Source organism: Streptomyces chattanoogensis (assembly GCF_001294335.1).
GTDB classification, from domain to species: domain Bacteria; phylum Actinomycetota; class Actinomycetes; order Streptomycetales; family Streptomycetaceae; genus Streptomyces; species Streptomyces chattanoogensis.
In genome coordinates this window covers 288,049-337,726 of the sequence record NZ_LGKG01000112.1, presented here as the reverse complement: position 1 = coordinate 337,726, position 49,678 = coordinate 288,049, and the positions used below count along the sequence as shown (strand labels likewise).

The window sequence follows — 49,678 nt, the reverse complement described above, 5'->3', positions numbered from 1 at the left end:
TGCGGCGTCATGCCCTTGATACCCAGATCGACCGCGGCGACCGTGAACCTCTTCTCCCCGATCGCCGGGACGACATACGCCTCCTTGGTGGCGACCTCCTCATACAGGCTTGCGCCCTTCATAGGGGGCTGCGCCCGGACGCGGGCGACGAGTTCGGCCTCCCGGGCCAGTGCCTCGCCGGAGAAGATGCCGGACCGCATGGCGCCCTGCTCGCGCAGGTGGCGGGTGAGGGCCCGGGTGTCGATGCCGGAGATGCCGACGATGTTCTGAGCGGCGAGTTCCGCGTCGAGCGAGCGCTTGGCGCGCCAGTTGGGCCGGTGGAGAACACCGCTTCGCCGAAGGTCTCCCCCACGGCCCCGTAGGCACGGCCGCGGAAGGTGCGGCCGTCCTCCAGGACGAGTACGGCGGGGATGCGGGTTCCTGACGCGGCAGGTATCCCGGTTTCCGATTTCCCGGTCTTCATCAGTGCACCTGCTCACTTCTGTCGTGGAGCGGACGAGGGTGGCCCGAACCACCCTCGTCCGCGGCTGGCCGCGCTGCGCGGAGACGCGCTAGCGGGTCCGGGCCGCGCTGGGCGTCCAGTACGTGTGGGCCCGTGGGTCCCAGCGCCGGCTGAGCGGATCGCGGACCAGTCGGCGGAGCAGACCGATGGGCGTGACCACGAAGGCGTAGAGGAAGGCAAGGAGTGCTGTGCGCACGGACTCACTCTCACTTCTCTTGTGGATCTTGTTGTTAAGAGGTGACGGTCAAGACGGTGTTGGGCAAGACGTGCTGGTCAAGACGTGCTGGTCAAGACGTGATCTTTTGCAGGTCGGCGATGATCTCGCCGAGTACGGGGATCAGGGACACGGCCAGCAGCACAGCCATGGCCACGTTGAAGATGCGGAACTGGAGGGGCTTGGACAGCACCCGCTTGAGCGCGACGCCGATCGCGAGCCAGGAGACGGTGCAGGGGGTCCCGAACACCAGGAAGATGACGGAGACGGCGACGATGTTCCATACGGCATCGCCGCCGGCGCCCGTCGCGTAGGTGGTGACCGCGCCGACCGCCATGACCCATGACTTGGGATTGACCCACTGGAACAGGGCGCTCTGCAGGAACGTGAGCGGCTTCGCCTCGGCCTCTTTCTGTTCACCCACCGGGGAGACGGCGATCCGGTAGGCGAGGTAGAGCAGGTAGGCGGCTCCGACGGGACGCAGGACGTCGTAGATGACGGGATAGTCCTTGAGGATGCCGTCGAGGCCGAAGCCGATGGCGATCACCATGACGGGAAAACCGATGTTGATTCCCACCACATGCGGAATGCTGCGCCGGAAGCCGTGGGAGACGCCGGAGGACATGATCATGTTGTTGTTCGGACCCGGTGTGCCGCAGGTCGCGATCACAAACAGGATCAGGGAGAGATACGCCATGTCGGGCCTCGCTCAGCTGTAGTCCTCGAGCCCGCCGCGCCGCCGGACGTCCAGGGAGACGCAGTGGAATCCGCCGCTGAGCGTGCGCGGATGCCGCAGCCGGAGCGGGGCCACGGTGACACCGTGCTTCTCGAGTGCGCGGATGAGCGGCAGCTGGGTTTCGCCGACCACGGCGAGATCCGGATTGACCATGACGAAGTTCATGCCCATCCAGAGGGAACCCCGGGGGAAGGGCCCGGAGTACCCGGTGTCGGCCATCTCCGGGGTCCAGATGATGTCCCAGTTCTTGAAGACGGGCGGGAGCTGGTCCTCGCGGACGCGTTCCGGGTTCAGTACGACCAGGCCGGGCCGTACGGGCGTGATGGTGGTGTCGATATGCGTTCCGTCGTACACGCCGGAGAGGGCATGGACGCGGTACTCGTCCCCCAGGACACGCTGCAGCCAGCGGTATCCGTACTCGTTGCCGCTGCAGGAGACCTGGTAGAGGATGTCCCGGCCGAGCCGCAGGACGTTGGCGGCGTCGAACACCGGCTCGTGGTTGGCGAGCACCGGGCCGGACTCCGGCGCCACGCGGTAGGTGCTGTCGGGCAGCTGTGGCTTCGGGGCGGAGAACCACTTCGCTCCGCTGTCGAAGTAGTCCAGCAGGATCTCCCGGTAGGCGAACGGCTCGAAGTACCGGGTGCGCAGCGTCATGGGGACTTCGATGACGGTCTGTCCGACGGTCAGCAGAACGTCCCGCGGGCAGTAGTTGTACTCGCCGTCCGCGGTCCAGTCGGGGGTGCCGAACGGCTTGGTGTGATCGGTGGCCGAGGGCCGGCGTACCGTCACGCCTTCGCCGCGGAGCAGCGCGACGAATCCCTCGAGGTCCTCGTTGGCCTCCTCGATGACCCGTGGGTGGTACGGGCCGCTGGGGATGTCCGCCAGGTGTTGGACGTCGTCGGCGTAGTCGATCGCGAAGAGCCCGCGGTCGGGGGAGGGGACGCGGGCTCCGTCGGCGATGCCGACGATGGCTTCTTCGAGGGGGTCCCATTCGTTGTGCACGCTGACCAGTGACATGGGCACTCCTTTCTGCTGATGAGGGCCGGTTTCGGGGGTCTGGGGGTCTGGGGGGCGGTGGGGTGCTGGGGGTGGTCGGGGTCTGGGGGCCGGCCGCGGCCGTCCGCGACGGATCGGCGGACGGCCGCGGCGGCTTCGGACGGTCGGGCTTCAGGCGGCTTCGGACGACGGCGGACGGCTCAGCGCAGGGCTACCAGCGCTCCGGCGGCGATGAACATGCATCCCGCGATGCGGTCGATCCAGATCTTGGACCGGGCGCCGGCGAACGCCTTGCGCGCCGCTTCCGCGAGCAGACCGTAGGCCAGCACCACGAGCACGACGACGGTCAGGAGGATGCCGGCCAGCAGGAGGTACTGCTGGACACCCACGTTCGCCATGTCGATGACACCGGGCAGCAGGGCCAGGTAGAAGGCGAGCGCGATGGGGTTGGACAGGGTCATCGCCAGGCCCAGGGACAGATCGGGCAGCAGTCGTGGCTTCTCGTCCGATTCCTCGGCCACCACGGCGTTGCCGGCGCGGCGCCACCGTTTGACGCCGAGCCAGACGAGATACAGGGCGCCGCAGTACTGGAGGACGGAGAACGCCGGGCCCATGCCCGCGGCGAGGGCGGCGAGGCCCCCGATCGCGGCGGTGAGCATGAGCAGCTTGCCGGTGGCGATGCCCAGCGCCAGGGGGACGCTGCGCGGGATGCCACCCGACAGCTGCCGTCCCAGCAGGGCGGCGATCTCCGGTCCCGGAGCCGCCGCCGAGGCCGCGAAGGTGAGGGCGAAGAGCGCGTACTGGCTCTGGAGGATCACCGGAAGCACCGGTGGTCGGGCTCGACCGCCTTCTTCTCCTCTATCCACTTCGCCAGTGCCTTGCTGGTGAAGAGCTTCTCGCCCCAGTTCTCCGTCGAGGTGGGCAGCGGTACGCCCTTGGCGATGTACTGCGAGACCAGCTCGAAGTACTGGGCCAGGGAGACGGCGCCGACGTGGTGGCGCAGGGAGGTGGCGGTCTCGTTGGGGGCGATGGCGAAGCGCTTGACGTCGATGATCTGGCCGGTGTCGACCGACTTGGCCATGTGGTGGAAGGTGGAGCCGAAGGTCTCGTGGTTCTCGTAGATGGCGTAGATGTGGCCGCCCAGCCCGCGGAAGTGCGGCGGGCAGGGGTGGCAGTTGAGGGCGCCCTTCTTGGCCTTGGTGTAGACGCGCTCGGGGACGATCAGATCGCCGCGGAAGGAGATGATCCACTCGCCCTCCCAGGCGTCGAGCTCGGCGGGGTACGGGTCGCCCGGGGCCCAGTAGATGGCCTCGACGTTGGGGAAGATCGAGCGGGTGAACTCCTCGGCGGTCTGGCACCAGGTGACGGTGTCGGCCTCGGGGCAGAGCAGCAGCAGGATCCGGTCCTGGATCGGGGACATGGTGTTCTCCTGGGTCGTCGTGGTGGACATGTCGTTCCTTTCGTGAGGCGTGGCAGGGAGCGGTGCGCAGGGGTGCGCCGGCGGTGAGAGGTCAGTCGAGCGGGATGGCCTCGCGCCAGTCGCCCTCTTCGTGCCATTCCGGCTGGTCCTCCTTGTGCAGAAGGACGTTGCCGAGGGCGAGCAGGTCGATGTTGGTCCGCATGAAGCAGGCGTAGGCCTCGGCGGGCGAGGCCACGATCGGCTCGCCACGGACGTTGAAGGACGTGTTGACCAGGACCGGGCAGCCGGTCCGCTCCTTGAAGGCGGTCAGCAGCCGCTGGAAGGGCGCGTTGCTGGTCTCGGTGACGGTCTGCACGCGGGCCGAATGGTCGACATGGGTGACCGCGGGGATCGTCGACCGGGGGATCTTCAGCAGGTCGAGACCGGCGGCCTCGGCGGTGTCGGCGGCCTCGATGCGCTGGCCGGGCGAGATGTCGGTGACCACGAGCATGTAGGGGCTCGGCTGGTCGATGTTGAAGTATTCCTTGGCGTCCTCGGCGAGCACCGCCGGGGCGAACGGCCGGAAGGACTCCCGGAACTTGATCTTGAGGTTCATCGCGGACTGCATCGCCGGGTCGCGCGGGTCCCCGATGATGGAACGGGCTCCCAGAGCGCGCGGGCCGAACTCCATCCGGCCCTGGAACCATCCCACGATCTTGCCCTCCGCAAGCCCCTCGGCGACCTGCGAGTGGAGGTCCTCGGACGACAGCAGGGTGTACGGAGCGCCCTGGCCGTCCAGGTAGGCGACGATCTCCTCGTCGCTGAACCCGGGCCCGAGCAGCGATCCCGACATACCGTCACCGCCGGTCGCCAGGTGGTCGCGTGGCGCCCCGCGCTCCGCGGCGACGACCAGCGCCGCGCCCAGCGCGCCGCCGGCGTCCCCCGCCGCCGGCTGGATCCACACCTCGTCGAAGATCTTCTCCTTGATGATCTTGCCGTTGGCGACACAGTTCAGCGCCACACCGCCGGCCAGCACCAGGTGCCGTTCACCGGTGACCTCGCGGGCGTGCCGGGCGAGCAGGACGACGACCTCTTCGGTCACCTGCTGCACCGACGCCGCGAGATCGAACTCCCGCTCGGTGAGCGGGCCTTCCGGGGCGCGCCGCGGCCCCCCGAAGAGCTGCTCGAAGCCGCGCCCGGTCATGACCTGGCCGCGCAGATACTCGAAGTAGCGCATGTCCAGGCGGAACGAGCCGTCGGGCTTGATGTCGATCAGCTTGTCCTTGATGAGCTGCGCGTAGCGGGGCTTCCCGTACGGCGCCAGACCCATCAGCTTGTACTCGCCGGAGTCCACCTTGAAGCCGCAGAAGTAGGTGAACGCCGAGTAGAGCAGCCCGAGCGAGTGGGGGAAGCGGATCTCCGAGACCGGGGTGATCCCGGTGTCCTTCCCGTGCCACAGGGTTGTGGTGGCCCATTCGCCGACCCCGTCGATGCACAGCACCGCGGCGGACTCGTAGGGGCTGGGGAGGAACGCGGAGGCGGCGTGCGACTCGTGGTGGCGGCGGATGTCCAGCGGCGGCACCCGTCCCGCCCCGAGCTCGGCCAGCTGCCCGCGCACCACGTCCGCGGTGCGCCGCTTCCAGGACAGCCACGCCGGCAGGGTGTCGCGGAAGGAGGCGAACCCGGTGGGAGCCGCTCCGGCGAAGGTGGTCAGGACGCGACGGAACTTCAGCGCCGGGTCCTCGTAGTAGGCGACGGCCGAGACGTCGTCGAGGGTGACACCGGCCTCGCGCAGGCAGTACTCCACCGCCAGGCGCGGAAAGGCGGAGTCGTGCCGGACGCGGCTGAACCTTTCCTCCTGGGCGGCGGCCACCGGGACGCCGTCGGCGACCAGCGCGGCAGCGCTGTCGTGGTAGTAGGCGGAGATGCCCAGCACCAGATCAGACATGGGGATGCTCCTGAAAGAGAGTCCGAGAGGGAGGAGATACGACGGTGCGGGCGGTCAGCGGCCGGCCTTCGACCGCGACGCGAGGTGAGCCGCGCGGCGGCCCGCCTTCCGCGCGAGAAAACCCGACGGCGGGTTCAGGGAGCGGTAGCCGGTCCGGATGCGCTCCCAGGCCGGTCCCAGCGCGCCCTCGCCCTGGGAGGCGGTGATCGACGACAGATAAGTGTCGATGGCGTCGGCGGCCCATGCGGAGTGTCCGGTTGCCACGTTGTCGACAGTGTTGTGGATGTCGACGAAGCGGGTGCTGAAGCCGTACTGCTTGAGCGCCAGCCGGGCCCGCCGGTAGCTTCCGCCGACCCCGGAGAGCTCCATGGCCAGGTTCAGCCCCAGGACCTCCGGCAGGAAGGTCTGCGGGAACCGCCCGATGCTCAGCCAGTACACGGGGAGTTCGAAGGACGCGTCCCGGAAGCCCTCCCACTGGGCGAAGGCGCGGCTGGCCGTGGGCGGCAGGTCCACGTCCATCTCGCCGAGTACCTCGCGGTAGATCAGCGGGTGGTTGAGATGCGCCTCCCCGTTGCCCAGCTCGTCCCAGTACGTATCGAACAGCGAGTGCCCGATCTGGGAGGAGGCATGGGCGTAGTCGGTGAAGCCCTGGATCCAGGCGCCGTCGATCAGCGTCAGCGGTGCCTGCTGCACCGTCGCGTCGATCAGCGCCTCGCGCTCGGGCAGATCCTGTGCGCCGTCGCGCTCGAACTCCTCGCTGTGCTGGTCGTGCATCTCGGCCAGCCAGCCGCGCAGCCCGCGCGGAGTCCACCGTTCGGGCAGCGGCATCTCACTGCGGTCGATGCCGTGCCGGGAACGCCCGAGCCAGCCGTGCACATACGTGGTGGCCCACTGGCGCAGCGCCGGACCTCCGGTACGGCGCAGCAGCGCGTGGTAGGCCTCCCGCAGGTCCGCCGGAGCCCGGTCCGTCTCGTCCGCGCCGGCGTCCCAGGCGGACAGGTCCAGCCGGGGCGGGGCGGGCAGCGCGCGGTGGGGGGTGCGCCCGCCGCCCGTATCGCCGTCGGCGGGCGTGGCCAGGGAACCGATCCAGCGGCGGACCACCGCCAGGTCCTCGGGCGAGAACACCCGGAACATCCGCCCGCGTTCGCTGACCAGACCGGTGACCAGCGGGCTCTTCTCCGGCCGTCCGGGCTTGACCAGACGGCTGCGGGACAGCGCGTCGAGCATCGGGTACGGGTCGGTCGCGCACTCCCGCAGCCAGTGGGCCAGCGGCCTGCCGTCCAGCTGGAACGTCTGGTGGTAGACCGCCCCCTCCCGTGAGCGCAGCCGCATCAGTTCGGCCATCTCGAAGGCGGGGCTGCGCGCCGTGTCGAGCTCCGCGTGCAGGCGCTCGCTCCACTGGGTCAGGCAGGAGAACGTCCAGCGGAAGCCCAGCCGCACGGCGTCCGCGGCGTCCGGGCCGTCCGTGGCGATCAGGCTGTCCACGGTGGCGCGGCACAGGGCGAGGGCGGACTCCCCGTTCTCGCCCCGGCCGGTGGCCGGGTCGATGACGTCCCAGCCGGCGGCGGTGGGCAGTTCCTTGCGGAGCAGCGTCAGGGCCGGCAGCAGGCCCACCGCGCGCAGGCACAGATCGGCGCCGAGGATCTCCGGTGTGAAGTCCTCCGGCCGCCGGCTCATGGTCAGGAGCAGGGCGGGCAGGACGAAGTGCCCGTCACCGACCCGCTGGTCACCGCCGAGCCGGCCGGCGGGGACCGCGTTCTCGGACAGCTTGAGGTGACGCAGCAGCGCGAGATAGGCGTCGCCCCGCGACGCGTGCGGATTGCCGACGCCGACGTCGTAGGCGTAGAGCGCGAGCATGCGCAGGACGGTGGGGTCGTCGCCGTTGCCGGAGCTGCTCAGCCACTGCAGCCAGGCACCGGAGTGCAGGGCCAGCGGGGCGCAGCCCAGGGCGATCCGGCGGACCAGTACGGCCCGGTCCGTTTCCTCGGGAAAGTGACCGGTCAGGTCCCCGAACCGGATGCTCTCGTCGGCGGACCACTGTGCGGCCCGGACGACGAGGGCGTCCAGGGTGTCGTCCGGGACCGTGGTGCGCCGGAGTTCGGCGCGTATCTGCTCCAGGAGGCGCCCGCCGGGGAGCCCGGCCTCGGCGTCCGTGGCCCGCAGGTAGGCGGTGCGGGGGGTGAGCGTGCTGGTCGTCGGCTCGGCTGGTGTGGGCACGGAGACGGCGGACACGTACGACCTCTTCTCTCAGGTGTTCCGGGGGTGCTGGCAGCGGTGCACCCGGCTCAGAACATGGGGTAGATGGACGCGTCGTTCTTGCGCTTGGGCTTGCGGCGGAACAGCTTGTCGATGAGCTTGCGCAGGAATGCCATGGGAATGCCTTTCGCTACGGAGGAATTACCGGACGGAGGAATTACCGGTTCGGTACGGCGGTGAGGTACCGGTCGGTACGGCCTCGGTACGGCCGCGGTACCGGATCAGGACAGGCCGAGGTGCCGGGCGAGCAGTCCGGCGACGAGGTCATGGCCTTCGTCGGTGAAGTGGATCCGGTCGACGAAGATCCAGTCCTTGGGGCCGAGCGCGTCGGCCAGGACCGGGTTGAGATCGAGGTAGTTCACACCCAGCCGCTCGCAGCCGGTCTGGAGCTCCTTGGAGTACGACTCCCGTGCGCTCATCGAGGAGATGTCACCGTAGACGGCGCCGAAGTCGGAGAGCGCATCGAGCTCCTGGAACAGCAGGCGTTCCTGGGGCGCCGGCTCCTCCCGGACCCAGGTGGCCAGCGGCTGGAGGACGTAGGTGAGCTTGGCTCCCATGCCCTCGGCGAGGATGCGCCAGGAATCCAGATGACGCAACGTCAGTTCGCTGGCGAGGTCGATCTGCTCGGCCAGCTCGGGCAGCGTCCGGTCCTGCGCAGGGGCGGCCGGGCCCGCCCCGCGGCGGCCGCCGAACAGGCCGAAGCCGGAGCCCTTGCGGTTCTTGGCGCGCAGTTCCTCCATCTGGCCGTAGAAGTCGTTGCAGTTGAAGAAGGCGCCGTGGTCACCGCGGACGGAGGCCGGCAGCCGGCTCAGGCCCAGGTTGTTGAAGCCGGAGAACAGGACGATCTCGTCGACCTGGGGCAGCAGATGCCGGTGGAGGAGGAAGAGCAGCAACTCCTGGGTGGAGTTGTGGCTTCGGCCGGCGAAGTTGAGCCAGGGCAGGGACGACGCGTGCTTGGACCACAGGTACGACGGGAGGGTGTGCCGGTCGGCCGAAGCGCCGATGCCGAAGGCGGTGGAACTGCCGGCGAGCAGCCGTACGGGTCCCTCGGGAAGGTGCTCGGCGACGGCCGATTTCTGCCCGTCCGGGCCCTGCGACAGGCGGAAACCCAGGCTGTCGGTGTTGACGACCTCCGAGCGGTGCCCGGCGGCGTGGAAGTACATCAGATAGGGCAGCCAGCGGATATCGCCTCGGTCGTCGAACTTCTCGGCGTACTGCAGCATTTGCGGGGTCAGGGCAGCGCGGTGGGACACAGTGGACTCCGTCCGGAAGCTGAGATCCGGCAGACGTCCGCCACAGGGCAGACATCTGCCGACGACAAAGGGGGCGGGCACCAGGCCCGGCCACGGAGGGGCAGTTCCGCGGCAAGGGGAAAGCGCGGGGGGACTGCCACAAAGACAAAGACGAAGACAAAGACGCCGGGAGAGGCATCGGAGGGCCTTGTACGGCCGGGGAATACAGCGGCCGGCGGGAGATAACCGCCGGCCGGAGCGCAAGCGGACACAGCTGTGCCGCCGGAAAAGCGTGACAGGAAACGAGCGCCTCGGTCAACTCCCTATCCCGGAATTCGTCAGTCCGCCTTCTCGTCCGGGCGGCCGCTACGGCGGTGTTACGGCGCTGATACAGCCTCACTGGAAGCTTTTCGCGAACGCTCCGGAGGCACGTGACGTCCGGGCCCGAAGAAGGGAAAGCCATGCCGCAGGTGGACGCCCCGGCCGTCTACGACCTCGACCCCGGTGAACTCCAGGAGATCGAGGAGCTTCTGGACGACATCGCCCACGACACCTTCACCGCCGGAGCCGCCGACCCCGGCGGCGAAGCCTTTTACCGCGAAGGCAAGGAACTGACCACCCGGCTGCCCGCCGGGCTGCGGCGCTTCCTGTACACCTTCCGCACCGAGGAACCGGCCGCGGCGGCGATCGTCCGCGGACTCCCCGTCGACGACGCCGCCATCGGGCCCACCCCCGCCCACTGGCGCGCCGCCGCGGCCTCGCCCGCCGGACGCCGCGAAGAGGCGTATCTGGCCCTCGTGGGGCTCGCGTTGGGCGAGCCCTTCACCTGGTCCACCCTGCAACAGGGCCGCATGATCCAGAATGTGCTGCCGATCGCCGGCGAGGAGGCCGAGCAGAACGGACACGGCCAGGTGACGCTCGAATGGCACACCGAGGACGGCTTCCACCCCTACCGCTGCGACCACTTGCTCCTGATGGGCATGCGCAACCACGACGCCATCGGCACCACGCTGGCGTCGGTCCGCGATGTCCGGCTGAGCGCGCAGGACCGCGCGATCCTCGCCGAGAAGCGATTTCACATCCTCCCCGACGACGAACACCTCCGGCAGTCGGCCGCACTCGACCCCCACCACCCCGGCCTGGCGAGAATGCGCCGCATGCGCGACGAACCGGAGCCGGTGGCCGTGCTCTTCGGCGCCCAGGACTCCCCGTATCTGCGGATCGACCCCGTCTACATGCGCTGCCTGCCCGGGGACACCGCCGCCGAACCGGCCCTGAAGAACCTCACCGGCGAACTCGACCGGGCACAGCAGACGGTCGCGGTCCACCCCGGCGAGATCCTGCTCATCGACAACTACCGCGCCGTCCACGGGCGGCAGAGCTTCACGGCGCGCTACGACGGCACCGACCGCTGGCTGAAGAAGATCACCGTCACCGCGGACCTGCGCCGCTCCCGCGACCAGCGGGCACACGCCGCCTCCCGGGTGATCCTGTGATCCCCGGCCAGGCCCTGAACGAACTGCTGGCCGGGCTGCTGCTGGGACTCGGCCTGATCATGCCGATCGGCGCACAGAACCTCTTCATCGTGCAGCAGGGCATCTCGCTCGGCGCCCCCCGCGTCTTCTACGCCACCCTCGCCACCACCGGCTGCGACGCCCTCCTCATCACGGCCGGCTCCCTGGGACTGGGCACGCTCTTCGCCGGACACGCCGCCCTGCGCACCGTCCTGATGGCCGCCGGCGGCGGATATCTGCTGTATCTCGCCTGGCAGAACCTGCGCGGTCCGGACGCCGCCGGCCTCGACGCACCGGAAGCGGAGCAGACCCTTACGGTGCGCCGGACGGTCACCCGGGCCATGGGCGTCTCGCTCCTCAACCCGCACGCCATCCTCGACACCGTGGGCGTGATCGGCGCCGTCGGCATCGCCCGCAACGGGGCGGCCCGCGTGTGGTTCGCCGGCGGCTGCGTGCTGGCCTCCCTGGTGTGGTTCACCCTGCTGGGCACCGCGGCCCTCGCCATCCGCCGACGGCTGACCCGGCGCGGACGGCTGTGGATCGCCCGCGCCTCCTCCCTGGTCATGGCCCTCTTCGCCCTGCTGCTCTGGAGCGAGCTCGCCCTCGCCTGAGCGACGCCCGGCCCCTCCCGCTCACCAGACCCGGGTGCTCTCGCCGATCCCGGGGCCCTCGACCGACTCGCCGCCGAAGGACTGATCCCCGTATGAGCCCAGAGAGCACCGCCTGCGCGACCACGACCCTGATCCTCGGCGGCGCCGCTCCGCGCAGCGCGGGCCACGGCTACGACATCCCGCTCCGCGCCCTGAACCAGCTGCGCGCCCGGGGCACCCGTATCGTCCTGACCGACCGGGCCGAGAACCTCGCCGCCGCCCCCGAACTCACCGTCCTCGCGGACGAGGTGCACACCCTCGACTTCGCGGATGCCGCGGACTGCACCGCCTGGGCCGGGGCCCAGAACGCGCGGTTCGACGCCGTGATGGGCTTCCGCGAGTACGCGGTCGAATCCGTGGCGGCCGTGGCCGATGCCCTGGGGCTGTCCGGCAACCCGCCGACGGCGGTCCGGCGGGTACGGACGAAGGACCGATGTCGCGACTACCTGCGCCGGCACGGGTTCCGCCAGCCGCGTCTCCAGCTGTGCACCCGGCCCGAGCAGGCGGAGGACCTGCTGCGCGCGGAGGGGTGCGTGGTGGTCAAACCACGCCGCAAGGCAGCCGGCGAGGGCGTCAGCCAGGTCACCGACCCCGCCCAGCTGCCCGCCGCGTTCCGGGCCGCCGAGGCCGACGGGACCACTCCGGTGCTCGTCGAGACCTGGGTGGAGGGCGCCGAGTACAGCGTCGAGGGACTGATCGTCGCGGGCCGCCCGGAAATCCTGGCGGTCACCCGGAAGCACCTCGTACCCGGCACCTTCGTCGAGGCCGGCCACACCATGCCGGCCCCCCTGGAGCCGGAGACCGAAGACGCGGTCCGGGGCGAGGTCCGCGCCGCGCTGCAGGTGCTGGGGCTGCGCAGCGGGCCGTTCCATGTGGAGTGCTGGACCGTGCCCGAGGGCGTGGTGCTCGGCGCGGTGCATGTCCGCCAGGGCGGCGGCTGGATCCACGCGATGCTCGAATGGTGCCGGCCCGGCTTCGAACTGTACGGAAGCTGGCTGGACGACCTGCTGGGCACCGTCCCGCGGATCCCGCCCGCCACCCGGGCCGCCGCCGTGCGCTTCGCCCTGTCGCCCCCCGGAACGGTCCGCGGTGTACACGGCTGGCAGCACCTCGGCGCACTCCCCGAAGTGCTCGCCGCCGAGTGCCCGCTGGCACCCGGCGACCGCCTCGGACCGCTGCGCACCAACTGCGACCGCCGGGGCTCGGTGGTCGTGGGCGCCGACAACGCCCCCGCCGCGGACCGGGCCGCGGACACCCTCCTGGGGCGGCTGTCCATAGAGATGGAACCCACAGAGAGGGAACCCACGGCCCTGGCCCTCCGCGCACCCCGCCCGGTCTGACAGAGACCGGCCCGCGGCCCCCTACCTCCTGAGGAACCCACCGCCATGACCACCATCGCGCTGCGCCCCCTGACCACCGCCGACGCCGAGGCGGCGGCGCGGATCCACAACCATGCCGTGCGCGAGACCGACGCCACCATGGACACCGCCGAACGCACCGTCCGGTCGGCCGAGGCATGGATCACCGCACACGGCGCCCCGCACACCCCGGCACTGGGCGCCTACCTCCCCGGCCCCTCGGGCGCCGCCGAACTCGTCGGCTACGGCACCCTCAGCCCCTTCGGCCCCGGCGACGGCTACCGCGCCAGCACGGAAATCTCGCTCTGCGTCGCCCCGCAGCACCAGCGCAACGGCATCGGGAGCGCCCTGTGCACGGCGCTCACCCACCATGCCGAACAGGCCGGACTCACCACCGCCCTGGCCCTGATCGCCTCGACCAACCTCGCCGCCCACCGCCTGTTCGCCGAGGCCGGTTACGTCCGGACCGGCAGCCTGCGCCGCGTCGGCCACAAGCTCGGCCGCCTCGTCGACATCGACATCCGCCAACGCCTCTTCCCCGCCAACCTCCGGAGCTTCGGTGACACCCGGTCCGCGCTCCTCGTCCCGGACCGGCCCCCGCGGTGAGCGCCCGCCCGCACGCCCGCACCACCGGGGTGTTCACCTGTCGCCGGCCGCCAACGACCGTATCCGGGCCCGCAGTTCCACCGCCTGCGGGAGACCCAGCTCCTCCAGGATGGCCGCGGCCCGGCGCCAGAAGCCGGCGGCGGCGGTCAAGTCGCCTGTCGTCAGGTGGAGTTCACCGCAGCGGATCAGGGTCTGCGCCTGGTTGTGACGGCTGCCGAGCTGGTCCAGCGACGCATCCAGCTCGATCGCCTGGAGGTAGCAGCGCCGCGCCTCGCGGCACTCCCCGGCGTAGTGGTAGGCCCAGGCGAGGCTGTCCCACACATCCGCCTCACCGTGCCGGTTGCCCAGCTCCTGGTAGAGCCGCAGCGAGCGCAGCAGGCTGGTCGTCGCGGTGGGGTGGTCGTCGAACTCGACGCAGTGCCACCCGAGCGCGTTGAGCGTCTCGGCCTCGCCGTCCCGGTCGCCGGCCGCCCGGAACAGCTTCAGCGCCCGGCCCGCGTGATCGCGGCAGGCGGCCTCCTGTCCCCGCCGGCCGCAGTACCTGGTCAGCCGCAGATGAGCCCGCGCCTGGCCGGCCGGGTCGCCGAGCTGCTCGTACAGTTCCAGGGCACGGACCAGAGGGGGATGCGCGGTCCGGCCGCCCTGGTCGATCAGATCGCTCGCCCAGCCGAGCTGGAGCTGGGCCAGCGCCTCCCCGCGGAGATCGGCCCGCGCGACGGCGGCGGCCATGGCGCACCGCGCCGCATAGGCCCACTCCTGCCAGTGCCCCGAACGGTGCATGAAGGCACCCATCCGCTCGGCCAGCAGCCAGCCGAACTCCGCGAACCCGTCCTCACGGGCGTGCGCCAGATGGGCGAGCATCGCATGCCGCTCCGTCACGAACCACTGGCGCGCGGCCGGTGCGTCGGCGAAGACCTCGACCGTGACATCCGGCCGGCGGGCCGGTGCCACCGCCTCGAAGCGGCGGACCGCCGCGGGATCGGCGAGGGCCACCGCGGCCTCGGCGGAGCGGAGGAAATAGGTGAGGATCCGGTCGCGGACCGCGGCGCGCTCCTCCGCAGGGTCCTGATGGGCCAGCTCGAAGGCGAAGTCCCGGACGATGTCGTGCATCGCATAGCGCCCGGGACCCTCCACGGTCACCAGGTGATGCCGGGTGAGTTCGGCCAGCGCACGGTGCGCCTCCGTCGCGGGCAGACCGGCCAGCGCCGCGGCCGCGGGCAGCGCGATCCGGTCCCCTCGGTAGAGCCCGAGCGCACGGAACAGCCGCGCACCGAGCGAGCCCAGATTGCGGTACGAGCCGATCAGCGCCGTCCGCACGCTCGTCCTGGCATCACCGGTCTCGAAGCGGTCGAGGTGGCTGGGCACGGCCTTGAAGTGCCCGATGACCTCCTGCATGCTCAGCCGCGGCTGGGCGTTGGCGCTGGCCAGGAGGATACGGGTGGTCAGCGGTATCCGGCCGGACAGCTCGATCATGGCGTCGGCGGCCGCACCGGCACTGGCGAACCGCTCCTGGCCCAGGACCCGCTCACACAGACTGCGGGTCTCCGCCGGGGAGAGCAGGCCCACATGGATGCTCAGACCCGCGTCACCGGTCAGCAGACCGGGCAGTTTCTGTCTGCTGGTGACCACCACCATGCAGCCGGGCCCGGCCGGCAGCAGCGGCCGCACCTGCTCCTCGTCCCGTGCGTTGTCCAGCACCAGCAGCACCCGCCGCTCCGCCAGCACACTGCGGTAGAGCGCACACCGCGCCTCGAACTCGGACGGTATCCGCTCCTCGGGAATCTCGAAGGCGTCCAGCAGCCGCCGTACCGCCAGCGACGGCGCGAGCGGATCCCCGGCCGGGTCGAATCCCCGCAGGTCCACGAAGAGCTGACCATCGGGGAACTCCGCCGCCGCCTGATGGGCCCAGTGCACCGCCAGTGCGGTCTTCCCGATGCCGCCGGTGCCCACCAGCGTCACCACCGCGGCGCCCCGCCGTATCGCCCCCATGCCCGCCCGCAGCTCGTCCAGGCTGCGGAGCTCCTCCTCCCGCCCCGTGAAGTGGGACGCCGGAACCGGCAGTTGCCGCGGCACGATCGGTGCCGGACGCTCCTGCCGTTCCCGCTCGGGCGCGGCGTCCCGGGGTGCCGGAGCCGCCCGGGCATCGGTCTGCCCGGACGGCGCGACCACCGCATCGGCCAGGATCTGCTGCTGGAGCTGCCGCATCTCCTGGCCGGGATCGATACCGAGTTCCTCGGCCAGGCGCCGGCGGGTGGCCTGGTAGGCGTCCAGTGCGTCGCTGCGCCGCCCGCTCAGATGCAGTGCTGTCATCAGCTGCGCACAGAACCGTTCGTGCAGGGGATGCCGGTCGACCGCGGCCTGCAGGTCGCGCAGCACCTCTTGGTGGGCCCCGAGCGCCAGCTGCACCTCGTAGTGCAGCTCCAGCACATCCAGCCGCAGCTGTCCGATCGCCGGAAGCTCCCGCTCACGCAGCCGCTGGGAGGCGACATCGACGAGCGGCTCGCCCCGCCACAGCGCGAGCGCCCGCTCCAGGTCCCGGGCGGCCGACGCCCAGTCGCGCTGCCGGACGGCCGTCTGCGCCGCGCGATGGAGCAGACCGCAGTGCAGCAGATCGATCTCCTCCGGCTCCGCCTGGAGGAGGTATCCACCGGCCTGCGTCAGGATGCGCGCCCCCAGTTCCGCCCCGAGTGTCTGGCGCAGCCGCATCACATAGGTGCGCATCGCGGCATGGGCATTGCGCGGGGGCTTGCTGTCCCACAGGACATCCACCAGCTGGTCCTGAGAGACGAGGGTGTTGGCACTGAGCAGCAGCGCAGCCAGCAGCGTGCGCTGCTGACCGGAGGTGATCCGGACCGACTGCCCTCGGTCGGCCGCCTTCAGCGGCCCCAGTATCCCGGCGTCCACTCCTGCCCCCTGATTCTCCACCGCAACCCAAGGAACCCCTCACGGCGTCCGTCCCCCCGCCTTCGCAAGTGTGACCACACCAGCGGCAAATGCCCCCAGCTCCGCGCCAGGTCCGAAACCACTTTGCAAGGTTGGGAACCAGGAGACGGGGGCACGGGCTCACGAGGCGCCGACAGCGCGGCGTCACGGCATCACCGCCAAGCGAAGACGACGCCGCCCCCGGCGCTGGACGCCGCGACCATTCCCACGACGGAACCCTGGTGGCCGCTGTCGGTCCGGGTGGACAAAGGAAGGGCTGCGGACGCGCAGGTGGACGTGCGACTGCGGCACTTTCCACGACCGGGACCAGAATGCTGAGTACAACCTCCGCCTTGAGGGGCGGAGCATCGTGGCGGCCGGGCTGGCCGACACGTAAAACGCCTGGGGAGACCGTGTAAGACCCGGCAAGCCGGGCGGTGGTCGAGGAAACAGGAACCATCCGAAGGCCGCTGCTCACCAACGACGGCCAGGCGGAGATCCCCCTTGTTCACCGAGGGGGAGACGTCAATTCGCACAGCACCAGTCGTCAGGGGTGTGGAACGCCTCCAGGCGGCAGGTGCTGACGCCCAGGTTTCGAAGAACTCCAGCACGCGGTCGAGGAATTGCTCGAACTGGCGGGCCGATGCGTCGTCCGGGGCGCAGTTGCAGCGCCCCGGTGTTCTCGCGAGCCGCCCTGTTTCACCGAGCGAAGCCGAGAGTGGGGGAGGGGGAGGGGTCCCGGACAGCCATGCCCGCATCCTTGGAGGAGCCCGGACACGGCCGCCCCGCCCCTCCCGCCCGTCACCACAGGCCTGCGCCGGCACAGACCCTGCGCCATACAGACTCTGCGTCAGTGCAGACCCTGCGTCAGCGCGACCGAGTCCGGTACGGCGACCTCCTCGGGTGCGGTCAGCGGCATGATCCCCAGGATCTGCTGGATGACGTAGTGGGCGGACATCATGGCCCCCTCCTGCCAGCCGGGCAGCGGGGAGATCTGGTCGCCGGTGACATAGAAGGTGTCGTCGCCCTCGGGCTGGAGCAGCTGCCGGTAGGCCTTCTTGTGGGCCTCCTCGTTCGGTTTCCAGGCCGCCCAGCCGCCCAGCTGGAAGGGCACCTTGTGCCAGGCGATGGTCACGCCCTTGTCGTCGGGGACGAGCTTCCTGTCCTTGAACTCCGGGTGCAGCTCGACGGCGCCCTGGCGGGCCAGCTCGAGCCGTTTCCCGGGCGTGCGGTTGCCGAGGTCCTCGGCCGCCTCCTCGAAGTTGTAGGCGCCGGTCAGGGTGCCCTTGTCGGTGAAGTAGTCGTTCGACGGATACCAGAGCTGGGTGATGTTGTGCCCGGTCCAGCTGATGCCGCCGTAGATTCCTTCGGTGTCGTCCAGGCCGCCGAGATCGCCTTCCCAGAAGCGGCGGTTGGCCTGCCAGCCCACCTTGCAGGTCTTCTCGAACTCCACGGCGCGGATCGCCTTCGCGAACGGGTCAGAGAAGTTGGTCAGGGCGACGCCGCGGAGCACCGGGAGTGGGATGTTGCTGACGCAGTAGCGCGCGTCGGCGGAGAACTCCTCGCCGCCCTTGCGGTAGGTGACCACGGCTCCCGGTCCGGCATCGCGGAGCCCGATGGTGCGGACCTCCGCCTCGAGCACGATCTTCGCACCGGCCCGCTTGGCCTCGCGGGCCAGCGCCTTGACGATATGGTCCATGCCGCCGACCGGCTGGAACATCGTGGCCTGCCACAGATAGTCCACCGGCTGGTAGAAGCGGGCCTTCCAGAAGTGCGAGTTCACCAGCTCCTCGAACGACAGCGGCGGGGCCGGTACCGGCCACTCCTCGATCTCGGGCTGGTCCAGATAGCCGGAGCGGGTGGAGCCGCGGTATTTGCCGTTGATGTCGAGCGCGCCGAACACCCGCAGAAGATCGCGCAGTTCACCGGTGAAGGCGTCCTTGCTGACCAGTGTCTCGGCGAGCTTTGCCGCGAGATGGCCGCGGGTGTCGTTGGCGACCCGGCGGTTGGGCCAGGTCACCGTCGCCCCCGGCGGCCGGACCCGGTTCGCCGTGGTCTCCATGATGTACGGCTCGAGCTCCACCCCGAGGTCACGGCAGTAGGTGAGCACCCGGCGGTGGTGGTACGGGATCCGGCCCGGCCCGAGGTTGAGGTACAGGCCGTCGTCGAAGGCGCAGGTGTGGGTGAGGGTGGTGCCGCCCTTGCCGTCGATCTCATAGAGCTCGTCGTCCTTGCGCGCGGTGCGGTTGCGTCCGCCCACGCGGTTCTGTGCCTCCAGGACGGTGACCTGATAGCCGAGCCGGCTCAGCTCGTAGGCGGCGGTCAGGCCCGCGACACCGGCGCCCAGGATCAGCACCTTCTCGCCCTCGCCCGGGGAGCCGTCGGCCCCCACGGTGCCGGTCCACCCGGTGGCCTCCGGTCCGGACAGACCGCTCATGGCGTGCCGGAGCACCTTCGCGGCGTCGCCGGCGGGGGCGCCCGCCGGCGACGGCTGCTTTCCGTTCGGGGTCATCGTGCGGTCCCTTCCGAAGCGGTGCCGACGGGCGGCGGGCAGTTTTCGGTGATCTTGTACTGGAGTGCCTTGGGGTAGTCGTGCCGCTTCAGCTGGACCCGTACGACGACGGGGCCCCGGTTGATCTCGTGGGTGGGTTCGGCGATCTTCTCCAGCAGGGCGGCGAGCTCGCTGTGCGTGCCGACGGTGCAGCCGTACATCGGGTGCTTGTCGGAGCCGAAGACCTGGGCGAGCTTCTCGTACTGCCACGGGTGCAGTTCGTTGTAGAAGTCGGCGCCGTCGGAGGGCGGGGTGCCCTCCTTGTAGTAGCAGGGGTGGACCAGCATCTGCTCGATGCCGTAGAAGCCCTCGTTGTCCAGGACGAACACCACCGGGCGCAGCCCGTGCCGGGTGTGCGTGGACATCTCCTGGCAGGTCTCCTGGAACGAGCCGTCGCCGACGAAGACCATGGGGCGTTTCCTGGCGTGCCGGCGGCCGAACGCCACCCCGGTGGCCGCGCCGACCGAGTAGCCGATGGACAGCCAGCTGTTCTGCGCCACGTACGAGGCGCGCTCCGGCATCCGCAGGTTCATCGAGCCGATCAGCGCGAACGCGGCATCGCTGATCACGGTGAACGGTGTGGTCCGCTCGCCGGGGCCTTCGACGGTCTGCGAGGCGAGGAAGGCGTTGACATGCCGGAAGAGGCTGTCGTAGGTCACCCTCTCCGGGTAAGGGCCGCCGGTCAGCGAGGCCAGATAGGCGTCGGTGGTGGCGGGGACGTCGAGGCCGTTCTTGTGCGCGGCGGCGAAGTAGTCGGCGGTGAAGTAGCCGACGCCGAAGTACTCGATGAAGGCGTCCTGCAGCGCGGGCAGGAACTGTTCCAGCTGCACGTCCGGGAAGTACGAGGCGCCGACATGCACGCCCTCGTGGGCGGCGACCGCCCAGTCCTCGCCGATCGACCGCTTGCCGCCGAGGTTCTTGGACGTCGCCCACGAGCCGAGGCCGATGCGGCAGCCGGCGTTCTGGAAGACGTCCGCCACCTTCGGATCGCTGGCCTTGCCGTTGTAGACACCGGAGAAGCCCGGGGTGTCCTCGGAGATGACGGACTTGGCGCCGACGGTGGTGCAGTACGGGATGCCGGTCATCCGGACCAGAGACTCGAACTCCCCGGCCAGATTGAAGCGGTCGATCTCCTCGCCGGCCCACAGGATCGGGTTGTGGTCGTGGTCCCTCACCAGCTGCATGCAGGCCGTGACCGCCGCGTCGAGCATGCGCTTGTTCTTCGTGGTGAGCGGCCGTTCCCGTCGTGTCAGCCGGCCGCGCGGCGCGGGGCACCGGGCCTCCCAGACGTCCTCCATCACCTCCAGGTAGACCGGCCGGCGGTGGGTCAGACAGGCGGTGAGGGCGCCGTCGATCTGGCTGGGGGCCAGACCCGGGTTGGAGATGGCCTGGGCGTCCACCGTCACCTGGCGGTAGACGTCCAGGTTGCACTCCGGGCGCTGCGACATATGCGAGGTGAGCAGGCCGATCGCCCGCTGGTTCAGCCACTCCTCGTAGGTGGGGGCCGCATTGATCGCGATCACCGGCACATACTCGGTATAGGCGCCGCCGATCGCGTTGAGCAGGTTGAAGGCGCCCACGCCGTAGGTGACCGCGACCGCGCCGATGCCCTGCTCGCCGAGTGCGATCTCGGCATCGGCGACCTTCACCCGGGTGTAACCGTCGGCGGCCTGGCCCGCGCCGCCCTCGGTCGGGGTGCCCACCCAGTGCACCTTGGTCTTCTCGTGCAGCGTCGACAGAAATGGGCCGAGATGGTTGCCCGGGACGCCGAACAGATGGGTGATGCCGAGCTGTTCCAGCCGGACGGCCAGATACTCGGCCACCGTGCAGGTCCGGGACGTGGTCATGACGTCAGCACCTCCTCGCGCGGCCGCTCCGCCGCGGCGGCGAGCCAGGCGGTCCCCTCCGGCGGCGGCGTCTCGTTGACGGCGATGGCGGCACGGACGGCGGTCTCCACCGCGCCCTCGATCCAGGCGTGCTTGAGCGACACATGCTCCCCGGCGAAGTACACCGGCCCCTCGGGCCGGACCACGTCGAGATGGAAGCTGGTCATCTGGTGCGGGGTGTAGACCGCGGCCTCACCGCAGGCGTACGGGTTGCGCAGCCAGCTCTGCGTCTGGCCGGCCCCGGTGTAGAAGACCTCGATACGCCGGCCGTGCACGGACTGGAGGTTGCGCAGGGCGTAGCCGTAGCGCTCGGAGTCGTCGAAGGAGTCCCAGCGCGCGGCGTCGTCCGACCAGGAGTAGCTCGCCAGCACCACGCCGCCGTCGCTGCCGGGAACCGGGTGGGAGGGGTAGTACATGAAGCGGTTGGGGTTGTCGGTGGTGGAGCCGCCGCCGTAGACATGGGTGGGGGGCCGTACGCCGTCGCGCAGCGGGGAGTTGCGGAGATAGTCCACCTGCTCCCGGCTGATGAGCTTCTCGTCCACGCTCTGATGGGCTCCGAGCAGTCCGGTGGGCGTGTTCCGCAGATTCTGCGGAAGCGCCAGCGCGGCCTCGGCCGGGTCCTCGCCCCAGCGCTGGTAGTACTCGTACAGACCGGGCGCGATCCTCTCCAGCTCCTCCTTCCAGTCGTCCTCGGTGAACTCCCACCAGCGGCGGGAGAACTCCAGCAGCACCTTGGTCGCCTGGTCGTAGTGGGTCTCGATGACGGCGCGGCGCTTCTTGTAGGAGAACGGCGGGGTCACGGTGGTGAACCGCAGACTGGAGAACGGGATGGTGACGATCGCCAGATCGGCGTAATGGGTCTTGGTCGCGCCGGTGGGGTCGTCCTCGGCCACGGTCTGGATGGCGACGGGGTCGGTCGGGCTGGTGAGCCCGCCGGCGTGGCCGTCGCGCGCCACGTCGTGGTACTCCAGCCGGACCATCCGCCGGCCCATCTCGATCCGGTCGCGCAGCCCCTTGGCGAGCTCCTCCGGAAGGCGGTGGCTGCCGCCCTCGATCTCCCAGTACGTGGCGTGGGGGTTGATGTCGCTGCGGCCCAGGAAGGTGTGGAAGAAGGCGAGGTGCAGCCGCGAGGTCATGTTCTCGATCGTGCCGATGGCCTCGATGGCCTCATCGCTGAAGCCGGCGTACTCGCGCAGGAAGCGGCCCATGGTGAAGCCGTCGAAGTCACGGATGACGTCGGCCCAGCCCTTCAGCCACTCCTTGAACGGCTTGTCGATCCGCTTCCCGTCGTCCTGCTTGACGGAGTAGTAGTCGCGCACCGGCTCCAGCGCCTCGTTGACCATGTCGGAGACGGTCACCCGTGATTCGCAGCCGGTCAGCTGGAAGCCCTCGTTGATCGTCGTCGGGTCCTGGGCGTACCGAGCACGGCGCACCTGCGTGCGGTTGGTGCGGATCCAGGTCTGGTAGCGCTTGTCCGGCGCCCGGAACGTGGGGTTGGGGGCGCCGTTCGTCCAGATCTTGCCGTCCTTGAACGACTTGTAGACCACCGGCGGTACGGGCGGGGCCTCATTGCCGGTCTTCGGGTCGATGTCGACGTTGTAGAACAGCCGCCGTTTGAGACCGAGCTTGTCGACCAGCGCCAGGGTCAGCGGATGGAATTCGGGCAGGCGCATCGCCCCGGCCTCCGCGTACTGCGCGGGATCGACGAACGGCGGCGGTTCGCCGTCCTTGGCGTGGAACGTCTTGATCCGGCCGCCGACGCGGTTGGCGTTGGCCTCCAGGATCGTCACCTCGTGACCGGCGCGGACGAGCAGGTCGCCGGCGACCAGACCGGCGATGCCCGCCCCGACGATCAGGATGCGCTTGCGTGCCGCGGGCGGCTCCAGCCCCTTGTTGATCAGTACGTCGAGGTAGCGCAGCTTGAGGTCCTCGTTGGCCGGCTCGGGGCCGACCAGCAGCAGTTCCCTGGCCAGCTGCTCATAGGCCCGCTCGGTGGCGCGCTCGACTCCGGTGTGCACGCGCCGGAAGCCGTTGGTGCTGGGGTGGGTCATCGTGGCTCAGCCCTTCGTGTTCAGCGGCTGGTTGGCGGCAAGCTTGCGCAGGGTGGAGACGGACGGAGTGAAGGCGTAGACCGCGCCGGTGGTCTGGACGAAGCGCTGCATCTTCACGGTGCCTTCCGAGCCGTCGGCCAGCACGATGTGGGCGTCCGGGGTGCCGGGGTATTCCCCCGTGACGGTGCCGGTCACCTTGTCGATGCCGTTCGGTGCGGTGTCGTTTCCGGGCACGAAATCCGGGTTGTTCGACCAGATCTTCTGGACGAACTCGAACTGCTGCTCCAGCGAGGTGCCGTAGCAGACGAACATCAGGCCGCGGTCGCTCTCGTCGTCGGCGATCGTGTATTCGGGGCCGTAGGGAATACCGCGGCGCATGATGCGGCGCCGCTGGCTGCGCTCGAAGTGACGGGGGTGTGTGCGGCGGATGTGTGCGGCGCACGGGGTGTACTCGCCCTGTGGGTCGTTCTCGTAGGTGAAGTCGTTGTCGTCCGAGCCGGTCCCGGTCACCGGGTTCTGCGGCTTGGCGAGGGGCTTGCCGGACTTCCAACGGCCGACCAGACAGGCACCCAGAAGATCGGGGGAGATGGTGCGCGGGGTGAATTTCTCCGCCTCGCGGACGACGGCCTGGTTCCAGCCGCTGACGTCCTGCCGCAGCCGGCGCACCACCTGAAGGGAGCCGTTGTTCATCCAGGCGGGTGCCGCGGGCGGCTGTCCGCTCTCGCTCTTGTGACCGAAGACGAACTCGCCGGGCTCGACCAGGACGGTCCCCTGGCGGTTCTCCCGGTGCCCCGGGTGATCCCGGTCCTCGCGATGGAAGTCCTTCACCCCCGGCTGGGAGATGCCGTCCTTGTAGCCGAAGTGCTCATGGCCGCGCAGATCGCCCGACAAGGTGCGGCCGTCGTCCTGGTGGACGAGTGTCACTCCGTGTGCCGCATCCGCGGCGGCAATGTTCTCGAGCTTCTCGTTGAGCGCCGTCGCCGTGTCGGCGGCGACGATCAGCACCGCGTGGACACCGCTGTTGTCCGCCCCGAACAGCCAGTACTGCGGCGCGCTCGTACCGTCGTCGCCGAGATCCGCCGCCCGCCGGGCCGGGCCCTGGGTGAATGCGGTGAAGCTCTCCAGATCCGCGGTCACATCTGCGGGTCTGTTGGCGACTTGGAGCAGACCCTCGTACGTCAGCGACACCCCGACCCAGGTGGCGGTGATGGACGGATCCTGTCCGTAGGCGCGGCGGGACAGGGAGAACTCCTCGTTGAAGTCCTCGACCGCGGCGGTCACCGAGACGGTGTTGAGCATGACGGACAGCCAGCCACGGCCGCCCGCGCCGTCGGGGAAGCGCACATAGCGGAAGGCCATGTAGTCCTTGTTGAAGGCGGCCAGAATGTTGCCCTGGATTTCCCTGGACCGGCGCAAGGGCGGCTCCGGAAGCTGCTCGATTTCCGGGGCAGCGGTCGGGCGCACTGAGATGGTGGTCACTTCTCTCCTTCACGGAAAATGGCGGCACCGGGCCGTCACGCGCAGGCGGATACGGCCTCCGGCACACGGATGCGGAAGCGGACAGGGGAGAGCGCAAAGGCACGCCAAAGGGAGCCGGCATGCGGTTGTGGCGCCAGCCCAACATCGAATTGTGCGGCCCGCATATGCACGAGAGCCGATCAGAGCAACCGTTCGCTCGTATCGGTGAGTTCGTTCCGCCGACGGTGCGCATGATGGTGACCTGCGCCGACGAACGAGCAGTGTCACGAAGGCGGTGGGTCATCGCACATTCCACCGCCACTGCGTCCCCCACCGCATTCGCCATTGCATCCGCCACTGCACCCGCCGGTGCATCCGCGGGAAAGACGAAGGGAGTACCGATGACCACCATTGCCGCCCGCTACGAAAGCGACGCCATCACCCGGCTGCTGCGCGCGCCCGACGAGGAGCGGGACGTGGAGTGGCTCAAGGAGGCCCTGCAGCAGGCCGTGCTGATCGAGCTGGCGACCATTCCGCCGTACTCCACCGCCCTGTGGTCGATCGACCGCACGCCGGATATGGAGATCGAGATCTACCAGGACATCCGCGAGATCATCTTCGATGAGATGTCCCACTTCGGCCTGGTGTGCAACATGCTCACCACCATCGGTGGCACTCCGCTGATCGCCGACGAAGCGGTGGTCCCGAAATACCCCGGCCCGCTCCCCGGCGGCGTACGCCCCTGTATCCGGGCGTTCCTCAGCGGGCTGAACCGCGACTCCGTGGAACTTTTCTCCGAGATCGAGAAGCCCGAGACGCCCGTCATCACCATGCGCGCCGAAGGGCTTCGGCCGGGCGAGACCTACTCCTCCATCGGCGTTTTCTACGACGCGATCCTCGATGCGTTCCGCACTTCCCAGGTCGAGTTCACCGGGGAGCGGCAGGTGAAATTTCCGCTCGGTGCGAAGCACGGCCAGGGAAATGACATCGTGCCGATCACAAAAATCGAGGACGTCAAGAAAGCAATCAAGATCATCAAGGAACAGGGGGAGGGGACCAGCACTTCCCCCGAGAATCCCTTCCCGGGGAAGAAGGGGGAACTCTCGCACTACTACACCTTCCGGGAGATGTACCACGGAAAGAAACTGGTGAAGAATCCCACGACCGAAAGGTGGGAGTTCACGGGACCGGTGGTGGAACTGCCGCAGGCTCATCCCGTGGCGATGGTCCCGCGGGGCGGCTGGCAGAACGACCCCGTCAACCGCCCGAACGCGACGACCCAGACACTGCTGGACGGCTTCAACGAGACCTACACCGACATGCTCCAGGCCCTGCAGGACGCCTGGAGCAGCCCGCAGCAGCCGATCGGCAAGGCCATCGGCGCCATGGGGAAGATGCGCGAGATCGCCGGGGAGATCGTCGTCATCCCCCTCCCCGACGGCAGCGGCCGAACCTACGGACCGGAGTTCCTCTTCCGCAGGAGGTGAGTCCCTGTACCGCAGGAAGTGAGCCCCCGGCTTCGCCCCCCTCAGCACCCGGCTCCGGCGTGTCGCGGTCCCGGTGAACACAAGCGCGGGACCGGGTCGCCAGTTGACATGGCATCAGCCGGGCCGGCGCCCTGGTGAGCTCCCCGGGCCACGTGTACGGCCCCGTCCCGCCCGGCTGTTGTACCCGACGGCCGCGACCACCAGCACACAGCCGCCCACCTGGGTGAGCGTCGGGCGTTCGCCGATGGCGACGCCGAGGGCGAAGGCCATCACCGGCTGCAGCAGCAACAGCGCGGCGCCGACATTCGGCGCCAGCTCGGGCAGCGCGGTGGTGATCAGCAGCCAGGCCAGCACCTGGCCCACCAGGGCGAGCGTGATCAGCCAGCCCCAGGCGGCCCGGCCGGGGGCCAGGTCGATACCGGTCCACAGCCCGCCCGTCACCGCGGCCGCGAAGGCCGCCGACGCGGTCGACACACACACCGGCGTCACGGTGTGCCCCCGCCCGCCGCCGAGCCGCATCAGGAACAGATAGCCCGCATACGCCACACCCGCCACCGTCCCGAACGCCACCCCGGCGACCGGATGGCTGCCCGGCTGCGCGTGCCCGGCCGCGCCGCTCGCCAACGCGACACCGGCCAGCATCAGCGGCGCCATGAACGCAAAACGCCCGGACGGCCGCGTCCCCGACACCAGCCACGCCAGCAGCGGGAAGAACACCACCTGGACGTTCAGCAGCACCGTGGCGACCGACGCCCCGACGGTGAGGACACTGGCCGCCCAGAACACCATGTCCACGCCGAGCAGCACCCCGGCACCGGCGTCCATCAGCACATGGCGCAGCGGCCGCGTGCCGGCCCGGCGCACCTCGCGCCAGGAGAGCGGTACGAGCACCACCAGCGCGAGCCCGCAGCGCAGAAACGCCGCGGTGCCCGCGTTCGTACCGGACAGCTTCATGAAGACGGCCGAGGCCGAGATGCAGGCGGAGCCCGCGACGGCCGACACGACCGGACCGCCGCGCCAGGCCCGGCCGGGCGACGGCTTCTCCACCGGTCTCTTCCCCGACGTCTCCGGCAACGTCTCCGTCACCCTCTCCTCCCACATCATGAATCCACTGTGCCGGTCCGAACTCAGAACAAAAAGCGATGATGTGATCCGGGTACTCGGTAGCATCCGTAACGTGTTCACTCTCGACAGGCTCCGCGCCCTCGCCGCCGTAGCCGTCCACGGTTCGATCGCGCAGGCCGCCCGGAGCATGCATATGACGCCCTCCGGCGTATCGCAGCAACTGGCCAAACTGGAGCGCGAGGCGGGCCACCCGCTCCTGGAGCCGCACGGCCGCAGCGTCCGCCTCACCCATGCCGGCCGGATCCTGGCCGGGCACGCCGACCGGCTCCTCGCACAGCTCGCCGCCGCACAGGCGGACCTTGCCGACCTGGGCGACGAGGTGCTGGGCCCGCTCCGTATCGGCGGCGTGGGCAGCGCGGTGCGCACCCTCCTCCCCGATGCACTGGCCGCCCTCGCCGCCGAACACCCCCGGCTCACCCCGACCGTCGTCGACGGCGAGGCGGTCGACCTGCTGCCCCGGCTGCTGAGCGGCGAACTCGACCTGCTGCTCATCGAAAGCTGGGCCAACCGCCCGCTCACCGTCCCCGAGGGAGTCACCCTGCGCACCCTGGTGAGCGAGGACGTCTACGTCGCCGTCTCCGACCGCCACCCCCTCGCCGACCGCGAGAGCGTCGACCTCGCGGACCTCCCGGACACGGTCTGGGCCTGCTGCCCACCCGGCACCGAGCCCTACGAAGCCCTGGTCCAGGCCCTGCGCGCCCGCGGCGTCGAACCCGGCATCCGCTACTCGGTGGCGGAACACCTCACCCAGCTCGCTCTGGTGGCCCGCAATCTCGCCGCATCCCTCATCCCCGCGATGTCCCGCCACCCCGCCCCGCCCGGCGTACGCTTCCTGCACACCCGTCCGCCGCTGCGCCGCGATGTCCGCGCCGCCTGGCTCACCCTCAACGAGAGCCCGCCGGTACGGGCGTGCGTCGCCGCGATCGAGGCTTGAGCGGGTGCAACCGGGCGTTGCAGACTACGAGTTCAGGGGGTGGGGCAAATGGATCCGATGCTTGCCAGTGCGGGTTCGGCGCTGGTCGGGCTGATGGTGACCGAGGCCTGGGGGCAGGCCCGGGACGGGGTGGTGGCGTTGTGGCGGCGGCTGCGGCCCGCCGACGCCGACGCCGTGGGGCGGGACCTCGACGCGGCCCGCACCGAACTCGTCGAGGCCAGGGAGGCGGACGAGGGCGGGGACGAGACCGAGCGGGAACTGGCCGGTGAGTGGCAGCGACGGCTGCTGCGGGTGCTGCGCGAGGATCCGTCGGCCGCCGCCGAGCTGCGGCGCCTCCTGGACGAGGCGCGCGGGACGCTGCCGCCCGAAGCCGCCCCGCGCAGCGTGCAGTTGCAGGCCCGCGCGGACGGCAACGCCCGGATCTATCAGGCGGGCCGTGACCTGCGGGTGCAGGATTGACGAGCGAGGAGCCGTCCTTCCGGGCCGACGGGCGGGATGCGGCGCGGATCTATCAGGCCGCCCGTGATCTGCACATCACCTATCGGCAGGGCGGCGATTCCCCCGCACCCGGAGAGGCGGCGCGGCTCTCGCTGCGGCATCTGCTGGCGTGTTTCGCCGACGCCCCGCTCCCGGTGTCCGTCCTGTCCCCCGAGGCGGTCGCCGCCGTCCGGATGCCGGAACTGCCCGTGGAGCGGGTGGCGGCCGAGCTGGGCGCGCTGCCGGACGACGCCGGTGACATCCCGTGCCTGCGACCGGATGCGTCGGCGCTCGCCACATCCGCCCGGGAACTGACGGACGACCAGCGCGGACAGCTCTCCACGTATGCCGCGGCCTTGCTGGACCACGCCCTGCTGCGCTCGCCGGAGGGCCCCGCGCTGGACCTGCTCGCCCCGCATGCGATGGCGCTGCTCTGGCGCTCCGGCGGCGAACCGGCGCGCACCGCCGCACGCCGTCTGCGGGACGCGTACGAGAGCCGCGGACGCTATGCGCAGGCGCTGCCGTTCGCCGTACGGATCGCGGAGGCGGCCACGGGGACGGCGGTCGCCGACGGCCTGGCGCTCGGGCGGCTCCGGACCGGCTGCGGCGACTTCGGCGAGGCGGAAGCCGTCCTGCGTCCGGTGCTCGCGCAGGCGGAGCGGGCGGCGGCCGGGCGCGGACTGTCGCTGGCCGGGCGTACCGGCCCGTCCCTGCTCGAGATCCTCCGGGAGAACGCCGAAGGCCCGTTCACCAGCGGGCTTTCCGCGGCCGACTGTCACGTCCTGGCGCAGGCCGCCGATGTGCAGCACGCCCTCGCCGACGCCCTGTACGGGCTGCGCCGCTACGCCGAGTGCGAGCGGCTGCTGCACTCGGCCGCCGGGCTGCGCTGGCGGGTCCTGGGGGCGCTGCACCCGGCGTACATGCTGGCCCAGCTGGGGCGCGCCCGCGCGCTGGGACGCCAGCGGCTGTGGGAGGAAGCGCTCGCGCTGGTCCGCGACGCTCTCAGTTACCGGGAGCGGGCCGAACTCGACCGGGACCGCCCGCGCGATGCCGCGCTGCTCCGCCTCGCGCACGCGGAGGTGATGACGGCGGCCGTCCGCTCCCTGCGCGAGGAGGGTGCGAGCCGGTCGCGGGGGGTGGGGATGTTCCCGGCACCGGTCGTCCGCTTCCTGGACCGCACGGTCGGCACCAACTCCCGCCCGGAAAAGATCACTTGGGACGAGGCGAGGGCGTTGGCCGAGACGGCGGTACGGGCCTGCGACGCCGCCTTCGGCCCAGCACATCCCCATGCGCTCGCCGCACGGACACTCCTCGAACAGCCGGGCATGAGAACCTGACCGATGGGTCATGGCCGCCGCTCGTCACGGGCTGCCCCGCTCCCGGCGTCCCCACTGGGCGTCCCCGGCTGCCCACTCCCGTTCCCACAGGGCCGAGCGGCGGCGGTCGATGAGCACTCCGCCGGCCCGCTCCGCGGCGAGCAGCAGCAGACAGGTGCCGCCCGCCGCCACCGTGCCGATCGCGATGCTCTGGATCGTGGCCTCCACTTCGGTGACGGGGTCCCGCAGCAGCGCGCCGTCCTCGTTGAGCCAGGCCGTGGTCCGGTCGCCGGCCCGCAGGCCGGTGGGAACCCTGGTTTCTCCCGTACGGGACGTGCCGTCGGCGGCAGTCCACCGCACCGTGGCGTGCGCCCGGCCGCCGACGCCGCCGGTGGGGTCCGCCCCGATACGGGCCGGCGGATCCTCGGTCAGGACGGCGGTGACGCCGTGCCGGTCCTGGTGCTGCCGGGCGGCCGCATCGGCCACCGCATGCGCCGCGGTCACCCCGGCGGCCGGGGCGGCGAGCGCCATCAGCACTGCGGTGACCAGCACCAGCCAGGACTCCGCCACATCACAACCGCGCCGCAGCGGGCCGCACCGGAGCCGTGCGAGAACCATCGGGAGCCGCATCACACACCACCGCCTTCCGCCCGTGCGTAGACGGTCGCACGCCGGACGTGTCCTGGGGAGAGCCGGGACAGCAGCACCGGGCGCAGGCGGGCACCCGCCGCGGGGTCACGCCATCTCGCTCATCCAGCCGTACGCCTGTCGCGGCCGGCGCTCGGGCGGCGGTGCGCCGACGCCTGCCATGTCGTGATCGGCCACCTGGATCAGCTTCGAGCCCAGATCGTGCATCGCCCGCCCGGCCGCCAGCTCGTCCCCGATCACCGGGACGTCCACGTCCTGGGGACTGCACCGGGCGATGCCGTGCCCGGTGAGCGCGATGGTGCCGGTGTCCAGTTCCACCCGCGCCTTGGTCGTCCCGTTCTCCTCGGAGAGGTACAGACGCACGTCCCACTCCGTTGTCGTCGCCATGGTCTGCCTCCGCTTCCTCCTGCCGGCCGGCCCCTCGGTCCGTCAGCCCGCCGCCGCCGGCCCGTCACTCGTGCGGCACCACCGCCACCGCACAGGGCGCGTGATGCACCGCCGCCTGCACCACATGTCCGATCCGGGCCGCCAGCATCCGGCGCTTGTGCCGGCGTCCGACGATCAGCAGCCCGGCGTCCTCGGCGCCGTGCAGCAGCGCCGACGCCGGACTCTCCAGCTCCACCCGCTCCGCCACCCGTACCTCGGGGAACCTCTCCCGCCAGGGCCGCAGCGCCTCGGTCAGCTCCCCCTGGGCGTCCTTCGCCGTCATCTCCGCGGCGTACGGCTCCACTCCGCCACCGCGGTTGTACGCATGCGCCGGAAGGTGCCGGCCGTGGACGGCCCGCAGCGTGACGCCGCGGCGCGCGGCGCTGTGGAAGGCGAAGGCGAGCAGCGCCTCGCAGGGCTCGTGCAGGCTCACCCCGACCACCACATCGGCGTTGCGCTCGGTCGCGGCCGTCTCCTGCCGGGCCCGTACTAGGACGACGGGGGTCTCCGTCTGCGCCACGATCTGCAGCCCGGTCTCGCCCAGCACATAGCGCGAGAGGGGCCCCAGATCCCGCGACCCGAGGACCAGCAGGTCCGACTCCCCGGCGGCGCTCTTCAGGGCCTCCAACGGGTCCTCGGTCACCAGGGCCTCGTCCAGTGGCAGGTCCGGCTCCTGCGCCTGTACGGTCGCTCGCGCCTCGTCCATGATCCGGTGCGGCCAGTAGTTCTGGTCCTGCTCGTCGACCGGGTGGGCGGCCTCTTCCGGCGCGAGCATGACCCAGGCGTGCAGCAGCCGGAGCCGGGCGTTGCGCAGCCGCGCTTCCTGAGCCGCCCACCGCGCGGCGGACAACGACTCGGGCGTACCGTCCAGACCGACCGTGATGACGTCCTTCATGGTCTCGCTCCGTTCCACACCCTCTACCTTCCTCCGCGCCTGAGCCCCAGGCCACTCCTCCCTCTCCCGCCCGCTGGTCGCCCCCTCCCGTGCCTTCCCGCGTCCCGGCTCCTGATATCGACGGTAGAGCGCCGAGCGATTACGCACAGCTGCGGAAAGTCACCAATCGTCCGTCACTTTCGGATAGGGCGGAGCACAGACAAAAGTCACCGCAGCGCGGGGCTGCGGTGACTTCGTCAGGCGGTACGGCAGGTCAGGCGCCCGGCGGCACCCGCGAGGGACGGCCGGAGCCGCGGGTCAGGGAGTAACCCCAGATCCCGGCCAGGGCCGCGAGCAGCCCGCCGGCCGCCGTCCAGATCCAGCGGTCGGACCACCAGCCGGAGGACCAGCCGCCGTCCGGCTCGGCCAGAGCCGTCGCCCGGTCCGGCGATGCGCTCGCCCCGTCCTGCGGTGTCGCCTCGTCCTGCGGTGTCGCGGTGCCGGCGCCCGGCACGAGCGGTGCGGCGAGGGAACCGTCGACGGCCTGCGCACCGCCCGCCTCGGCCGTATCGGCCCGGACCTCGGCGTGCACCGGCTGTCCGAGGTCCTCCTGCGGCAGATCCACGACCGTCAGCCGTACGTAATAGCTCCCCGGCAGCGGATCGTTCGCCCACGGCTCCGCCCAGCCGCGGACCGTCCGCAGGGTGCACGACAGCTCGACGGAGGACGCGTCCTGCGCCGCCGCCCTGGTCTGCGCCCCGTACCGGCAGGCCTGGCGGCGCCGCAGCCCGTCGTAGACATCGAGCTGCCAGGTGGCGGTGCCGCGCCGGGCGGCCTTGGGCAGCGTCACCTTGGCCCGCACCGTGGCCTGCTGCCCCTGGTCCACCGGGACCACCCAGTAGAGGTAGTCACCGGTCGAGGCGTCGGCCGTGGCCCGCTGGCCCGGCTTGACCGCCGTCGCGGTACGGAACGACGTACCGGCCTCGGTCGGCCCGTCGCCGCTCGCGTCCGAAGCGGAGGCACTGGAAGCCGGGGTGGGGCTGTCCGCCGCGGCCATGCCCGCCGCACCCCACAGTGCGGCTCCCGCCGCGACACAGGACGTCAGCACCCGGCCGGCCGGTACACGCCAGGTCCGTGCGCCCAGGGCCCGTTCACGCCGGGTCCGTATCCGTCCGGTAAGTCCCTGCACGATACGCATCAGTTGGTCCTCCAGACGGAAATGCGCCAGCGCGAGATCCAGCCCCACACCAGCCCGGCGACCAGACCGGTCAGCACCAGCGCGCCCAGCAGCCACCAGCCGCGCCCCAGGCCGAACGAGGCGATGTCCGCGGCGTCATGCGGCGCGTCCACCAGGTCGACGGTCAGCTCGACCGGCAGACCGGGCGCGGTCTTGACCGAGGCCGGCGCCGAGAAGGAGTTGCTGACCTGCAGGCACACCGTCTCCGCCGCGGGCTTGTCGTCCCCCTCGGCGGCATCGTCCGACGACTTCGGATAGCGCAGCCCGGACGAGATCACATCGGTCCGGCCGCTGCCGGCCTCCGACCCCCGCACGATTTCCCGGCCATGGACCGTCGAGGCCCGCAGCAGCACCCCGTAGTCGTTGTTGACCGTGCGGTCCGCGGCGACGCTCACCGACGCCCGCAGTTCCTGGCCCGGCCGGACGTCCACCCGGTACCAGCGGTGCTCGGCGAACTTCTCGCGGTCGCTGTAGAGACCGGGCGTCAGCTTGGGCGCACCGTCACACTGATCCGCGCCCTTGGTCGCCACCGGCGTGACCACCGGTCTGGCGGCTCTGTCCACCAACTGATGGACGCGTTTGCGGAGTTCACCGGTGTGCCGGACCGACGTGTACGTACCGCCGGTGGCCTCGGCGATGCAGCTGAGCTGGTCACGGGTCTTGGCGTCCGGCAGCAGGCCGAGGGTGTCGACGGTGAGGTGGATTCCCCGGGACGCGATGTCGCGCGCCACTACGCAGGGGTCGAGCGGGGCGCAGGTGTCCTCGCCGTCCGTGATCAGGACGATCCGGCGGGTCGCGTCGCCGCCCTTGAGGTCATCGGCCGCACCCAGCAGGGCCGGGCCGATCGGGGTCCAGCCGGTGGGGGCGAGCGTCGCCACCGCCGTCTTGGCCTCGGTCCGGTCGAGCGGGCCGACCGGGTAGAGCTGCTTGGTGTCCTTGCAGCCGCGCTTGCGGTCGTCACCGGGGTAGTTGGCGCCGAGGGTACGGATCCCGAGCTGCACCTCGTGCGGGACCGCGTCCAGCACCTCGTTGAACGCCTGCTTCGCCGCGGACATCCGCGACTGTCCGTCGATGTCGCGGGCCCGCATGGAGCCGCTGACGTCGAGTACCAACTCGACTTTGGGGGAGGGTTTCGCATCGGGTTCGTCCGCGACGGCGGAGGCCGGAAGGAGCCCGACGGCCAGGGTGGCGAGCAGCCCGCACACCCCGGCCGCCAGCCGTTTTCTTATGATCATCGCCGGATCGTATTGAGGATTCGCCCCGGCGCCAAACGGCCCGTCCATATGGACCGCGGCCCCGGCCGGCCGGGCGCCTCACTCCCGCTGATGGGCGGTGCGGGCCGCCTCCACAAAGTCCTCCAACGCCTTCCAGAAAGGGCTGAAAGCGGCGTCGAACGCGGCGTGGCTGTCGCGGTCGCCGGACAGCGCGGCCGTGAGGGCCGCATGGAAAGGCCCGGTCCTCTTCTGCACGGTGAGCGCGGCGGCGGCCGCAGCGGGCGGTCCCTCCAGTTCCACGACACGCGCGCAGCGGCGGATCTTCCCGTACCCGGCGACCTGACGGTCGTGCAGCGTACGCAGGGCCGCGGTACGGTCCGCGGAGTCGGGAAGACGGAGCGCGGCCGCTATGTCCCAGAACAACTCGCCCATGAGATGGGTCTCTTCGATCAGATCCAGATAGGCCGCGCGGCGGCTCTCGCGCAGCCGCTCGGCACGCTGCGAGCGCGCCGCGGTCTCCGCCTGGATCCTGGCCGCCTGGGTACTGCCGCGGCTGGTCACCCAACTGGCGAGCACCGCCGTGCCCCCGGTCAGCGCCGCGATCGCCACCGTCCACACCGTGCTGTCGCCCACGCGGCGTCACGATACCCAGACGCCCGAGGGCCCGCGCCGCCCGGTCCCGCTACGACGGGAACCGGGCACACCACGCCTGCGAGCTCTTGCCGCAACCGCCGCTTCGCGCGCGCCCGGGAAATTCGGAGCACAGCACCTCCCTCTCGAATGTCGCGTCCGTGACGGACGGCACGGCGGTGCCATATGGCGGCATCGCGTGGTCGTTGCCCTTCGCTTCCGCCGTCGGATGCCCGGCCCGGACCCGGCGAACCGCCGGCACCGGGCTGGGACTGGCACTGCACCGCCGCTGCCCGGCGTTCGGCGAGTTCCTGGAGTTCCACCACGCCGGCGAGGACGCGCACATACTCCACGGCAGACGGAAGGTTGCACAGCCTCATGCGAGTCAAGGAGTTCGCACACCTGGTGCTCAATGTGCGGTGATGCCGCGTTCCCGTCGGCGCGGGTCAGCCCGACCACCATCATCGATCTGGTCGACCGGCCGCGCGGGGTGAGGCACAGTCGGTCCACGTGGCGGACCCCGATGGCAACACCGTGGAACTGCGCTGGTACCCGCAGGGCGCCGAGCGGTAGCACGACGTCCGAATACCGCCGGATCCCTGGCCGCCGGGCGTGCACACTCGGCTCATGGCCGACACGACGTACACCCTGACGGGGCGCGACGGTCGGTCCTATCCGAGTGCCATGCCCGGCTCCCTCGGCGGATACCGGCGGGGGAATCTGAAGCTGTACGGGCGACTCGACTGTCCTTCCGCGCTGCGTGCCCTCGCCCGCGGTCATTACGTACGGCATCGGGTCTTCTTCGCCGATGAAGAAACCGCTGTCGCCGCGGGGCACCGGCCCTGCGCGGTGTGCCTGCCCTGGCAGTACGCGCGGTGGAAGGACCGGAGGAACGGCGCGTTGTGAGGCTGTCCCGGGGGCAGCGGTGGAAGAGAGAGTGAGTGCGTGACCAGTACAACCGGCAGCGAGCCGGACGCCCGGCCGGCGGAGGGGGAAGCCGTCGTGGGGGAGGACGGGCTCGGGCGTTGCCTGTGGGCCGTCTCGCACCCGCTCAACCAGCAGTACCACGACACCGAATGGGGACTGCCGGTCCGCGGCGAGCAGGCGCTGTTCGAGCGGATCACTCTCGAGGCCTTCCAGTCCGGGCTGAGCTGGCTGACGATTCTCGCCAAACGCCCGGCCTTCCGCGCGGCGTTCGACGCCTTCGACCCGGAGGCCGTCGCGGCGTATACGGACGGGGACGTCGTACGTCTCATGGGCGATGCCGGCATCGTCCGCAACCGCGCGAAGATCGAGGCGGCACGGACCAACGCGCAGGCCGTGCTGCAGCTGCGCGAGCACGGCGGACTCGACCGGCTGATCTGGTCCCACAAACCCGTCCGCACCCCGGTGCCCCGTACGGTCTCCGAAGTCCCCACCAGGACCGCCGAGTCGAAGGCCCTGGCGGCCGAACTGCGCTCGTACGGCTTCCGGTTCGTCGGCCCCACCACGAGTTACGCCCTCATGGAGGCCATCGGCCTGGTCGATACGCATCTGGTGGGGTGCCATCGCCGCGGTTCCTCGGGGCAGCACGACACGTAGATGCGCGGCTGCGGGGCCCGGAAGGCGGAACTCCGATTTCGGCAGGCCGTTCTGGCAGGTGGGTTTCCGCCACTTCCGTCACAGCCTCTTGTCGGAATGGCAAACACTGCGCGGGGATATCCCCGATTGGCTTGAAATCCTGTGGATCGGGCTCCATTATCGCGGTGACTCCCCTTTTGGGTCCGGGGCATTGCGTTCCCGTGTCGAGCGTCGGGGAGTCCAGGATCCGGGGGGAGATCTGTTCTTGGCGCTCCGTGCGCATTCTCTGTCTGCCATACGGCATGCGATCGCGACGGTCGCCCCTTCGGCTCTGGTGGCGCACATGCCCATCGTCCGCTGCTGCTGTGCGGACAGCACACGGATTCCCGTCGCACGGGGATCGAGTAGGTCCGGGGTAATTCACTCAGGAAGGGCTCGACAACAGTTATGACGAACGAACACGAGGATCAGGAACGGGGCGGGGAAAGCAGGGGGCGCAGGCCCGAGCCCGCCCCTGCGGCCGAATTCTCCGCGACGACGATCGCGGCGGCCGATCCGCGTTACGGGGACCTGGTGCGCGGGATGAACCAGCGGTGGGTCGGACGGCCGGAATCCGTACGGGTGGTCGATTCCACCCAGCAGGTTCAGGCCGTGGTGCAAGAAGCGGTCCGGGCCGGAAAGAAACTGACGGTCCGTGGTGGCGGGCACTGCTACGAGAACTTCGTCTTCAACGCCGACACCAAGATAGTGCTCGACATGTCGGAGATGACGTCGGTCTACTACGACGACCGGTTCTCCGCATTCGCGGTGGAGGCCGGTGCGACGCTGCTCGACGTCTACGAGCGCCTGTACAAGGTGTGGGGCGTCACCCTCCCCGGCGGTATGTGCTACTCGGTGGGCGTCGGCGGCCATGTCAGCGGTGGCGGATGGGGCATGCTCGCCCGCCGGGACGGTCTGATCGTCGACCATCTCTATGCGGTCGAGGTGGTCGTGGTCGATGCCCACGGCACCGCCCGTACGGTCGTCGCCACCCGCGAGGAGTCCGACCCCAACCGGGAGCTGTGGTGGGCCCACACCGGGGCCGGCGGCGGGAACTTCGGGGTCATCACCCGGTACTGGTTCCGCTCCCCGAAGGCCACCGGCCGGCGGCCGGAGCAGGCGCTCATCAAGCCGCCGAGTGAGGTGCTGGTCAGCGCCGTCGCCTGGTCCTGGGGCGACATGACCAAGGAGGCGTTCACCCGGCTCGCGCGGAATTACTCGGCCTGGCACACGGCGGACGAGAATTCCGAGCCCGGCAGCGCCTACAGCGGACTGATGAGTTCGCTGCTGCTCAACCACAAGTCCAATGGTCAGATAGGCCTGGTGTCCCAGATGGACGCCACCACTCCGAACGCGGAGAAACTGCTGGAGGCCTATATCGCCGCCGTCACCGACGGTGTCGACATCGAGCACGGCCCCGTCACCAACACCATGGGTGAGCACAAGCCGATGCCGCAGTACCACAAAACGCAGCGGCTTCCGTGGCTGCAGGCCACGCGGTACTTCGGCACCACCACCAACTTCCTGGTCGACCCGACCCTGCGCGCGGACTACAAGTCGGCCTACAACAAACAGAATGTGACCGAGGAACAGATCGAGGCGATGTACGAGCACCTGGCTCATACGGACCTCGAAAACCCGCGGGCCATGGTGCAGTTCAGTTCCTTCGGCTGCGCGGTGAACAGCGTGCGAGCGGGAGACACCGCGAGTGTGCACCGTGATTCACGTTTCAAGCTGCTGTACCAGACGTACTGGAATAACCCGGCCGACGACGCCGCGAACATCTCCTGGCTGCGGTCCTTCTACGAGGACGTGTACCAGAAGACCGGCGGAGTACCGGTACTCGACGACACCACCGACGGCTGCTACATCAATTACGCCGACATCGATCTCAACGACCCGCGGCACAACACCTCTGGAGTGCCGTGGCACACCCTGTATTTCGGGGACAACTACCCCCGTATGCAGCAGGTCAAGGCGAAGTGGGACCCGGGCAACCACTTCAACCACGGACAGTCGGTGCGCCTGCCGTAGGCGGCGCCCGCCGCACCGTGAAGCGGTCCCGGTGAGGCCGTTCCGGTGACGCTGTCCCGGTGGGCCGTCCCGCCCGGAGCTGGTTGCCCCGGGCGGGACGGCAGCGGGCCCGCGCCCGGAGCGCTCAGGCGCCGAAGCCGCCGTCGATGTCCAGGCTCGCGCCGGTGACGAACCCGGACTCGGGACCGGCGAGGTACGAGACCATCGCCGCTATCTCTTCGGACCGGCCGAACCGGTCCAGCGCCATCCAGCCCAGCATGCTGCTGGACATCGGTCCGTCCGCAGGGTTGGCGTCCGTGTCGGTCGGGCCGGGCTGGACGTTGTTGACGGTGATACCGCGCGGCCCCAGCTCCCGGGCCAGACCGCGGGTCAGGCCGGCCACCGCCGCCTTGGTCATGCCGTAGACGGAACCGCCGGCGAAGGGGATGCGGTCGGCGTTGATGCTGCCGATCGTGATGATGCGGCCCCCGTCCGGGAGATGACGCAGCGCCTCCCGGATCCCGACGACCACGCCACGGATGTTCACATCGATCATGGTGTCGATGGCGTCGATGGGCAGATCCTGCACAGGGCCGAAGGTGCCGCCCCCGGCGTTGTTCACCAGGATGTCCAGGCCGCCCAGGACCCGCACCGTCTCGTCGACGGCCGCGGCGATGTCCTCGTCCTTGGCGCTGTCGGCCTGAACGGCGTGGGCGCGTCCGCCTGCGGAGCGGATACCGGCGACGACCTCCTCGGCACGGTCCTTGGAGTGGGAGTAGGTGAGTGCCACGGCGGCGCCGTCGGCCGCCAGGCGCTGCGCGATCGCCGCCCCGATGCCGCGGGATGCCCCGGTGACCAGGGCTACCTTGCCGTTGAGCGTGTCTGTCACGTCGTGCGTCCTCTCACAGGTGGTTCGATTTCTCAGGTGCGGCACTTCTGGGTGCCGCACTTGGGGGTGCTGCATTTCCGGGTGTTGCGCTTTCTCGTGTGGCGATACTGGTGTGGCGATATCGGTGTGGTGGTTTCCTCGGTGATGGCTTGACGAGGGGCGGCGATGCGCAAGGTGCCGCCCCGGGGGATCAGGCTTCGGCAGGCGTGCTGCCGCGTTCGGCGCTGGGCAGGAAGAGGGCGACTATCGCGCCGACCACGCAGAGCCCCAGCGTCCACCAGAAGGCCGCACCGAACGCCTCGGTGATCGGCCCGGCAAGACGGGGCGAGGAGGCCACCGACGCCGAGGAACCGGACGGGCCCAGACGGTCGGTGAGCTGCTGCTGGACGACGACGGCGAGCAGTGCCGTACCGACCGAGCCGCCCAGCTGGATGGAGGCGATCAGGGCACTGCTGGCCCGGCCGGTGTTCTCCGGAGCGATGCTGGCGAAGCCCGTGGACAGCGCAGGGGCGAGTGTGGTGCCCAGGCCCACGCCGCGTACCAGGAGCGCGACGACGAGCAGCGCGGTGTCCTTGGCGGGGTCGAGCTGGGTGTACGCGACGGTGCTGACCGCCGCGAGGGCCATACCGGCCAGGACCACGGCGCGGGGGCCGAAGCGGGCGACGAGGCGTCCCACCGCGGGCAGGATCAGGACCGTGCCGACGCCCTGCGGGGCGAGCAGCAGGCCCGAGGTCCATGCGTCGAAACCGCCGCCCTGCTGGAAGAACAGCGGCAGCAGGAACATCATGCCGTAGACCGACGAGCCGAACAGGAACGATCCCAGGGCGGAAGCGGTGAACCGGCCGGTGGCGAACAGCCGCACATCGATGAGGGGGACTCCCCGCATCCGGAGGGCGTGCACCACATAGGCGATCAGCAGAACCACGCCGACGCCGAACGAGACCAGGACGACCGGATCGCCGAATCCGCCGCTGGTGGCCAGCTGGGAGAAGCCGAGCAGCAGTCCGGCGAGGGCGGCGGGCAGCATGATCAGGCCCCGTACATCCAGCCGGGAGACACCGCGCTCCTCGCGGGGCGGGTCGGTGGGCAGGATGCGCTGGGCCAGCACCGCGCACAGCAGGCCGAGCGGGACGTTGAACCAGAACAGCCAGCGCCAGTCCAGGTTGTCCATGAGCACGCCGCCGACCATCGGGCCGAAGACCGGGGCGAGTGTGATGGGGATCTGCACCATGCTCAGCACGGTGGTGGCGCGCTTGGGACCGGCCGCGCGGGCCAGCATCGTCAGCATGATCGGCTCGAACATGGCGCCGCCGATGCCCTGGACGATCCGGGAGCCGATCAGCATGCCGACGCTGTTGGCGACGGCGGCCAGGACGCAGCCGACGAGGTAGACGACGAGGGAGGCCTGCCAGAGGGCCTTCTCCCCGAACCGGTCCATCGCCCAGCCGGCGATCGGGATGGCGACGGCGATCGCCAGCAGATAGGCGGTACTGACCCACTGCACGGTGGACAGGGGCACCGAGAACACCTCGGCGAGGCGCCCCATGCCCACCGACACGATGGTGGTGCTGAGCAGGGCGATGACGGCGCCCAGGGACAGCGTCGAGCCGATGGGCAGCAGGCCCTTCTCCTCCTGCCCGCCTCCTTCGGAGGCTGCCTCGGCGCGCGGGGCGTTGTCGGCTTCCGGCGGGGATGCCGCCGCGGTCTCTTCCATCGATACCTTCCGTGCTGTCAGTGCGTTCCTTGCCGCGTGCTTCTCGCGAGCGCGCGGTCGGCGGGGTGTGTGCCGTACGGGTCAGCAGGCGGGTTCTTCGCCCGGCTCCCAGCGGTGGCGGGCGCCTATCTCCGCGATGTGCACGAAGTGCTCCTCGAGCCATGGCCGGGGCTGTACGCCGGGCCGGGCCGGGTCGCCGGCCTCCATGAAGAACCTGTCGAATCCGGCGGGGGTGAACAGAAAGACCATCCGGGCCGCATGCAGGCCGCGGTTCTTGAACCGGTGGGTCACCCCGCGCGGGATGAAGACGAAGTCGCCCTGCCGGATCGTGAACGTGCGCTTCCCGTCGAGGACCTCGAGCTCACCGGAGAGCACGTAGTACGCCTCGTCCTCACCGCGGTGGATATGGGCATCGGGGCCGCAGCCCGGCGGCACGGAGGCCTCGACGAAGGCCAGGCGGCCGCCGGTGTTCTCGTGGCTCGCCTTGATCGTGTATGTGTTGCCGTCGACCCAGACGGTCGGGCCCTCGCCTGCGGGGACGTGCAGGACGCGCTGCGGGCGCTCCGGGGCGTCTAACTTTCCCTCGGTAGTCGTTGCCTCGGTCATGGGGCCTCCAGCTCGGGTGAGTGCGGAAAGCGAGTCGTGATGACTCGGAGCGTCCGGTTCAGTGCCATGCAAAGGGGAAACACCGCCGGATCGAGAACGGTTGCATCCCGGGCCGGCAGGCGGCCCGGGATGCGTGTTTTCAGATGGCGAGGGAGCCGTCGCGGCCGAGCTGCCGCACGATGGTGCGGTCGGTGACCTGGCGCTGGGTGGCACCGGCGGTCAGCCCGCGCCGGTCGGCCGGCGGGTCGAGCCGGCCCAGCAGCCGCAACGCCCCGCCGGCCGGATCGACCTCGACGAGGTCACGGGTGCACAGCCAGCCGCCCGGGTCGCGCCCGCCGTCCGCGAGGAAACGCGCCGGAGGGTCCTCCGGCGCGAGATAGGGCGAGCCGGGCAGCCGTACCTGCAACTCCCCGGAGACGAGGCGGACCCGGACGCCGGGCGCCGGCACCCCGACCGTGCCCGGCCCGTGCACCCCTGCCGTGTCGACGGCGATGATGCCGGTCTCGGTCGTCCCGTACGCCTGGCCGATCCGCACCCCGAAACGTTCGGCGAAGCGCGTGGCGACCTGCCGGACCAGCACATCACCGGCGGATACCGCCGTCCGCAGCCGGGGCAGCGGCGCTGCGCCGCCGTGGGCCGGGAACGCCGGGGAAGCCGGAGAGGCCGCCGGGGGCCCCGGCGGCCCTGGGGCGACCGGGGGTTCCACGGATCCCGGAAGGGCCGCGAGCCCCGCGAAGTGCGCAGGCGCCCCCAGAACCGCATCCACGTCATGGGCCCGGCAGGCCTCGAGCACCGCCCGGGGGCCCGTGTCCCGGGCGAACACCGTGACCGCGCCGGCGTTCATGGCGTGCAACAGCCCGCCGATGAGCCCGAAGGAGTGCTCGGGCGGCGCCAGCAGCAGCGCCCGCTCACCGTCCCGGGGCATCCCGCCGATCGCACGGAACCGCCCGAGCTCCGTGGTGAGGGACTCGGGCGTGCGGCCGATGGCCTTGGCGATACCGGTGCTGCCGGAGGTGAACTGGACCAGGCAGTGCGGGGTTTCGGCCGGGCGGCCGCCTTTCAGACGGCGGACCAGGACCTCGCACTCGTCGTGGAAGGTTCCGGCCGCCCACCCGGGGGCGTCGAAGGAGAGGTGGTACTGGGGCCGGCAGCGGTCCAGGAGCGTGCCCAGCTCGCGGCCGCGCAGACCGGGCCCCATCAGCATGACTTGGGCGCCGCACGACCACAGTGCGAGCAGCGCCCACATCTGTGTGAAGCTGCGGGCGCCCTGGAGGGCGACGGTGTTGCCCGCCCCGATGCCGTACGAGCGCAGGGTGTGGCGTAACGAGGAGACCTGGGCACGCAGTTGGCCGTAGCTGACCGTGCTGCGGGCGATCGCCCAGGGGGCGTCGGACGGCCGGCTCTCCAGCAGCCCGGCGCCCCACCAGTCGGCGTCCCGGCGGGAGTGGAGGGACACCGTGAGTCAGCCTTCCCGCTCGCGCCGCAGCTCCAGGCGCGTATAGCCCTCGTGCCAGGGACGGCGGCGTTCCACGGCGGCGCAGGCGGCGACCACCTGCGGCTCGTCGAACCGCCGGGCGGCGACCTGCAGACCGACCGGGAGCCCGGCCGGGGTGAAGCCCGCGGGGACCGTGGCGGCGGGGCTGCCGATGAAGTTGTACAGGCCCGTCAGACACCATCCGACCAGCGGATTGATGCTCTGCCCCGCGACCTCGGAGGGACCCACCGTGGTGCGGTCGGTGGCGTTGGGGATCCGCGCCACCGACGTCACCGGGCTCACGATGAGGTCGTATGCGTCGAAGACGTCCTCCAGGGAGTCGAGGAGTTCGCTGCGCAGCACGTCCTCGAGGCGGTAGTCGACGGCCGAGGGGCGTTCGCCCATCTCCAGGAGCTCCAGATAGGTGGGGGCGATACGGTCGCGGTGGGCGAGGACATCCACGCCCGCGCGCCGCATGCGGGTGAGGAACTCCACCTGGCGGACCGCCTGCATCCGCCGCCACAGTGCGGTGAACTCCTGGTGGGGGCGCGGCAGTTTGATGTCGACCTCGACGACCTCGGCGCCGTCCTCGATGAGCGCGCCGAGCGATTCCCGTACGACTGCGGCCACATCGGGTTCGACGGGGAAGCCGCCCAGGTCGGGGGAGTAGGCGATGCGCAGGCCGGTCAGCGGGCGCCGCAGGGCCTCCGAGAGGCGCTCGGGCGCGGCCGGGAGCGAGTAGGGGTCCCGGGGGTGCGGGCCGGCCATCACCTCGAACATCAGCACCCCGTCCTCGACGGTGCGGGTGACCGGGCCGTAGCACACCATGGGGTTGAGCAGGCCGAACGCATTGGGCCGTACCACGGTGGGCACCCGGCCGAAGGTGCCCATCAGGGCGAACACCCCGCACAGGGATCCCGGGACGCGCAGCGAGCCGCCGGCGTCGGAGCCCTGGGCGAGAGGCACCAGACCCTCGGCGACGGCAGCGGCGGCGCCACCGGAGGACCCGCCCGCGTTGGCGGTCAGGTCGAAGGGCGTACTGGTGGGCCCGAACAGGAAGTTGTCGGTGATGGCCTTGTGGCCGAACTCCGGGGTGTTCGTCTTGCCGATGACGATGGCGCCGGCCTGCTGGAGCCGTTCGGCGCTCACGCCGTTCGCCTCCGGCACCGTGTCCTGGAAGGCGTACGACGCCTGGGTGGTGCGGATCCCCGCCACCGGGTCGAGGTCCTTGATGCCGACCGGCAGACCGTGCAACGGCGGCAGCGGGTTGCCGGTGAGCACCTCGCGCTCCGCGCGCCGGGCGGCGTCCAGTGCTTCGTCGGCGCATACGGTGACGAAGGCGTTGACGGTGGGGTTACGGCGCTCGATGCGGTCGAGACAGGCCTCGACCAGCTCGACCGGGGACAGTTCCCGGCGGCGGATCATCCCGGCCAGGCGGGCGGCCGGCTGATAGGCGAGTTCATCCATGGTGGTGCGCTTCCCTCCCTTTCACAACGCGGCCGGTCCGGGCGCCCCCGCGGACCTGTGGGACACGGCCCGTACGGGGCGCCCGAACCGGCGCGTCCGGCTACTTCTCGACGCAGAACTCGCCCACCGGCCAGCCGACATGGCGCTGGTCGGTGGCCAGGTAGCCCATCAGCTTCTCGCCCTTCTTGAGCTCGGTGACATTGCGCACCGCGTCCCCGGGGCCCAGGACCCGTACGTGCCAGTCGTCCTGGACGGCGAGGCTCACCAGGGTGCCGTCCTCGGCACGCGTCTTGATGGTGAGCAGCGGGCGCGATTCGAGCTTGACGCGGCCGACGACGACGCGGCGGGTGCGTCCGGTGGTGCTGACGGCCAGGACGGTGTCGCCGGCGCCGAGTTCGCTCAGGTAGTTGGTGCGGTTGTCGGTGCCGAGCACATACGACTGCAGGGCACCGGCGTTGACGCGGAACGGCCGGGTCGGCATGTAGGGCAGCGGGTGGGTCTCACTGGAGCACAGGATGAAACCGTGGGAGTACGAACCGACCAGGATGCCCTCGTCCTTGTGCAGATAGCTGCAGGTGTCGACGCACACCCGGTCGCCGAGCCCGCTGTGCTCGATGGACTCCACGGTCAGCTCGGTCAGCTGCAGCGGCGGGGTGTCGGTCTGCAGGAGCTCGGCGAGCTCCAGCACCTCGGCGACGGAGGCCGGCGCAAGGAGGATGCCCTCCGAGCCCTTCTCCAGCACATCGAGGATGATCTTCGCTTCCTCCAGGGAGTCCGCCCGGCAGATCAGCTGCCCCGGGGCCTTGTCGGCCGCGGCGATCACGATCTCCAGCGGGATCTTGGTGGGGTCCTTGAAGGTGACCGCGGTGTACGGGAGGGCCCGAGCGGCCGAGCACGCCAGGGTGAGCGAGGCGTCGTCGTCGACCGGCACATGGGCGGCGACGGAATCCCGGCCCTCCAGGACGCGGCCCTGCAGGGTGGCGAGCCCGGCGTTGTCCGTGACGTCGGTGAGCAGTACGTCGTAGCCGTCCCAGCTCGCGGCGGCCCCGTCGCCGGGACCCTTGGCGACCAGCACCTTGCGCACGGTCGGGGGGAGGGTGGCCAGGATCTCCGGTCCGTCGTCGACGATGCCGTCGATCCGGGCGTGCACGGCCGCCTCGACCAGCGCCTCGCGCTGGTCGGCGGGAACGGAACGAATGTCAATCCAGGCGAACTTCACATCGCACCTGCCAGTTCGGGTAGGGAGGTTGGATTCGGGGCGGTTTCCGGACGTGGTTCATGGACGGCGGCGGCCAGTGTGCGGACCGCCGCCCCCGGGTCGGGGCTGTGGAACACCCGGCGGCCGACCGCGAGTCCGCGGCAGCCGGCGTCCATCGCGAAGTGCGCGAAGTCGGTGAGGTCACGGCCGTCGGCGGTGCCGCCGGCCACGACGATCGGGACCGGGGTCTTGGCGACGATGCCGGCCATGTCCTCAGCCGAGCCCGCCGCGACGGTCTTGACCAGGTCGGCGCCGAGGTCGACGGCGATGCTCACCACATGCGCGAGGAGTGCGGGGTCGCGGGGATCCGCGATGCGCGGCCCCCGTGCGTACATCATTGCCAGCAGTGGCATGCCCCACCGCTCGCAGCTCGCCGCGACCGCACCGAGGTCGGCGAGCTGCCGTTTCTCGGTGTCCGAGCCGATGTTGATGTGCACGCTGACCGCGTCCGCCCCGGCGCGCACCGCTTCCTCGACGCCGCCGACGAGCACCTTGGCGTCGCCGTCGGGGGCGTGCGGAGTGCTCGCGCTGAGGTGGACGATCAGGGCGGCGCCGTTCAGGAGGACCGGTTCGATGGTGCGGGCGCGCCCCTTGTGGACGACGACGGCGTCGGCCCCGGCGGCCACCACGTCACCGACGATCCGGCTGAACCCGGCGGCGTCGGAGATCGGTCCGTCGGCCACGGAATGGTCCATGGGTACGATGAGAAACTTTCCGTCGCCGGGCCTTGAAAGCCGGGTAAGGCGCAGCGATTTTCCGCTCAGAGGTAGTAGGGGCACAGCACCCTCCGTAAGCACGGGTGATACGGGAACCGTCAGTCGGAACCTCGGTTTGATAAAGACCCGGAGAATGATGATGAACTCTTGGGAAACGGGCCGACCCAGGCCGGGTGAAAGACTTTTGGAGCGCTCCGGCTGCAGCCCGTGTACGTTCCCGCCGGATACCGATTCTTAAGGCCCCGCGGCGCCCGGAGCAACATCCTCGGGGCTCCGGCGCCGAAGGGAGAAGAAGTCGGCGGCTACAGCGGTACTTCGCGGCCCGATGGAGGCCAATTTCCCCGGGAACGCAACTGAGTTGCGCTCTTCGGTGTTCTGCGGGTGAAGGCGCCCGAAGGGGCACCACGCCTGTAGAGGAGGGGCCGATGAGGAAGGACACGCCGCCGCGTATCGCTGTGGTCGGAGGAGGACTGGCGGGCCTGACGCTCGCGCTCGCGCTGCACCGGGCCGGGCTGGAGTGCCGGGTGTACGAGCAGGCACCCCGGCTGGGGGAGGTGGGCGCGGGAGTGCAGCTGTCGCCGAGCGCGACCCGGCTGCTGCACCGGCTCGGCCTGGAGCCCGCGCTGCGGTCGTCGGCCGTGCTGCCCGAGGCCATGGAGTTCCGCCGCTGGGCGGACAGTTCGGTGATCAGCCGCGGGCTGCTGGGAAAGCACTGCGAGGAGCGGTACGGCGCCCCGTACTACGCGATACACCGCGCCGATCTGCACCGGGCGCTGGTCGAGGCGCTGCCTGCGGGTGCGGTGCGGCTGGACGCCCGGTGCACCTTGGCCGAGGAGGGTCCGGACGAGGTCGTGCTGCGGTTCGCGGACGGCTCGGAGGCGGTGGCGGACGCCGTCGTAGGCGCGGACGGTATCCATTCCGTGCTGCGCCAGGCGCTGGTGGCCGACCGGCCGCGGTTCTCCGGCCAGTCCGTCTACCGGGGGCTGGCCGACAGCCGGCGGATACCCGCGCTGGTGGCGGAGCCCCGGGTGCTGTTGTGGCTGGGGCCGGGTCAGCACTTCGTGTGCTACCCGGTCTCGGGCGGGAGGCTGGTCAACTTCGTGGCGACGGTGCCCGCCGGCGGCCCCGGGGGCGAGTCGTGGTCCCGCCGGGGCCGGGTGGCGGACCTGGCCGAGGCCTACGAGGGGTGGTGCGCGGACGTCACCTCCGTCATCGGCGCGGCGGAGCAGGTCAGCCTATGGGCGCTGCACGACCGCGACCCGATAGAGCGGTGGAGCACCGGCCGCATCACGCTGCTGGGCGACTCGGCGCATCCGATGCTGCCGTTCATGGGCCAGGGAGCCAACCAGGCCATCGAGGACGCCGTGGCGCTGGCGGCCTGCCTGCGGGACGCCGGTCCGGGGGAGCTGTCCGCGGCGCTGCGGCGCTATGAGTCGCTGCGCAGGCCGCGGACCACGCTGGTGCAGGAGCGCTCCCGGGGCAACAGCACGGCGTTCCACCTGCCGGACGGTGCGGCGCAGCGCGAGCGCGACGCGGCGATGGGCAGGCCCGCGCCGGAGGGGCAGGACTGGCTTCACGGCTACGACGTCGAAAGCGCCCTGACGAGCCATCAGCCGACCTGATCTCCACGCGGCCTTCCGGCGCGGTGCTTCGGCGCCGGACCCGGGCCCCCTGGACGGCTCCTGGCCTCCGGGGGGCCTTCTCTTCCGGCACGCCCCGAGGGTTCCTGGCTCTGCGGGCGGCGGAATGTGGCTGGATTCCGCCCGCCGCTCCGGCGGCCGCCGACGTCAGCCGGAAGGAGTTTTCCGGGGTGTTCCCTGAGGTCGGATACCGCATACCGTGCCGCCGATCTCCGTCGTCGATTCTCCGCCCTATGCCTGTGGAACACCGCAGCGCCCCGGAAGGTTGCGGAGGCCCCGCTTCAGGAACGGCATTCGAGTCAAACCGCCCGAGTGGATCATTTCTCCGATCCGGGCAATTCTGGGCCCGCCGGGCCACTGGTACCCCGCTCACCAGCGGATATGTTGTGCGGGCTCGCCACTGTAGATATCTCGCCATGACCTCTGCTTTAGTTTTCTTTGACCTATCTTTTAGTTGCCGAGTCTTCGGCGCGTGGGGTTCGCTGGGGATGGTCCGGAAAGGTGCACGGGGGGCGCCTTCGGGCGATCGGGAAGCAAACTGGCTGAATGGTCGATTTCCGTCGCCGGCCGGGCCGTTCGATGTCACGGGGGGTTTCACGACGGACCGGGCCGCAACGGCCGGGCTTCGGGCGAGTGCCTGTGCGAGTGCACGGATGCGCGCGAATACCGGAAGGCGTCTGTCCGTTTTCTCGCTGCCCCCTGAGCTTTTATCCCCCCACCTGGAATGAAGCACGTACCGCGCCAGAGCAGGCGCGCGGCGCTGCAGCCGTGCGCCCGACGGAGGAGCTCTAGTGATCGTTACCGAGTGCGCTACCAGACCGAAGGACGCCGGGTTACCGGTCGGCATACCCACCCCGGAATCCGTCCTGCACGCGCCGCCCGCAGAGGCGGCCGGCGCCCGGGTGCCGGACCCGCTGTCCCCGGACACCGGCTGGGACCCGTCCGCCGCGGCCGGGCAGCGGGCTTCCCGTGCCGACGCCCGCCGGCTGAACGCGGTCCTCGCCGAGCTGGGAGAGCGGATCGGCCCGCTCTTCGCCCGGCCCGAACCGCGGGCGCAGGCGATGCAGTACGCCCTGGGACTGCTCGCCGACGGCGGGCGCAGCAACACCTGGCAGCTCGCCCAGCGGGTCGGGGACGCGTCACCCTGGCGGATGCAGCGCCTGCTCACCCGCGCCCGATGGGACGCGGAGGCCGTCCAGGACGCCGTCCGCGGCTATCTCCGGGAAAACCTGGGCCACCCGGGGGCGATGTTCGTCCTCGGGCAGAGCGACGCCCTCAAGAAAGGCGCCAAAACCGTCGCTGCTGCCCGCCAGTACACCGAGGTCACCCGCCGTGTGGAGAACTGCCAGACCGCGGTGATGGCCGCCTACATCTCCCCGCAGGGCCACGCCCTGATGGACCGTGAACTCCTTCTGCCGGAGTCCTGGACCGACGATCCGCAGCGCTGCATCAAGGCCGGCGTCCCTGAGGAGCGCCTCGCCTACCGGACCAAACCCGAGCTGGCCCGGATGATGATCCAGCGGACCCTGGACGCGTCCGTCCCGTTCCAGTGGGTGTGCGGAGGCCAGGACCACGGCCAGGACGAGGCGTTGCGCGGCTGGCTGGAGGAGAAAGGCATCGCCTATGCGTTCGCCGTACCGGCCAGACAGCTCGGC

The 49,678-nt window shown here is 70.6% G+C and carries 40 protein-coding genes and 2 pseudogenes (1 of these 42 cut by a window edge); 14 read left to right on the top strand and 28 right to left on the bottom strand.

Going from position 1 to position 49,678, the window contains the following annotated elements:
- The 9 genes and pseudogenes from ADL29_RS40995 to ADL29_RS14160 all read right to left on the bottom strand — a co-directional run.
- Positions 1–463, bottom strand: a pseudogene (locus ADL29_RS40995) (carbamoyl-phosphate synthase domain-containing protein); the annotation flags it as partial.
- Between the two features lie 88 nt (positions 464–551).
- Entirely contained in the window at positions 552–698 is a 147-nt protein-coding gene (locus tag ADL29_RS44105; protein ID WP_169795228.1) for a hypothetical protein, read from the bottom strand.
- Positions 699–789: 91 nt separating this feature from the next.
- Positions 790–1,413, bottom strand: coding sequence for a LysE family translocator (locus tag ADL29_RS14190; protein ID WP_053923998.1), 624 nt, complete (start codon positions 1,411–1,413; stop codon positions 790–792).
- Between the two features lie 12 nt (positions 1,414–1,425).
- Positions 1,426–2,469 (bottom strand): inosamine-phosphate amidinotransferase 1, encoded by a 1,044-nt coding sequence (locus tag ADL29_RS14185; protein ID WP_053923997.1) that lies wholly within the window; start codon positions 2,467–2,469, stop codon positions 1,426–1,428.
- Between the two features lie 179 nt (positions 2,470–2,648).
- Complete coding sequence (locus ADL29_RS14180) at positions 2,649–3,266, bottom strand: LysE family translocator (protein ID WP_209004360.1); 618 nt, start codon at positions 3,264–3,266, stop codon at positions 2,649–2,651.
- Positions 3,263–3,898 carry a formyltransferase family protein gene (locus ADL29_RS14175; RefSeq protein ID WP_046925543.1) on the bottom strand — a complete coding sequence of 212 codons (636 nt, stop codon included), beginning with the start codon at positions 3,896–3,898 and terminating at the stop codon, positions 3,263–3,265. Before ADL29_RS14175 ends, ADL29_RS14180 begins: the two co-directional genes overlap by 4 nt.
- 61 nt (positions 3,899–3,959) lie before the next feature.
- Positions 3,960–5,795 carry a carbamoyltransferase family protein gene (locus ADL29_RS14170; protein WP_053923996.1) on the bottom strand — a complete coding sequence of 612 codons (1,836 nt, stop codon included), beginning with the start codon at positions 5,793–5,795 and terminating at the stop codon, positions 3,960–3,962.
- Positions 5,796–5,849: 54 nt separating this feature from the next.
- Positions 5,850–8,027: an iron-containing redox enzyme family protein gene (locus ADL29_RS14165; protein ID WP_078970979.1), complete on the bottom strand. Its 2,178-nt coding sequence runs from the start codon at positions 8,025–8,027 to the stop codon at positions 5,850–5,852.
- Between the two features lie 245 nt (positions 8,028–8,272).
- Positions 8,273–9,304: an SGNH/GDSL hydrolase family protein gene (locus tag ADL29_RS14160; protein WP_053923995.1), complete on the bottom strand. Its 1,032-nt coding sequence runs from the start codon at positions 9,302–9,304 to the stop codon at positions 8,273–8,275.
- Between the two features lie 440 nt (positions 9,305–9,744).
- Here ADL29_RS14160 and gntD point away from each other — a divergent pair, with 440 nt between their 5' ends.
- From gntD to ADL29_RS14140, 4 genes are all read left to right on the top strand, one after another.
- On the top strand, positions 9,745–10,779 hold the full coding sequence (gene gntD / locus ADL29_RS14155) for a guanitoxin biosynthesis L-enduracididine beta-hydroxylase GntD (protein ID WP_053923994.1): 1,035 nt from the start codon (positions 9,745–9,747) through the stop codon (positions 10,777–10,779).
- A complete protein-coding gene (locus ADL29_RS14150; RefSeq protein WP_053923993.1) occupies positions 10,776–11,408 on the top strand; it encodes a LysE/ArgO family amino acid transporter in 633 nt (210 codons plus the stop codon). Before gntD ends, ADL29_RS14150 begins: the two co-directional genes overlap by 4 nt.
- Positions 11,409–11,500: 92 nt before the next feature.
- Positions 11,501–12,787, top strand: coding sequence for an ATP-grasp domain-containing protein (locus ADL29_RS14145; RefSeq protein WP_053923992.1), 1,287 nt, complete (start codon positions 11,501–11,503; stop codon positions 12,785–12,787).
- A gap of 45 nt (positions 12,788–12,832) precedes the next feature.
- A complete protein-coding gene (locus tag ADL29_RS14140; RefSeq protein WP_053923991.1) occupies positions 12,833–13,411 on the top strand; it encodes a GNAT family N-acetyltransferase in 579 nt (192 codons plus the stop codon).
- 33 nt (positions 13,412–13,444) lie between these two features.
- Here the strand turns inward: ADL29_RS14140 and ADL29_RS14135 are convergent, their stop codons facing one another.
- The 5 genes from ADL29_RS14135 to ADL29_RS14115 all read right to left on the bottom strand — a co-directional run bounded on the left by ADL29_RS14135 (position 13,445) and on the right by ADL29_RS14115 (position 24,300).
- The gene (locus ADL29_RS14135; RefSeq protein ID WP_053923990.1) at positions 13,445–16,315 is read right to left on the bottom strand and encodes an AfsR/SARP family transcriptional regulator; all 2,871 of its coding nucleotides are present in this window, start codon (positions 16,313–16,315) and stop codon (positions 13,445–13,447) included.
- Positions 16,316–17,183: 868 nt separating this feature from the next.
- Positions 17,184–18,845, bottom strand: a complete 1,662-nt coding sequence (locus tag ADL29_RS14130; RefSeq protein WP_053923989.1) for a flavin monoamine oxidase family protein — start codon at positions 18,843–18,845, stop codon at positions 17,184–17,186.
- Positions 18,842–20,731, bottom strand: coding sequence for an alpha-keto acid decarboxylase family protein (locus ADL29_RS14125; protein WP_053923988.1), 1,890 nt, complete (start codon positions 20,729–20,731; stop codon positions 18,842–18,844). The genes ADL29_RS14130 and ADL29_RS14125 overlap by 4 nt, the downstream gene beginning before the upstream one ends.
- Entirely contained in the window at positions 20,728–22,821 is a 2,094-nt protein-coding gene (locus tag ADL29_RS14120) for a flavin monoamine oxidase family protein (protein ID WP_053923987.1), read from the bottom strand. Before ADL29_RS14120 ends, ADL29_RS14125 begins: the two co-directional genes overlap by 4 nt.
- Before the next feature lie 6 nt (positions 22,822–22,827).
- Complete coding sequence (locus ADL29_RS14115; RefSeq protein ID WP_211274314.1) at positions 22,828–24,300, bottom strand: Dyp-type peroxidase; 1,473 nt, start codon at positions 24,298–24,300, stop codon at positions 22,828–22,830.
- A gap of 380 nt (positions 24,301–24,680) precedes the next feature.
- Between ADL29_RS14115 and ADL29_RS14110 the strand changes: the two genes are divergently transcribed.
- On the top strand, positions 24,681–25,766 hold the full coding sequence (locus ADL29_RS14110) for a ferritin-like domain-containing protein (RefSeq protein WP_053923986.1): 1,086 nt from the start codon (positions 24,681–24,683) through the stop codon (positions 25,764–25,766).
- 114 nt (positions 25,767–25,880) lie between these two features.
- Here ADL29_RS14110 and ADL29_RS14105 read toward each other — a convergent pair whose 3' ends face one another.
- On the bottom strand, positions 25,881–26,720 hold the full coding sequence (locus tag ADL29_RS14105) for a DMT family transporter (RefSeq protein WP_245689388.1): 840 nt from the start codon (positions 26,718–26,720) through the stop codon (positions 25,881–25,883).
- Here ADL29_RS14105 and ADL29_RS14100 point away from each other — a divergent pair.
- Genes ADL29_RS14100 through ADL29_RS14090 form a run of 3 tightly spaced genes read left to right on the top strand, consistent with a single transcriptional unit; the run spans position 26,719 to position 29,639 of the window.
- On the top strand, positions 26,719–27,825 hold the full coding sequence (locus ADL29_RS14100) for a LysR family transcriptional regulator (protein ID WP_245689387.1): 1,107 nt from the start codon (positions 26,719–26,721) through the stop codon (positions 27,823–27,825). The two genes, ADL29_RS14105 and ADL29_RS14100, sit on opposite strands and share 2 nt — an antisense overlap.
- A 48-nt stretch (positions 27,826–27,873) precedes the next feature.
- The gene (locus tag ADL29_RS14095; protein ID WP_053923984.1) at positions 27,874–28,284 is read left to right on the top strand and encodes a hypothetical protein; all 411 of its coding nucleotides are present in this window, start codon (positions 27,874–27,876) and stop codon (positions 28,282–28,284) included.
- A complete protein-coding gene (locus tag ADL29_RS14090; RefSeq protein WP_053923983.1) occupies positions 28,281–29,639 on the top strand; it encodes a tetratricopeptide repeat protein in 1,359 nt (452 codons plus the stop codon). Before ADL29_RS14095 ends, ADL29_RS14090 begins: the two co-directional genes overlap by 4 nt.
- Positions 29,640–29,663: 24 nt before the next feature.
- Here the strand turns inward: ADL29_RS14090 and ADL29_RS14085 are convergent, their stop codons facing one another.
- From ADL29_RS14085 to ADL29_RS14060, 6 genes are all read right to left on the bottom strand, one after another.
- Positions 29,664–30,236 carry an Rv1733c family protein gene (locus ADL29_RS14085; protein WP_425424240.1) on the bottom strand — a complete coding sequence of 191 codons (573 nt, stop codon included), beginning with the start codon at positions 30,234–30,236 and terminating at the stop codon, positions 29,664–29,666.
- 117 nt (positions 30,237–30,353) lie between these two features.
- A complete protein-coding gene (locus ADL29_RS14080) occupies positions 30,354–30,653 on the bottom strand; it encodes a DUF1876 domain-containing protein (protein ID WP_046925527.1) in 300 nt (99 codons plus the stop codon).
- Between the two features lie 64 nt (positions 30,654–30,717).
- On the bottom strand, positions 30,718–31,587 hold the full coding sequence (locus ADL29_RS14075; RefSeq protein WP_053924027.1) for a universal stress protein: 870 nt from the start codon (positions 31,585–31,587) through the stop codon (positions 30,718–30,720).
- Between the two features lie 253 nt (positions 31,588–31,840).
- On the bottom strand, positions 31,841–32,764 hold the full coding sequence (locus ADL29_RS14070) for a hypothetical protein (protein WP_425424236.1): 924 nt from the start codon (positions 32,762–32,764) through the stop codon (positions 31,841–31,843).
- Positions 32,764–34,038 carry a VWA domain-containing protein gene (locus tag ADL29_RS14065; protein WP_053923982.1) on the bottom strand — a complete coding sequence of 425 codons (1,275 nt, stop codon included), beginning with the start codon at positions 34,036–34,038 and terminating at the stop codon, positions 32,764–32,766. The genes ADL29_RS14070 and ADL29_RS14065 overlap by 1 nt, the downstream gene beginning before the upstream one ends.
- A gap of 78 nt (positions 34,039–34,116) precedes the next feature.
- Complete coding sequence (locus tag ADL29_RS14060; protein ID WP_053923981.1) at positions 34,117–34,650, bottom strand: hypothetical protein; 534 nt, start codon at positions 34,648–34,650, stop codon at positions 34,117–34,119.
- A gap of 471 nt (positions 34,651–35,121) precedes the next feature.
- Here ADL29_RS14060 and ADL29_RS46580 point away from each other — a divergent pair.
- The 4 genes and pseudogenes from ADL29_RS46580 to ADL29_RS14045 all read left to right on the top strand — a co-directional run.
- Positions 35,122–35,220: pseudogene (locus ADL29_RS46580) on the top strand (VOC family protein); the annotation flags it as partial.
- A gap of 54 nt (positions 35,221–35,274) precedes the next feature.
- Complete coding sequence (locus ADL29_RS14055; RefSeq protein ID WP_053923980.1) at positions 35,275–35,553, top strand: hypothetical protein; 279 nt, start codon at positions 35,275–35,277, stop codon at positions 35,551–35,553.
- Between the two features lie 39 nt (positions 35,554–35,592).
- Positions 35,593–36,228 carry a DNA-3-methyladenine glycosylase I gene (locus tag ADL29_RS14050; RefSeq protein WP_053923979.1) on the top strand — a complete coding sequence of 212 codons (636 nt, stop codon included), beginning with the start codon at positions 35,593–35,595 and terminating at the stop codon, positions 36,226–36,228.
- A 426-nt stretch (positions 36,229–36,654) separates the two neighbouring features.
- The gene (locus tag ADL29_RS14045) at positions 36,655–38,280 is read left to right on the top strand and encodes an FAD-binding oxidoreductase (RefSeq protein ID WP_078970977.1); all 1,626 of its coding nucleotides are present in this window, start codon (positions 36,655–36,657) and stop codon (positions 38,278–38,280) included.
- A 124-nt stretch (positions 38,281–38,404) separates the two neighbouring features.
- Here the strand turns inward: ADL29_RS14045 and ADL29_RS14040 are convergent, their stop codons facing one another.
- From ADL29_RS14040 to ADL29_RS14010, 7 genes are all read right to left on the bottom strand, one after another.
- Entirely contained in the window at positions 38,405–39,148 is a 744-nt protein-coding gene (locus tag ADL29_RS14040) for an SDR family oxidoreductase (RefSeq protein WP_046925522.1), read from the bottom strand.
- Positions 39,149–39,338: 190 nt separating this feature from the next.
- Entirely contained in the window at positions 39,339–40,862 is a 1,524-nt protein-coding gene (locus ADL29_RS14035; RefSeq protein WP_053923978.1) for an MDR family MFS transporter, read from the bottom strand.
- Between the two features lie 81 nt (positions 40,863–40,943).
- On the bottom strand, positions 40,944–41,468 hold the full coding sequence (locus tag ADL29_RS14030) for a cupin domain-containing protein (protein WP_053923977.1): 525 nt from the start codon (positions 41,466–41,468) through the stop codon (positions 40,944–40,946).
- 139 nt (positions 41,469–41,607) lie between these two features.
- Positions 41,608–42,924: a class I adenylate-forming enzyme family protein gene (locus tag ADL29_RS14025; RefSeq protein WP_053923976.1), complete on the bottom strand. Its 1,317-nt coding sequence runs from the start codon at positions 42,922–42,924 to the stop codon at positions 41,608–41,610.
- Positions 42,925–42,930: 6 nt separating this feature from the next.
- Positions 42,931–44,409 (bottom strand): amidase, encoded by a 1,479-nt coding sequence (locus ADL29_RS14020; protein WP_053923975.1) that lies wholly within the window; start codon positions 44,407–44,409, stop codon positions 42,931–42,933.
- Positions 44,410–44,509: 100 nt separating this feature from the next.
- Positions 44,510–45,628, bottom strand: coding sequence for a 3-dehydroquinate synthase II family protein (locus ADL29_RS14015; RefSeq protein ID WP_046925518.1), 1,119 nt, complete (start codon positions 45,626–45,628; stop codon positions 44,510–44,512).
- A complete protein-coding gene (locus tag ADL29_RS14010; RefSeq protein ID WP_053923974.1) occupies positions 45,625–46,446 on the bottom strand; it encodes a 2-amino-3,7-dideoxy-D-threo-hept-6-ulosonate synthase in 822 nt (273 codons plus the stop codon). Before ADL29_RS14010 ends, ADL29_RS14015 begins: the two co-directional genes overlap by 4 nt.
- A gap of 362 nt (positions 46,447–46,808) precedes the next feature.
- Here ADL29_RS14010 and ADL29_RS14005 point away from each other — a divergent pair, with 362 nt between their 5' ends.
- Positions 46,809–48,005, top strand: coding sequence for an FAD-dependent monooxygenase (locus tag ADL29_RS14005; protein WP_053923973.1), 1,197 nt, complete (start codon positions 46,809–46,811; stop codon positions 48,003–48,005).
- 1,025 nt (positions 48,006–49,030) lie between these two features.
- Positions 49,031–49,678, top strand: partial view of an IS701 family transposase gene (locus ADL29_RS14000; protein ID WP_425424239.1) — the 5' portion only. Its footprint extends 417 nt past the window's final position; only the first 648 of its 1,065 coding nucleotides appear in the window; it begins with the start codon at positions 49,031–49,033; its stop codon lies off the right edge, out of view.

Bases quoted from the DNA above. Each gene is read 5' to 3' on its own strand.
- ADL29_RS14190 (WP_053923998.1), bottom strand. From the start codon at position 1,413: ATGGCGTATCTCTCCCTGATCCTGTTTGTGATCGCGACCTGCGGCACA.
- ADL29_RS14185 (WP_053923997.1), bottom strand. From the start codon at position 2,469: ATGTCACTGGTCAGCGTGCACAACGAATGGGACCCCCTCGAAGAAGCC.
- ADL29_RS14175 (WP_046925543.1), bottom strand. From the start codon at position 3,898: ATGTCCACCACGACGACCCAGGAGAACACCATGTCCCCGATCCAGGAC.
- ADL29_RS14170 (WP_053923996.1), bottom strand. From the start codon at position 5,795: ATGTCTGATCTGGTGCTGGGCATCTCCGCCTACTACCACGACAGCGCT.
- gntD (WP_053923994.1), top strand. From the start codon at position 9,745: ATGCCGCAGGTGGACGCCCCGGCCGTCTACGACCTCGACCCCGGTGAA.
- ADL29_RS14145 (WP_053923992.1), top strand. From the start codon at position 11,501: ATGAGCCCAGAGAGCACCGCCTGCGCGACCACGACCCTGATCCTCGGC.
- ADL29_RS14140 (WP_053923991.1), top strand. From the start codon at position 12,833: ATGACCACCATCGCGCTGCGCCCCCTGACCACCGCCGACGCCGAGGCG.
- ADL29_RS14130 (WP_053923989.1), bottom strand. From the start codon at position 18,845: ATGACCCCGAACGGAAAGCAGCCGTCGCCGGCGGGCGCCCCCGCCGGC.
- ADL29_RS14125 (WP_053923988.1), bottom strand. From the start codon at position 20,731: ATGACCACGTCCCGGACCTGCACGGTGGCCGAGTATCTGGCCGTCCGG.
- ADL29_RS14120 (WP_053923987.1), bottom strand. From the start codon at position 22,821: ATGACCCACCCCAGCACCAACGGCTTCCGGCGCGTGCACACCGGAGTC.
- ADL29_RS14110 (WP_053923986.1), top strand. From the start codon at position 24,681: ATGACCACCATTGCCGCCCGCTACGAAAGCGACGCCATCACCCGGCTG.
- ADL29_RS14100 (WP_245689387.1), top strand. From the start codon at position 26,719: ATGAAGACGGCCGAGGCCGAGATGCAGGCGGAGCCCGCGACGGCCGAC.
- ADL29_RS14105 (WP_245689388.1), bottom strand. From the start codon at position 26,720: ATGAAGCTGTCCGGTACGAACGCGGGCACCGCGGCGTTTCTGCGCTGC.
- ADL29_RS14095 (WP_053923984.1), top strand. From the start codon at position 27,874: ATGGATCCGATGCTTGCCAGTGCGGGTTCGGCGCTGGTCGGGCTGATG.
- ADL29_RS14085 (WP_425424240.1), bottom strand. From the start codon at position 30,236: ATGGTTCTCGCACGGCTCCGGTGCGGCCCGCTGCGGCGCGGTTGTGAT.
- ADL29_RS14080 (WP_046925527.1), bottom strand. From the start codon at position 30,653: ATGGCGACGACAACGGAGTGGGACGTGCGTCTGTACCTCTCCGAGGAG.
- ADL29_RS14075 (WP_053924027.1), bottom strand. From the start codon at position 31,587: ATGAAGGACGTCATCACGGTCGGTCTGGACGGTACGCCCGAGTCGTTG.
- ADL29_RS14070 (WP_425424236.1), bottom strand. From the start codon at position 32,764: ATGCGTATCGTGCAGGGACTTACCGGACGGATACGGACCCGGCGTGAA.
- ADL29_RS14065 (WP_053923982.1), bottom strand. From the start codon at position 34,038: ATGATCATAAGAAAACGGCTGGCGGCCGGGGTGTGCGGGCTGCTCGCC.
- ADL29_RS14055 (WP_053923980.1), top strand. From the start codon at position 35,275: ATGGCCGACACGACGTACACCCTGACGGGGCGCGACGGTCGGTCCTAT.
- ADL29_RS14045 (WP_078970977.1), top strand. From the start codon at position 36,655: ATGACGAACGAACACGAGGATCAGGAACGGGGCGGGGAAAGCAGGGGG.
- ADL29_RS14035 (WP_053923978.1), bottom strand. From the start codon at position 40,862: ATGGAAGAGACCGCGGCGGCATCCCCGCCGGAAGCCGACAACGCCCCG.
- ADL29_RS14030 (WP_053923977.1), bottom strand. From the start codon at position 41,468: ATGACCGAGGCAACGACTACCGAGGGAAAGTTAGACGCCCCGGAGCGC.
- ADL29_RS14020 (WP_053923975.1), bottom strand. From the start codon at position 44,409: ATGGATGAACTCGCCTATCAGCCGGCCGCCCGCCTGGCCGGGATGATC.
- ADL29_RS14005 (WP_053923973.1), top strand. From the start codon at position 46,809: ATGAGGAAGGACACGCCGCCGCGTATCGCTGTGGTCGGAGGAGGACTG.